47 protein-coding genes and 1 pseudogene (2 of these 48 only partly in view) are annotated in these 57,088 nt (G+C 73.0%); 28 read left to right on the forward strand and 20 right to left on the reverse strand.

The genetic code is table 11. From position 1 onward, the window contains the following. The 4 genes from Sdi02f_RS32710 to zapE form a co-directional block, all read right to left on the reverse strand. Nucleotides 1-1,144, reverse strand: partial view of a SulP family inorganic anion transporter gene (locus Sdi02f_RS32710; protein WP_031085452.1) — the 5' portion only. Its footprint begins 347 nt before the window's first position; 1,144 of the gene's 1,491 nt are visible here — the first part of the coding sequence; the start codon lies at nt 1,142-1,144; the stop codon falls past the left edge of the window. A gap of 8 nt (nt 1,145-1,152) precedes the next feature. After that, on the reverse strand, nt 1,153-1,734 hold the full coding sequence (locus tag Sdi02f_RS32715; RefSeq protein WP_030404107.1) for a carbonic anhydrase: 582 nt from the start codon (nt 1,732-1,734) through the stop codon (nt 1,153-1,155). 76 nt (nt 1,735-1,810) lie between these two features. After that, entirely contained in the window at nt 1,811-2,251 is a 441-nt protein-coding gene (locus Sdi02f_RS32720; RefSeq protein WP_234353203.1) for a hypothetical protein, read from the reverse strand. A gap of 185 nt (nt 2,252-2,436) precedes the next feature. Then, the gene (gene zapE / locus Sdi02f_RS32725) at nt 2,437-3,549 is read right to left on the reverse strand and encodes a cell division protein ZapE (RefSeq protein ID WP_167458291.1); all 1,113 of its coding nucleotides are present in this window, start codon (nt 3,547-3,549) and stop codon (nt 2,437-2,439) included. A gap of 314 nt (nt 3,550-3,863) precedes the next feature. On the opposite strand from zapE, the gene Sdi02f_RS32730 reads away from it, so the two are divergent. The 7 genes from Sdi02f_RS32730 to Sdi02f_RS32760 all read left to right on the forward strand — a co-directional run bounded on the left by Sdi02f_RS32730 (nt 3,864) and on the right by Sdi02f_RS32760 (nt 8,557). After that, entirely contained in the window at nt 3,864-4,676 is an 813-nt protein-coding gene (locus Sdi02f_RS32730) for a pyrimidine reductase family protein (RefSeq protein WP_108934531.1), read from the forward strand. Nucleotides 4,677-4,872: 196 nt separating this feature from the next. Next, nucleotides 4,873-5,346 (forward strand): indole-3-glycerol phosphate synthase, encoded by a 474-nt coding sequence (locus tag Sdi02f_RS32735; protein ID WP_174843428.1) that lies wholly within the window; start codon nt 4,873-4,875, stop codon nt 5,344-5,346. 73 nt (nt 5,347-5,419) lie between these two features. Further along, nucleotides 5,420-6,808 (forward strand): UDP-N-acetylmuramate--L-alanine ligase, encoded by a 1,389-nt coding sequence (gene murC, locus Sdi02f_RS32740; RefSeq protein WP_030404112.1) that lies wholly within the window; start codon nt 5,420-5,422, stop codon nt 6,806-6,808. Nucleotides 6,809-6,822: 14 nt separating this feature from the next. Beyond that, nucleotides 6,823-7,230, forward strand: a complete 408-nt coding sequence (gene msrB, locus Sdi02f_RS32745; RefSeq protein WP_030404113.1) for a peptide-methionine (R)-S-oxide reductase MsrB — start codon at nt 6,823-6,825, stop codon at nt 7,228-7,230. Between the two features lie 97 nt (nt 7,231-7,327). Next, nucleotides 7,328-7,714, forward strand: a complete 387-nt coding sequence (locus Sdi02f_RS32750; RefSeq protein ID WP_031085444.1) for a type II toxin-antitoxin system RelE/ParE family toxin — start codon at nt 7,328-7,330, stop codon at nt 7,712-7,714. A 23-nt stretch (nt 7,715-7,737) separates the two neighbouring features. Continuing rightward, nucleotides 7,738-8,043: a helix-turn-helix domain-containing protein gene (locus Sdi02f_RS32755; RefSeq protein ID WP_234319830.1), complete on the forward strand. Its 306-nt coding sequence runs from the start codon at nt 7,738-7,740 to the stop codon at nt 8,041-8,043. Between the two features lie 46 nt (nt 8,044-8,089). Then, nucleotides 8,090-8,557: a hypothetical protein gene (locus tag Sdi02f_RS32760; RefSeq protein ID WP_031085440.1), complete on the forward strand. Its 468-nt coding sequence runs from the start codon at nt 8,090-8,092 to the stop codon at nt 8,555-8,557. 113 nt (nt 8,558-8,670) lie between these two features. Here the strand turns inward: Sdi02f_RS32760 and Sdi02f_RS32765 are convergent, their stop codons facing one another. Further along, the gene (locus Sdi02f_RS32765) at nt 8,671-11,973 is read right to left on the reverse strand and encodes an AfsR/SARP family transcriptional regulator (protein WP_108934532.1); all 3,303 of its coding nucleotides are present in this window, start codon (nt 11,971-11,973) and stop codon (nt 8,671-8,673) included. A gap of 281 nt (nt 11,974-12,254) precedes the next feature. Between Sdi02f_RS32765 and Sdi02f_RS32770 the strand changes: the two genes are divergently transcribed. Then, entirely contained in the window at nt 12,255-13,514 is a 1,260-nt protein-coding gene (locus Sdi02f_RS32770; RefSeq protein ID WP_031085435.1) for a hypothetical protein, read from the forward strand. A 451-nt stretch (nt 13,515-13,965) separates the two neighbouring features. Here Sdi02f_RS32770 and Sdi02f_RS32775 read toward each other — a convergent pair whose 3' ends face one another. The 3 genes from Sdi02f_RS32775 to Sdi02f_RS32785 all read right to left on the reverse strand — a co-directional run bounded on the left by Sdi02f_RS32775 (nt 13,966) and on the right by Sdi02f_RS32785 (nt 18,351). Continuing rightward, nucleotides 13,966-16,104 (reverse strand): ATP-binding protein, encoded by a 2,139-nt coding sequence (locus Sdi02f_RS32775; RefSeq protein ID WP_174843429.1) that lies wholly within the window; start codon nt 16,102-16,104, stop codon nt 13,966-13,968. A 109-nt stretch (nt 16,105-16,213) separates the two neighbouring features. Beyond that, on the reverse strand, nt 16,214-17,647 hold the full coding sequence (locus tag Sdi02f_RS32780) for a sensor histidine kinase (protein ID WP_108934533.1): 1,434 nt from the start codon (nt 17,645-17,647) through the stop codon (nt 16,214-16,216). Beyond that, complete coding sequence (locus Sdi02f_RS32785) at nt 17,644-18,351, reverse strand: response regulator transcription factor (protein ID WP_245962263.1); 708 nt, start codon at nt 18,349-18,351, stop codon at nt 17,644-17,646. Before Sdi02f_RS32785 ends, Sdi02f_RS32780 begins: the two co-directional genes overlap by 4 nt. Before the next feature lie 269 nt (nt 18,352-18,620). Between Sdi02f_RS32785 and Sdi02f_RS32790 the strand changes: the two genes are divergently transcribed. The 4 genes from Sdi02f_RS32790 (at nt 18,621) to Sdi02f_RS32805 (ending at nt 22,169) form a co-directional block, all read left to right on the forward strand. Next, complete coding sequence (locus tag Sdi02f_RS32790; RefSeq protein ID WP_108934535.1) at nt 18,621-19,772, forward strand: ABC transporter ATP-binding protein; 1,152 nt, start codon at nt 18,621-18,623, stop codon at nt 19,770-19,772. Then, on the forward strand, nt 19,769-20,470 hold the full coding sequence (locus Sdi02f_RS32795; RefSeq protein ID WP_030404117.1) for an ABC transporter permease: 702 nt from the start codon (nt 19,769-19,771) through the stop codon (nt 20,468-20,470). Before Sdi02f_RS32790 ends, Sdi02f_RS32795 begins: the two co-directional genes overlap by 4 nt. After that, nucleotides 20,467-21,132: an ABC transporter permease gene (locus Sdi02f_RS32800; RefSeq protein WP_031085423.1), complete on the forward strand. Its 666-nt coding sequence runs from the start codon at nt 20,467-20,469 to the stop codon at nt 21,130-21,132. The genes Sdi02f_RS32795 and Sdi02f_RS32800 overlap by 4 nt, the downstream gene beginning before the upstream one ends. A 74-nt stretch (nt 21,133-21,206) precedes the next feature. Further along, nucleotides 21,207-22,169, forward strand: coding sequence for an ABC transporter substrate-binding protein (locus Sdi02f_RS32805; RefSeq protein WP_108934536.1), 963 nt, complete (start codon nt 21,207-21,209; stop codon nt 22,167-22,169). A 24-nt stretch (nt 22,170-22,193) separates the two neighbouring features. On the opposite strand, the gene Sdi02f_RS32810 is transcribed toward Sdi02f_RS32805, so the two are convergent. The 5 genes from Sdi02f_RS32810 to Sdi02f_RS32830 form a co-directional block, all read right to left on the reverse strand. Then, the gene (locus Sdi02f_RS32810) at nt 22,194-22,805 is read right to left on the reverse strand and encodes a GTP-binding protein (protein ID WP_030404120.1); all 612 of its coding nucleotides are present in this window, start codon (nt 22,803-22,805) and stop codon (nt 22,194-22,196) included. Then, nucleotides 22,792-23,151 carry a DUF742 domain-containing protein gene (locus tag Sdi02f_RS32815; RefSeq protein ID WP_031085420.1) on the reverse strand — a complete coding sequence of 120 codons (360 nt, stop codon included), beginning with the start codon at nt 23,149-23,151 and terminating at the stop codon, nt 22,792-22,794. Before Sdi02f_RS32815 ends, Sdi02f_RS32810 begins: the two co-directional genes overlap by 14 nt. A 1-nt stretch (nt 23,152) precedes the next feature. Next, nucleotides 23,153-23,572, reverse strand: a complete 420-nt coding sequence (locus Sdi02f_RS32820; RefSeq protein ID WP_030404122.1) for a roadblock/LC7 domain-containing protein — start codon at nt 23,570-23,572, stop codon at nt 23,153-23,155. Further along, nucleotides 23,569-26,016, reverse strand: a complete 2,448-nt coding sequence (locus Sdi02f_RS32825; RefSeq protein WP_108934537.1) for a sensor histidine kinase — start codon at nt 26,014-26,016, stop codon at nt 23,569-23,571. The genes Sdi02f_RS32820 and Sdi02f_RS32825 overlap by 4 nt, the downstream gene beginning before the upstream one ends. Before the next feature lie 68 nt (nt 26,017-26,084). After that, nucleotides 26,085-27,089 (reverse strand): substrate-binding domain-containing protein, encoded by a 1,005-nt coding sequence (locus tag Sdi02f_RS32830; RefSeq protein ID WP_108934538.1) that lies wholly within the window; start codon nt 27,087-27,089, stop codon nt 26,085-26,087. Nucleotides 27,090-27,478: 389 nt separating this feature from the next. Here Sdi02f_RS32830 and Sdi02f_RS32835 point away from each other — a divergent pair, with 389 nt between their 5' ends. The 4 genes from Sdi02f_RS32835 to Sdi02f_RS32850 all read left to right on the forward strand — a co-directional run bounded on the left by Sdi02f_RS32835 (nt 27,479) and on the right by Sdi02f_RS32850 (nt 32,356). Beyond that, the gene (locus Sdi02f_RS32835) at nt 27,479-28,138 is read left to right on the forward strand and encodes a ScbR family autoregulator-binding transcription factor (protein WP_055468888.1); all 660 of its coding nucleotides are present in this window, start codon (nt 27,479-27,481) and stop codon (nt 28,136-28,138) included. A 5-nt stretch (nt 28,139-28,143) separates the two neighbouring features. Beyond that, complete coding sequence (locus Sdi02f_RS32840; RefSeq protein WP_108934539.1) at nt 28,144-29,361, forward strand: damage-control phosphatase ARMT1 family protein; 1,218 nt, start codon at nt 28,144-28,146, stop codon at nt 29,359-29,361. A 106-nt stretch (nt 29,362-29,467) separates the two neighbouring features. Further along, nucleotides 29,468-31,669, forward strand: coding sequence for a germacradienol/geosmin synthase Cyc2 (cyc2, locus tag Sdi02f_RS32845; RefSeq protein ID WP_031185181.1), 2,202 nt, complete (start codon nt 29,468-29,470; stop codon nt 31,667-31,669). 75 nt (nt 31,670-31,744) lie between these two features. Continuing rightward, on the forward strand, nt 31,745-32,356 hold the full coding sequence (locus Sdi02f_RS32850; protein ID WP_053666020.1) for a PDZ domain-containing protein: 612 nt from the start codon (nt 31,745-31,747) through the stop codon (nt 32,354-32,356). Nucleotides 32,357-32,364: 8 nt separating this feature from the next. Here Sdi02f_RS32850 and Sdi02f_RS32855 read toward each other — a convergent pair whose 3' ends face one another. Beyond that, nucleotides 32,365-33,120: a metallophosphoesterase gene (locus Sdi02f_RS32855; RefSeq protein WP_174843431.1), complete on the reverse strand. Its 756-nt coding sequence runs from the start codon at nt 33,118-33,120 to the stop codon at nt 32,365-32,367. 169 nt (nt 33,121-33,289) lie between these two features. Here Sdi02f_RS32855 and Sdi02f_RS32860 point away from each other — a divergent pair, with 169 nt between their 5' ends. Further along, entirely contained in the window at nt 33,290-34,420 is a 1,131-nt protein-coding gene (locus Sdi02f_RS32860; protein WP_108934541.1) for an aminopeptidase P family protein, read from the forward strand. A gap of 55 nt (nt 34,421-34,475) precedes the next feature. Further along, entirely contained in the window at nt 34,476-35,411 is a 936-nt protein-coding gene (locus tag Sdi02f_RS32865; protein ID WP_031085405.1) for an aminoglycoside phosphotransferase family protein, read from the forward strand. An 18-nt stretch (nt 35,412-35,429) separates the two neighbouring features. On the opposite strand, the gene treZ is transcribed toward Sdi02f_RS32865, so the two are convergent. Continuing rightward, entirely contained in the window at nt 35,430-37,175 is a 1,746-nt protein-coding gene (gene treZ, locus Sdi02f_RS32870) for a malto-oligosyltrehalose trehalohydrolase (RefSeq protein WP_030404131.1), read from the reverse strand. 178 nt (nt 37,176-37,353) lie between these two features. Between treZ and Sdi02f_RS32875 the strand changes: the two genes are divergently transcribed. Both Sdi02f_RS32875 and Sdi02f_RS32880 read left to right on the forward strand, forming a co-directional pair. After that, nucleotides 37,354-37,905, forward strand: a complete 552-nt coding sequence (locus Sdi02f_RS32875) for an FHA domain-containing protein (protein WP_030404132.1) — start codon at nt 37,354-37,356, stop codon at nt 37,903-37,905. Between the two features lie 141 nt (nt 37,906-38,046). Next, nucleotides 38,047-39,372 (forward strand): M14 family zinc carboxypeptidase, encoded by a 1,326-nt coding sequence (locus Sdi02f_RS32880; RefSeq protein WP_108934542.1) that lies wholly within the window; start codon nt 38,047-38,049, stop codon nt 39,370-39,372. Nucleotides 39,373-39,402: 30 nt separating this feature from the next. Here the strand turns inward: Sdi02f_RS32880 and treY are convergent, their stop codons facing one another. Together treY and glgX are read right to left on the reverse strand one after the other, a co-directional pair. After that, nucleotides 39,403-41,874, reverse strand: a complete 2,472-nt coding sequence (gene treY, locus Sdi02f_RS32885; protein ID WP_108934543.1) for a malto-oligosyltrehalose synthase — start codon at nt 41,872-41,874, stop codon at nt 39,403-39,405. An 81-nt stretch (nt 41,875-41,955) separates the two neighbouring features. Beyond that, complete coding sequence (glgX, locus tag Sdi02f_RS32890) at nt 41,956-44,064, reverse strand: glycogen debranching protein GlgX (RefSeq protein WP_055468924.1); 2,109 nt, start codon at nt 44,062-44,064, stop codon at nt 41,956-41,958. 366 nt (nt 44,065-44,430) lie between these two features. Here glgX and Sdi02f_RS32895 point away from each other — a divergent pair, with 366 nt between their 5' ends. The 3 genes and pseudogenes from Sdi02f_RS32895 to Sdi02f_RS32905 all read left to right on the forward strand — a co-directional run bounded on the left by Sdi02f_RS32895 (nt 44,431) and on the right by Sdi02f_RS32905 (nt 46,894). After that, complete coding sequence (locus tag Sdi02f_RS32895; protein ID WP_030404136.1) at nt 44,431-45,678, forward strand: DUF5919 domain-containing protein; 1,248 nt, start codon at nt 44,431-44,433, stop codon at nt 45,676-45,678. Between the two features lie 116 nt (nt 45,679-45,794). Next, nucleotides 45,795-46,100, forward strand: a pseudogene (locus tag Sdi02f_RS32900) (exonuclease domain-containing protein); the annotation flags it as partial. Between the two features lie 62 nt (nt 46,101-46,162). Further along, entirely contained in the window at nt 46,163-46,894 is a 732-nt protein-coding gene (locus Sdi02f_RS32905; RefSeq protein ID WP_108934544.1) for a 3'-5' exonuclease, read from the forward strand. 118 nt (nt 46,895-47,012) lie between these two features. Here the strand turns inward: Sdi02f_RS32905 and Sdi02f_RS32910 are convergent, their stop codons facing one another. Together Sdi02f_RS32910 and Sdi02f_RS32915 are read right to left on the reverse strand one after the other, a co-directional pair. Next, nucleotides 47,013-48,182, reverse strand: coding sequence for a serine hydrolase domain-containing protein (locus Sdi02f_RS32910; RefSeq protein ID WP_108934545.1), 1,170 nt, complete (start codon nt 48,180-48,182; stop codon nt 47,013-47,015). Between the two features lie 221 nt (nt 48,183-48,403). Then, nucleotides 48,404-49,270 carry a phosphotransferase enzyme family protein gene (locus Sdi02f_RS32915; RefSeq protein WP_108934546.1) on the reverse strand — a complete coding sequence of 289 codons (867 nt, stop codon included), beginning with the start codon at nt 49,268-49,270 and terminating at the stop codon, nt 48,404-48,406. 155 nt (nt 49,271-49,425) lie between these two features. Between Sdi02f_RS32915 and Sdi02f_RS32920 the strand changes: the two genes are divergently transcribed. The 5 genes from Sdi02f_RS32920 to Sdi02f_RS32940 all read left to right on the forward strand — a co-directional run bounded on the left by Sdi02f_RS32920 (nt 49,426) and on the right by Sdi02f_RS32940 (nt 54,766). Beyond that, a complete protein-coding gene (locus Sdi02f_RS32920) occupies nt 49,426-50,373 on the forward strand; it encodes a carbohydrate ABC transporter permease (protein WP_108934547.1) in 948 nt (315 codons plus the stop codon). Beyond that, nucleotides 50,370-51,203: a carbohydrate ABC transporter permease gene (locus Sdi02f_RS32925; RefSeq protein ID WP_108934548.1), complete on the forward strand. Its 834-nt coding sequence runs from the start codon at nt 50,370-50,372 to the stop codon at nt 51,201-51,203. The genes Sdi02f_RS32920 and Sdi02f_RS32925 overlap by 4 nt, the downstream gene beginning before the upstream one ends. Next, a complete protein-coding gene (locus Sdi02f_RS32930) occupies nt 51,203-52,486 on the forward strand; it encodes an ABC transporter substrate-binding protein (RefSeq protein ID WP_108934549.1) in 1,284 nt (427 codons plus the stop codon). Before Sdi02f_RS32925 ends, Sdi02f_RS32930 begins: the two co-directional genes overlap by 1 nt. 334 nt (nt 52,487-52,820) lie before the next feature. Beyond that, on the forward strand, nt 52,821-53,513 hold the full coding sequence (locus Sdi02f_RS32935; RefSeq protein WP_108934550.1) for a ribosomal RNA small subunit methyltransferase A: 693 nt from the start codon (nt 52,821-52,823) through the stop codon (nt 53,511-53,513). Continuing rightward, entirely contained in the window at nt 53,510-54,766 is a 1,257-nt protein-coding gene (locus Sdi02f_RS32940) for a glycosyltransferase (RefSeq protein WP_108934551.1), read from the forward strand. Before Sdi02f_RS32935 ends, Sdi02f_RS32940 begins: the two co-directional genes overlap by 4 nt. A gap of 74 nt (nt 54,767-54,840) precedes the next feature. Here Sdi02f_RS32940 and Sdi02f_RS32945 read toward each other — a convergent pair whose 3' ends face one another. Continuing rightward, nucleotides 54,841-57,088, reverse strand: the 3' portion of a protein-coding gene (locus tag Sdi02f_RS32945) for an MMPL family transporter (RefSeq protein ID WP_108934552.1). The gene runs 17 nt beyond the window's last position; only the last 2,248 of its 2,265 coding nucleotides appear in the window; its start codon lies beyond the right edge, outside the window; it ends in the stop codon at nt 54,841-54,843.

The following is a 57,088-nucleotide window of genomic DNA, read 5'->3' on the forward strand; positions in this document are numbered from 1 at the left end:
CCGTGACCACCAGGATCAGCGCCTCGCCCCGGTGCCCGCGCCACAGCGACACGAGCCCGCGGAACGGGATCAGCTTCCAGCCCGCGTGGACCAGGATGCCCGCCAGCGCGGGCAGCGGGATCAGGGCCAGCGCGGCCGGCAGCAGCGCGGCGAACAGCAGCAGCCACACGCCGTGCAGCACCCGGGACGCCTTGGTCCGGGCACCGGCGCCGACGTTCGCGGAACTGCGCACGATGACCGCGGTCATCGGCAGCGCGCCGAGCACCCCGCACACCGTGTTGCCCGCGCCCTGCGCCATCAGCTCCTTGTCGTACTCGGTGCGCGGCCCGTCGTGCAGCCGGTCCACCGCCGCGGCGCTGAACAGGCTCTCGGCCGAGGCGATCAGGGTGAACGCCACGATCGTGCCGAGGAAGCCCACGTCCGCCAGCAGGCCGAACGCGTCGGCGCCGGGCGGCTGCACGGAATCCAGCAGGCCGCTGACCTCGACCGTGGCGACCGGAAGCCCGAACGCCGCCGTGACGGCCGTCGCCAGCACGACCGCGGCCAGCGCGCCCGGCAGGGTCTGTGCCGCCTTGGGCAGCCGCTTCCAGAGCACCATCACGGCGACGGTGCCCGCGCCCAGGGCGAGCGAGGTGAGCGCCTCCGTGCTGCCGAGCGCGTCCGCGGCGGCCCCGGGCAGCCCGACGAGCTTGTCGATGCCGGAGGCGGGTGCCTCGAGACCGGCGGCCGAGTAGAGCTGACCGGCGATGAGCACCAGGCCGATGCCGGCCAGCATGCCCTCGACGACCGACAGGGAGATCGCCCGGAACCAGCGCCCGAGCTTCAGAGCGCCCATCACGAGCTGGGCGAGCCCGGCGGCCAGCACGATCACGCCGAGCGCGGGCAGCCCGTACTCGTCGACCGCGCCGAGCACCAGCACGGTCAGACCGGCGGCCGGGCCGGAGACCTGGAGGCTACTGCCCGGCAGGAATCCGGTGACCAGGCCGCCCACGATGCCGGTGACCAGGCCGAGTTCGGCCGGGACACCGGAGGCAACGGCCACGCCCACGCACAGCGGGAGCGCGACCAGGAACACGACGAGGGAGGCGGTGAGGTCCCGCCGCCAGTGCGGGAACTTCCGGTTCCGTTCGGCTATCAGGGACATGCCGGCGCTCACAGGGTCTCGAACGCGTCGGTGTCCGCGCGGTGTTGCCGCACGAGACCGGTGTGGACCTCGTAGTACCAGCCGTGCATCCGCAGCCGGCCCGCCGCCAGCCGCTTCTCGACGCAGGGGTAGGAGCGCAGGCGCAGCAGTTGCGCCAGTACGTGGTGCTGCACGGCCTCGGCGACCGTCGGATCGGCGGGATCGCAGGGCTTCGGCTCGTCGGCCGCGTGCGCCAGCCAGTCGCGCACGGCGGGCACGGCGGTCAGGTCGTCGCCGCGCACCAGGGCGCCGACGGCGCCGCAGTGCGAGTGGCCGCAGACCACGATGTCGCCGACGCCGAGGACCTGGACGGCGTACTCGATGGTCGCCGCCTCGCCGGAGGGGTGCGCGGAGTCGTGGGGCGGGACGATGTTGCCCGCGGTGCGCAGCTCGAAGAGGCGGCCGGGCCGGGCGCCCGTGATCAGGGCCGGGACGACCCGGGAGTCGGAGCAGGTGATGAACAGGACTTCGGGCGACTGGCCTTCGGCGTGCCCGGCGAACTCCTCAGGGCGCTGTCCGAACATACGGGCGTTGTCGATGAGGGGTTGCATGATGCGGTTTTCCTCCTGGCGCGCGTGGGGGCGCGTCGGACGGGTGGGACAGAGGCGGTGACGTGCCGGATGTCCGTCAGCAGCGGAAGACCTGGAGGGCCGCGGGGGAGTGGTCCGTAGTGGGTCTGGACCGGTGGTGGACCGCGGCGCCGGGCGCGAGGGGCTCGCCGGCGGCCGGGGTGTGCCGGTGCGGGAGCGGGCGCCCGGGCGCGGTGTCGGGCTGGGGTGCGGCGGTGGTGCGGTGCCGGTCGCGGACGCGCGCGGGCCCGTGGGGGTGGCCGGGCCGGCCGGCGTCGTGGCACGTGGCCCGCTCTTCGTGCGCCGCCGGGCCGGAGGGGGTGATTCCGGGCCGGGCGTTGGCCACGGCATCACTGGTCGTGTGCGCGAATGCGAAGGATGCCGACGGAGCGAAGAGTGAGAGGGCGACCAGGAGCACGACCAGGGGGACGGCGAGGAGCGGAAGCCGGGTCCGCGGTGTCGCGCGCGGGAACATGTGGCCCCCCTCCAGGTGGTTCACGCCTCAACTGTGTGGCGGTGCATGGTCGGTGCACCGTCGCGACTCGATCAACGCATGGTCAAGGGAGAGTCAACGCACGGTCAAGAAACACGTTAACCCTGCAAGGGGCTTTGCAGGGTTAACGAGGCGTTACGGGCCGGAGAGAGCCTGAAAATCGCGGGTGGGTTGGCGCGAACGGGCCGTTGTCAGGCCGCGTCGACGAGGCGCGCCGCGTCCCGGGCCAGCGCGGTGAGCCGGGAGATCGCGCGGAAGTACTTCTTGCGGTACCCGCCGTTCAGCATCTCCTCGCTGAAGAGCCGGTCGAAGGGCAGTCCGGAGGCCAGGACGGGCACCTCGCGGTCGTAGAGCCGGTCGGCGAGCACCACGAGCCGCAGCGCCGTCGACTGGTCCGGTACCGGGCGCACCCCGGTGAGGCACACGGCCGTCAGACCGTCGGTCAGGGCGCCGTACCGGCTGGGGTGCACGCGGGCGAGGTGGTCGAGGAGCGCGGGGAAATCGTCCAGGGACGCGCCCTCGGCGGCCCGCGCGGCACGGGTCACCTGCTCGTCGGAGTACGGCGCCGGGGCCTCGGGCAGCCCGCGGTGGCGGTAGTCCTCGCCGTCGATGCGCAGGGTGCGGAAGTGGGCGGACAGGCCCTGGATCTCGCGCAGGAAGTCGGCCGCCGCGAAGCGGCCCTCGCCGAGCTTGCCGGGCAGCGTGTTGGAGGTGGCGGCGAGCGCCACGCCCGACTCCACGAGCCGGGCGAGCAGGCTGGAGACGAGGACGGTGTCGCCCGGGTCGTCGAGCTCGAACTCGTCGATGCACAGCAGGCGGTGCCCGGAGAGGGTCCGCACGGTCTGCTGGAAACCGAGGGCGCCGACGAGGTTGGTCAGCTCCACGAAGGTGCCGAAGGCCTTGCGGGAGGGTTCGGCGGGGGTGGCGTGCCACAGGGAGGCCAGCAGGTGCGTCTTGCCGACGCCGTAGCCGCCGTCGAGGTACACGCCGCGGGGGCCGGCCGGGGCCTTCGGCGCCTTGGCGCGGCCGAGCCCGAAGAACCCGCGCCTGCCGCCCGCCGCGGCGGGCGTCTCGGCCAGCCCGCCCGCGAAGCCCTCCAGGACCCGCACGGCCTCGCTCTGGCTCGGCTGGTTCGGGTCCGGGATGTACGTGCTAAAGCGGACCGAGTCGAAACGCGGCGGGGGCACCATCTCGGCGACCAGACGGTCCGCGGGGACACGGGGCTCACGGGCGCACAACGAGACCGGGCCGGCCGCCGTCCCGGTTATCGGGGCGGCGCTGGAGGCGGGGGAGGAGGACGACACGGTGCCCAATGGTAGAGCCTGCCCGCGCCCGCCTCGCCGCCCGTGGGGCCCGGCCTGGCCGGCGGTCCCTTACGGGCGCCCCCTTGTCGACGGACACCGACGCCCGGCCCGGCGCGGCGGGTCGGCGGTCGGGCGGCTGGCGGCAGGGCGGGTCGGCGGCGGCCGGGCAGCGCGGTGGTCGGGCAACGCGGCGGCCCCCGCCCAGCCCGGGCCCGGCCCCCGGCCGCGGCGGGTCGGCCGGGTGGTCCCGTGGCCGGTGGGCGGGGCGGCGGCCTGGGCGGTTGGGGGGTTCGGGGCGTGGAACACTGCACCTCATGCGACGCCTGTTCCCCCTGCTCCCTGTGACCGACCAGACAGCCGGACCGGGTTCCGACGGGGCCGACCGGGAGTGGAGCCCGGCCGAACTGGCCGCCGCCTACGCCTACCCGGAGCCGGACGGGCGGCGGACGTGGCTGCGGGCCAACATGGTCTCCACCCTCGACGGCGCCGCCCAGCACGACGGCCGCTCCCAGCCGATCTCCAGCGCCGCCGACATGCGGGTCTTCGGCACCCTGCGCGCGCTCGCCGACGTGGTGATCGCCGGAGCGGAGACCGTACGGCAGGAGGGGTACCGTCCGGCACGCGCGCGGGCGGACTTCGCCGAGGCGCGGCGCGCGGCCGGCCAGGCACCCGCGCCGGTGGTCGCGGTGGTCAGCGCCGGCCTGGAGCTGGACTTCTCCCTGCCGCTGTTCACCTCCCCCCTCGTCCCCACCCTGATCCTGACCGGGGCCGCCGCGGCCCCCGACCGGATCGCGGCCGCCGAGCGGGCCGGAGCGCGGGTGGTGACCGCGGGCGACGGCGTCGGCGTGGACCCGGCCCGCGCCCTCGCGGCGCTCGCGGAACTGGGGCACACCCGGCTGCTGACCGAGGGCGGTCCGCGGCTGCTGGGGCAGTTCGTCGCGGCCGGCGTGCTCGACGAGCTGTGCCTGACCGTCTCCCCGATGCTGACCGCGGGGGACGCGCAGCGGATCGCGGGCGGACCGGCGGTCGAGGTCCCGACCCGGTTCGCACTGGTGTCCCTGCTGGAGGAGGAAGGTTTCCTCTTCAGTCGTTACCGGCGTGACCAGGGTGATCCCGGGCAGGTGTGAACCGCGGCGACCGGACAGGCGTTCGGTCGTTACCGCACCTACGGTAATCGGCGGAATCTTCCGTTCCGTTTAGTCCGCGCCGGGCACACTGAATCCGGCAGTACCCGTGCGATCACGGGGCAGGATGGTTTCCGCAGGGTCCGGCACGGCCTACGGAGGGTGGGCCCACGGGCCCTCGAAGGAGAAGGGGCGCCTGGTGTTCACAAGCGTTTTGATGATCGAGAAGGCCCTGACGTCCGCCGACGTGGAGTTCGTCACCACCTTGCACGGGGACGAGCAGGTCGCCTTCCACGTGCTGCTCCAGCCGCGCGGCGATCAGGCGGACCGCCTGCTGCGGGCCATCGACGACGTCGCCCTCGGCGAGCTCGACGACGCCGTACGCGAGGGGGAGACTCCGGAGGGCCAGGAGGCGTACAGCGTCGGCGAGCGGGCCCTGGAGGTGTCCCTCACCGCCCTGCGCGCGTCCGGAGCCCAGGCCGAGGGCCGGCTGATCGAGAACCACCCGCTGGAGGAGCTCAAGGCCCTGGTCATGGAGATCGCCGCCGACGAGGTGATCGTCCTGACCGACCCCCACTACGTGGAGGAGTTCTTCCACCGCGACTGGGCCTCCCGGGCCCGGCACAAGGTCGGCGTACCGGTCCTGAAACTCTTCTCCCACAGCAAGGCATAGGCTGGTGCCGCGCCCCCGCCCAGGGGGCGCTCCCCGCAACGGACCCCGCACGATCACCCTGGGAGAACAGCACATGGCACCCGGCCTTCCCACCGCCATGGACCGCCCGCACTTCATCGGCATCGGCGGCGCCGGGATGTCGGGCATCGCCAAGATCCTCGCCCAGCGCGGCGCCGCCGTGGCGGGCAGCGACGCCAAGGAGTCCGCGACCGCCGAGGCGCTGCGCGCGCTGGGCGCCACCGTGCACATCGGGCACGCGGCGGACCACCTCGCCGACGACGCGAGCTGCGTGGTGGTGTCCTCGGCCATCCGCGAGGACAACCCGGAACTGGCCCGCGCCGCCGAGCTGGGCATCCCGGTCGTGCACCGCTCCGACGCCCTCGCCGCCCTGATGAACGGCCTGCGCCCGATCGCGGTCGCCGGCACCCACGGCAAGACCACCACCACCTCGATGCTGGCGGTCGCCCTGTCCGAGCTGGGCCTGGACCCCTCGTACGCGATCGGCGGCGACCTGGACGCCCCCGGCTCCAACGCCCTCCACGGCGAGGGCGAGATCTTCGTCGCCGAGGCCGACGAAAGCGACCGCAGCTTCCACAAGTACGCCCCCGAGGTCGCCGTCGTCCTCAACGTCGAGCTGGACCACCACGCCAACTACGCCTCGATGGACGAGATCTACGCGTCCTTCGAGACCTTCGCCGACCGGATCGTCCCCGGCGGCACCCTGGTGATCGCCGCCGACCACGAGGGCGCCCGCGAACTGACCCGGCGACTGGCCGGCAAGGTGCGCACGGTGACGTACGGGGAGTCCGAGGACGCCGACGTGCGCATCCTGTCGGTCGTCCCGCAGGGCCTGAAGAGCGAGGTCACCGCCGTGATCGACGGCGCGGAGCTGACCTTCGCCGTCTCCGTCCCCGGCCGCCACTACGCCCACAACGCCGTCGCCGCCCTCGCCGCGGGCGCGGCCCTCGGCGTCCCCGCCGCCGAGCTGGCCCCCGCGCTGGCCGCGTACACCGGCGTCAAGCGGCGGCTCCAGCTCAAGGGCGAGGCGGCCGGTGTCCAGGTCGTCGACTCCTACGCGCACCACCCCACCGAGATGACCGCCGACCTGGAGGCCATGCGCGGCGCCGTCGGCGACGCCCGCATCCTCGTCCTCTTCCAGCCGCACCTGTTCTCCCGGACCCAGGAACTGGGCAAGGAGATGGGCCAGGCACTGGCCCTCGCCGACGCCTCGGTCGTCCTGGACATCTACCCGGCCCGCGAGGACCCGATCCCGGGCATCACCAGCGAGCTGATCGTCGAGGCCGCCCGGGCCGCGGGCGCGGAGGTCACCCCGGTCCACGACAAGGACGCGGCACCCGCGCTGGTCGCGGGAATGGCGAAGGCCGGTGATCTCGTTCTCACCATGGGCGCGGGCGACGTCACCGACCTCGGACCGCGCATCCTGGACGAGCTGTCGAAGTAAGGGGCTGAGGACTCATGTCGTACGACGTCGAGAAGCCGGAAGAGCAGTGGCGGGCGGAGCTGGCCCCGGCCGAGTACGCCGTGCTGCGCGAGGCCGCCACCGAGCCGGCCTTCACCGGTGAGTACACCGACACCAAGACCGAGGGCGTCTACTCCTGCCGCGCCTGCGGTGCGGAGCTGTTCACCTCCACCACCAAGTTCGAGTCGCACTGCGGCTGGCCGTCCTTCTACGACCCGAAGGACACCGACGCGGTCGAACTGGTCGAGGACCGCTCCCACGGCATGGTCCGCACGGAGGTCCGCTGCGCCCGCTGCGGCTCCCACCTCGGGCACGTCTTCGAGGGCGAGGGCTACCCGACCCCCACCGACCAGCGGTACTGCATCAACAGCATCTCGCTGCGACTGGCGCCCACGCAGGGCTGACCCGGGGAGTCAAGATGACGCCGCTGTTCTCAGACTTTGAGCTGACGGTATAAGGATTCCCTTATCCGGCTCGGCGGCGTACGCTGTGATCCGGAGCATGAACTGGGAGATCAATCTCCATCCAGAGGTGGAGTTGTGGCTGCTGAAGCTTGCGGATGAAGACCCGGACAGTGCCGATCTGGTTGAGGCAGCGATCGACATGCTGGCCGAGTGCGGCCCGGCACTCGGCCGGCCGCTCGTGGACCGCATTCACGGCAGCCGCATCCACAAACTCAAGGAACTGCGTCCGGCGAGCGCGGGCCGTACGGAGGTGCGCATCCTGTTCGTGTTCGATCCCGAGCGTGAGGCGATACTTCTCGTAGCGGGAGACAAGGCCGGTCGTTGGAGTCAGTGGTATGCCGATGCGATCCCACTGGCCGAGGTTCGCTACGGCCAGTACCTGGCCGAGGTACGGCGCGCACGAGAGGACGGGGATGTCCGGTGAGCGGTCACAGTAGCTGGGCTGCGGTGAAGCGTCAGATGCGCGATGCCCGCCCCGGGGTCTCCGACACGGAGTGGGAAGACCGGAAGCAGGCGGCGCGGACCGCCACCGAGGCCTACGTACTCGGACATCACCTTCGTGAGATCCGTGAGGAGCAAGGCCTCACCCAGGCGCAGGTGGCTGCGTCGGTCGGTATCTCCCAGGCGCGTGTCTCGCAGATCGAACGGGGCGAGATTCACCACCTGGAGACGATGCGCACGTATGCCGCGGCGCTGGGCGCTCGCATCACGGTATCGATCGAGTACGGCGACCGGATCATTGGCGCCGCGTAGTAATGCGGCATCGGAGCACCACAGCGGCGGATTCAGGGGGGTAGTGATGGAAGCCGAGCTGGCGGCGCTTGCCGCCTCCGGGGCCACCACGCTGGTGGGACTGATGGTGTCGGAGACCTGGGACCAGGCGCGGCAGCGTCTGTCCCGGTTCTTCGCCCGCGGCGGAGACGAGGAGGACGAGGAGACCGTCGCGGCGGAGCTGCGGTCGTCACGAAGTGATCTGGTGAGGGCACACGAGGACGCGGACGCCGAGGCCCTTGCCGACATCGAGGCGACCTGGCGGGCCCGGCTTCGCCGCGCACTGCTGGCGGACCCGGCCGCGGCGGAGCATCTGAGGTCTCTGCTGGCCGAAGTCGGATCGGACCACGGTGGAGAACCCCTCGGTGCTGTGCACAACACCGTCAGCGGTGGTGTGCAGCACGGTCCCGTGCTCCAGGGCGGGCGGTTCTCCGGTCTGAGCTTTCACGTCCACGGGAACGATGATCCCGATTATCGGGAAAATCCGTCGAACTGACGGCCGTTGCCAGTAGCCTCGCTCCCGACCCGGAAAGATCATTCCCTCAGCCGGGGCGATGCATCGTGCAAGGAGCGCCGTGAAGCACAACCTGTTCGTCGCAGTGGTCCACATCATGGGTGCGGCTCTCGCGGCCCCAGTGGTTTTCCGCTGGATGTGGTGAGCCCGACGGTGCCGGTCCCCGAAGCATGGCGACGGGGACCGGCAGGCCGGTGACTCGCAAGGAACCGGAGCAGTTCCGCGGCCTCCGACTCGGCCCCCAGGGAGCGGTAGCGGGCGGCAGCCTGTTCACCGTACCCGTCGGCGGGGGCGGCGGCCTGGGACAGGGCAGCCGTCCGTGCCAGTCCCGCCAGTGCCTGAGCGGAACCCAGGGCGAAGTGAGCCCGCTCTGCTACTGCTAGAGCCCGTTCGTAGCCGTGGGAGGCGAGGTCGAGTCGTCCCGAGTCACGCTGTACGTCCGCCGCTCCGATCAATGCCCGCAGTCTTTCGTACGGGTTGTCGATACCCACGGCGATCCGTTCCGCCATCGTGAAGTGCAGCAGGGCCTCGGTGCGGCGCCCCGCGTGGGCGTGGGCCGTCCCAGTGCGGATCAGCACGTCGGCCTCGCCCAGACTGTCGCCGCTGGCACGATGCGCGACCAGTGCCCGCTCGAAGTGGGTGAGGGCCTCGTCCGTGCGGCCCACCGCTTGGTGCACGGCGCCCAGGTTCGTCGAGAGGATCGCCAGGTCCACCCGGCCGCCGCACTGTCGCATCAGCACCAGAGCCCGTTCGTAGCAGTCGCGGGCAGCCGCATGGCGTCCCTGGAGGAAGTGCAGTTCCCCCCGGTTGTTCAGGGCCTGGGCCAGCCCGTGCGGATCGGGCAGCCGCTCGTAGATCGCCTCCATGCGTTGCACCTTGCCGAGGGCCTCGTCGTACTTTCCTGCGTAGGACAGCGCTGCGCCCTGCACGTTGAGGCAGTCGGCTTCGCCGGACGGATCGCCGACGGCGCGGTAGAGCACGAGCGCCCGCTCCAGGACGGGCAGCGCGGTGTCGCCGTGGCCTGCGGCGAGGTGCGCACGACCGGACTGGAACAGGGCATCGGCACGGCCGTGCGGGTCTTGCAACTGCTCGTGGATTTCGAGCGCCTCGGTCGCACACTTCAATGCCTCACCGTGATTGCGTTGCGCCAGGAGATCGGCCCGGTCCGTCAGGGTCTGGGCAAGCAGGGGCAGATTGCCGGTCGCGCGCAGGACGGGCAGCGCCGCGTCGAAGAGTACGGAGGCGACCCCCCACGCCCCCCACAGCTTGAGGCTCCTTGCCAGGACGCAGGGAAAGAGCGCCGCATACTCCCGGTGCTCAGCGGCGGCCAGGCCCGCGACGGCGGTGAGGTTGGCGCGTTCCACGGTCAACCACACCGAGGACGCGTCGGCGTCGGAGAGGGCGGGGTCGGGCAGGGACGCGGTCTCGTGCGGGAGGGACAGCGCGAACGCGCGGCGGTGCGGACGCGCCATTCTGTCGGCACGGTGTGCCGCGACGAGGTAGTAGGCGGCGAGCCGTCCGGTTGCGGCGTGCCGTACCCGTTCGGTGTCCGTGTCCAGGCCGACCTGGGCGGCGTACGAGCGAGTGAGGTCGTGCAAGCGGTAGCGTCCTAGTACCGGTTCCTCCAACAGGCTGGAGTCGAGCAGTTCCTCGACGCACCGTTCCAGCCGCGTGGGCTCGCCGGCGAATTCCCGGCCGGCGAGCGCGGCTGCTGCAGGCAGGGCGAGGTCCGGACCGGGATGCAGGGCCAGCAGGCGGAACAACTCCTGTGCGTGTGTGCTGAGTTCCGTGTACGAGAACCGGAACACGGCGTCGATCAGCGCATCGAACTCCTGGAGCGGCCTGCTCGCATGCGCCAGGCGGTGGAGCAGGTGCTGCAGATCCCACGCTTCCCGGTGACGGAAACGGCTGGCGAGGATCTGCAGGGCCAGGGGATGGCAAGCACACGCGTCCGCGATCTGCGGCAGGTTCTCCGCCTCGGCGGCCACTCTGGAGGTCCCGACGACCCGGGCGAAGTAGGACGCCGCCTCCTGCTGCGACAACGTGTCCAGAGACAGCGACGAGGCTCCGTCCAGCCCAGTGAGCCGGTTCCGCGTCGTCACCAGGACACGGCAGGCGGGGGAGCCCGGCAGCAGCGGGGCGACCTGAGCGGCGTCGCGTGCGTTGTCCAGGACGATCAGCGCACGACGCCGGGCGGTCCACTCCCGCCATCTGGAGGCGCGTTCGTCCACCGTGGACGGCATTTCGCCGAGCCATCCGCCCGCGTGCAGCAGACCGGCCAGTGCTTCGGCCGGCTCCAGAGGCTGCCGACCGCTGTACCCTCGCAGGTCGACGTAGAGCTGGGCGTCCGGATAGACCGAGGTCAAGCGGTGCGCCGCGTGCACCGCGAGGGCCGTCTTGCCGATACCGGGCATCCCGTGGATCACGGTGACCGGCAGGGCGGTCCTCGTACCGTTGCCCACCACGTCCTCGGCCAGGAGAATGCGCAACTCACCAGCCCGCCCGACGAAGTCCGGAGTGTCGCGCGGCAGGCAGTTGCGGGGCTCCACCGGTGGAGCAGGAGCAGGAGCAGGGAGCACGACTGGTGCGGCCGAAGACTCATACGGTGTGAGACGAGCGGTGAGCGCGGTGTCGTCCCGCAGGAGTTCGTGATCTTGTTCGAGCATGCGCAGATGAAGCTGCTGGAGCTCTGCGGTCGGTTCGATGCCCTGACTGCGGTGCAGCCGCATGCGTGTGTCCCGGAAGACGGACAGAGCCTCGTCGTGTCGACCTGAACGGTACAGCGCCAGCATCAGGGAGCCGATCACCCGCTGAGCGAACGGATTCTGGGAGGCGAGTTCCTGCAACTCGCCCACCAGGTCCGCGTGCCGCCCCAACTCCATCTCCAGGCCGATCCGTTCCTCGCGCACCCGGCGGTGGTCCTCGGCCAGCCGCACACGTGCCGACTGTGCCCAGGAGTTGTCGGCGAACTCGGCCAACGGTTCGCCGCGCCACAGCGCCTCTGCGGTGCGCAGTAGGCCGACGGCCAGCTCACGCTCGTTGCGTGAGGCCGCTGCCAGTGCGTCCGAGCGCAGTCGGCCGAAACGCAGCAGGTCGATGTCCTCCGGGTCGGCCCGCAGTTGATACTGCCGGGAGGACGGTCTCACCACCCGCACCAGCTCTTCGCCGACCGCGCGGCGCAACCTGCCACGCAGCCTGGAGAGGTAGCTGTGCAGCGTGTCCAGGGCTGACGGGGGTGGCTCACCGTCCCAGACCCGGTCCACCAGGGTGTCCACCGCGACGGGTTCTCCGCGTGCGTGCAGCAGCACGGCCAGTACACAGCGTTCCTTCAGCGATCCGAGTTCGTGCTGCCGCTGGTCGTGCCAGAGCTCAAGAGGTCCCAGAACCAGAAGGTCCATCGTCTCCCCCGATGGGTGCGCATCTTCCCACGGTCATGGCAAAGGCGAGATGCGAACCACTGTTCTACGGTCGCACGGCGGAGTCAGGGGTGGAGCCGCGGGCGCACGGGAGCAGCGACGGGGCGCACGGAGACCCGGGCCGACCGGACTCCTGGGGGAGTGCAGGATTCCTGCAAGCCCGCCGTCCAGACGCCCGGGCATCCCCCTGCCATCGGCGGCGCGAGGGCGCAGTCGTGAAGACCGGCCGCGAAGACATACGGAAGGACCGGGGGATCTCAACGATGAGCTTGACAGTGCCGGAGCCGCACACGCGGCACGTGCCGGTGCGTCTGGACGTCCAACGCTGGGCCACGCACCGGAGCCGCCGCAGGGTTCTGGTGGTGGTACACACCGTCGTGACGGGCCAGCGACTGCTCGACGCGATACGCCTCCTCGAAGGCGACATCAGAGTGCAGACCTTCTTCACCCAGGCGCCCGACGTGTTCAGCAACGGGGTGGACGCCTTCCTCGAAGGACTGGGCGGCCTCGTGCTGCCCTGGAGCCAGGCCGTGCAGACGCAGTTCGACCTCGCACTGGCCGCCGGCCACGGCAACCTCCACGATGTCCAGGCGCCCGTGGTGGTACTGCCGCACGGTGCCGGGCACAACAAGGTCGTCTCCGTGGCGCCCGAGAGCCGTCCCGCAGTGCTCGGGGGCGCTCATGGGCTCAGCAGACAGCGCCTGATGCGGGACGGCGCAGTGGTGCCCGAGGCGATCGTGCTGGCCCATCACGAAGAGCTGACCCGGCTGGGCCGGGACTGTCCCGAGGCCGTGCCGGCGGCGGAGGTGGTGGGCGACCCCTGCTTCGACCGCATCGCGGCGAGCCTTCCCTTCCGGGCCCTGTACCGGGAGGCCCTGGGAGTCAAGGGACGTCGACGCCTGGTCCTGGCCTGTTCCACCTGGGGGCCGGATTCCCTGCTGGGACACGGGTGGAGCACGCTGGAACGCCTGGTCACCGACCTGCCGAAGGAGGAGTACCGGGTCGCGGCACTGCTGCATCCGCACGTCTGGAACGCCCATGGCGACTGGCAGGTCCGCGCCTGGCACGCGGAGTTGGCCCGGGCGGGGCTGGTACTGGTCAGCCCGCACGCCGACTGGACCGGTGTGGTCGTGGCCGCCGACCACATCGTGGGCGACCACGGTTCGGTATCGCTCTACGGAGCGATGACCGGGGCACCGGTGCTGATGGCCGGCCGGGCCGACGCGCCCGTGGACCCCGGTTCGCCGATGGCCGAGCTCATGTCCTTCGCGCCCCGCCTGCGCGACGACCGTCCGGTGCGCCAACAGCTCAATCGGAGTTCGGTGCTCCGCCGTGCGCACCGGTACGAGCGGGTGGCGGCCCGGATCACCTCGGAACCCGGCCGGTTCGCACGCCGGATGCGTGCGTTGCTCTACCGGAAGCTGCGCCTGCGCGCACCCGCCGTGAGGCAGTCGGCCGTGGAACCCGCGAGCCTGCCCCGGGCGGTGCGGTACGACGACCCCGGGGCGGGGGTGTCACGGTGATGCCACCGGCCGTGCTGTCACAGAAGGCGCTGCCCCTGGCAGTGGACGGCTGCGACAGCGCTGTCCACCGGATACGCACCGTGCTGCTGAACCCGGTGTCCGGGGGGTTGTCCGTCGACGAGCACCTCAGGGTGCGGTGCTCCGGACCGACCGGAGTGGCGGTGCTCGGCGATGTGCTGATCGCGCCCGGCGCCGGAGCCCACCGGGCGGCCCGCCTTGCCGAATCCTGCCCGGGGGCTTTGGTGGTGGCGGTCCACCGTGGGACCCGGTGCTGGATCCGGACGGGGCGCGGCGGCCCGCCGATCCTCCTGCAGGCGCGAGGAACTGGGCGGCCGTACGGAATGTGGGACCGAATCGCCTCGCTGGCTCACTCGTGCCTGGTGGCAGGAGTGCCGGTCACGGGTCTGGGGCCGGCGCTCGCGGTCCTGGGAACCTCGGGCGCCCGGTCGTCCTACTGGCTCGACTCGTCGCGCTCCAGGGTTTCGAGCCGCTGCCGGACGGCTTCGGCGTCCGGCGAACGGGACCGGCCCGCCGAGGCATAGAGGTCAAGGGCCTCGCGACAGCGGTCTCGGGCCTGCCGCCACCGCCCGCGCCGCTCGGAGACCGCGGCCAGGGCTCCGAGAGCGCGGGCGGCTTCGTACCCCGACAGCCCGCGCAGGGCTGCCAGGGCCGTGGACAGCAGTTCCTCCGCCGGACGGATCCGGCCGAGAGCGAGATGTGCGCGGCCCATGCACGTGGCCGCGCGGGCCGCGTTGTACCGGTCGCCCGCCCTCTCCAGCGTCTCGCGGGCGCCGCCGGCCTGCCGGACCGCCTCCTCGGCCCTCCCTTCCTCCAGTGCGAGGTCGGCACGGTTGAGCGCGGCCAGTCCGCCCGCGCGGTGGTCCCCGTGCAGCGGCAGTTCGTCGGCGGCGCGCCGGAAGAGGTCCGAGGCTTGCCGGGAACGCCCTAGCCGCTGCAGGGCGAGCCCCCGGTAGTTGAGAGTGCGGGCGTGCCCCAGCCCGTCGCCGGCCGCGAGGAACAGGCGCGCCGCCCGTTCGAACATCTCGAGCGCGCTGCCGGGGTTTCCGGATCCCAGCTCGCCGATCCCGCCCGAGGTGAGCATCCGGCACTCGGCGGCCACGTCGCCCAGTTCCCGCGCCGCCGCCAGACCCGCCCGGTGCGCCGTGCCACACTCCTCGTAGAACTTGCGCCGGAGGAAGAGCGGCCACAGGGCGTCCACGAGCTGCCAGCACGTGGCGGGGAACCCGGCGCCGACCGCCTGGTGGATCACGGCCATCAGGTTCGGCAGCTCCTGCTCCAGCCAGTCCAAGGCGGTTTCCGGGTCCGGACCCACCTCCGCGACGACCAGGGGGCCGGGGCCGTAGTCCCGGGCCATGGTCCGGTGCTGGGGGTCGATGATCTCCTCGGCCCGGGTGGCGCTCGCGAGATAGTGGTCGGCGATACGCCTCACCGCGCTCGCCCTTGCGTCCGGCGGCTCGTCCGCATCGGCCTTCGCGGCGGCGTGCAGTCGTACGAGATCGTGGAAGCGGTGACGTTCTCCGGCAGCCTCCGCCAGCAGGCTCGCGTCGTGGAGCATTTCCAGGCACTCGGCCGCCTCTCGGTCCGTGCCACACAGGGCAGCGGCCACCGATCCGGAGAACTCCCGACCCGGGTGAAGCCCCAGCAGCCGGTAGAGCCGGGCAGCCGGCCCGGGCAGCGCCCGGTAGGACACGTCGAGCGTGGCCAGGACGTCGTGGTCGCCCTCGATGGCCAGCACCTCCAGTCTTCGGTGTTCGTCGCTGAGGGCGCGGACCATGGTGCCGATGCGGCGCCCGGGACGCGTGGCCAGCCGGGCACCGGCGACTCGGACCGCCAGCGGCAGCCCGGCACACAACTCGACCAGGGCGTGGGCGTCCTCGGGCTGTTCGCTCACCCGCCCGTCCGACAAGGTGTCCGCGAGTAGTTCGACCGCGGCCTCGGGGTCCAGCGGCTCCAGGTGAACGGGGCAGCAGCCGTCGACCGTCAGCCCGGGGAGCCGTCTGCGACTGGTCACCACGGTGACGCTGCCCCCCGCGGGCAGCAACGGCCGCACCTGGGCCGCTGTCGCCGCATCGTCGAGCAGGACGACCAGACGCCGGACCGCGGTGAGCGACCGGTACAGCGCCGTCCGTTCGGACAGCCGTGCCGGAACCTGCGGAGCCGGAATCCCCAGGGCCCGCAGGAACCGGGCCAGCACCTCCGCCGGATCCGCGGGCCCTTCGGGTGACTGTGCCCCGAGGTCGGCGTGGAGCTGGCCGTTCGGAAACCGAGGGCGCAGCGTGTACAGCCAGCTCAGGGCAACCGTGGTCTTGCCGACACCGCCGAGCCCGCTCAGTGCGGCCAGGACGGGCCGGTTCTCCCGCGCAGCGCGGACACGGTGCTGTTCCAGCGTCGCGACCTCGTGCGTCCGGTCGATCACCCGTATCAGCGGGGGAAGCTGCCAGGGAGTCTGCCCGGCCGAGCCCGGCCGAGCGCCGAAATGGATGCCCCCGTACACGGAACCCGCCTGGACGACGGGTCCGTGCACCGTGCCGCTCAGCTCGTTCTGTGACTCCTGCCCACCGCTGCGCACCCGCGCCCCCGCCCCCGTGCGTATGAGTACCGGATCCCTGACAAATCCTTTCCGCACGGGCGGTCGATATCCCCGGACGTACAACCCGGTGTCCCTGCCCGGCGTATGGTCACCGGCCGGCCGCCGGGAGCGTCACCGTGAACACCGTTGCTCCCGGTGCGTCGCCCAGTTCGATGGTGCCGCCGTGGGCCCGGACCAGGGAGGCGGCGACCGACAGGCCGAGGCCGCTGCCTCCGCGGTCGCGGCTGCGGGCCTTGTCGACGCGGTAGAAGCGGTCGAAGACGCGGTCCCGGTCGGCCGCCGGGACGCCGGGGCCCGTGTCGGCGACCGACACCCGGGCCGTGCCGGGGGCGGCGGAGACCGTGACGCAGACCCTGGTGCCGGGCGGGGTGTGCACGGCCGCGTTGGTGAGCAGGTTGTCCAGCACCTGCCGGATCCGTTGCGGGTCCAGGCGCAGCCGCACGCTCGCCGGCCCGGACGCGACCGTCAGCGGGTGGCCGGGACGGGCGGCGCGGAAGGACTCGGCCGCCTGCCGCACCAGTTCCGTCAGGTCCGTCTCCTCCCACCGCAGCGGCGCCTCCACCTCGTCCGCGTCCAGCCGGGCGAGCAGCAGCAGGTCGTCCAGGAGCACGCCCATCCGGGCCGCCTCGGCGCGCAGCCGGGACAGGTGGCGTTCGCGCTCCTCGGGCGCGTGGGCCGCCGCGTACTGGAAGAGGTCGGCGTAGCCCCGTACGGACATCAGCGGGGTGCGCAGTTCGTGGGAGGCGTCCGCGACGAACCGGCGCAGCCGCCGTTCGGCCTCGGCGCGCACCGCCAGCGACGCGTCGATGTGCTCCAGCATCGTGTTGAACGCGGTCCGCAGCTCCGCCACCTCCTTGCCGCCGTCGCGCCCGCCGTCCCGCAGCGGCAGCCGTGCCGCCGACTCGGTCAGGTCGTGCGAGGCGATGCCGTGCGCCGTGCTCGCCATGTCGCTCAGCGGCTTCAGGCCGCGTCGCAGCATCCGTCGCCCGAAGACCACCAACGCCGCCAGCGCCAGCCCGAAGACGACGACCTGCACCGTGACCAACTGCCGCACGGTGTCCTCGACGTCGCCCAGGGGCGCCGCGCTCACCAGCACCACCCCGGGCTCGACCTCGCAGGCCCGCAGCAGATAGGGGCCGTGCCCGCCGATGCGCACGGTGCGGGTGAGGTCCTGGTCCGAGCGGGCCATGGTCAGCGCCAGGGCGGTCAGCGCGCGGCTGTCCGCCGGTACCTCGGCGGGCGTGCGCAGGTCCGCCGAGCCGGCGGAGACGTCGTACACGGCGGTGTACCAGCCGTAGTACGGCTTGCGTTCGACCGTGCCGTGCGCCGCGGCGTCCTTGGACTGCACCACCTGCACCAGCTTCATCTGGTCGGCGAGCTGCCGTTCCAGATAGTCCCGCATGTACGCCGTCAGCACCGTGCCGACCACGGCGAAGACCACCAGCGACAGCACCCCGAGCCCCAGCGCCAGCCGGGTGCCCAGGCGCAGGCCGCGGTAGGCGCGCCACCACCGGCGTATCACCCGGCCGTCCGCCGGATCGCGTAGCCGAACCCCCGCACCGTGCGGATCAGCGGCTCGTCCGCGCCGTCGGCGCCGTGCGGGCCGTCCAGCTTGCGGCGCAGCCGGCTGACGACCAGTTCCACCACGTTGGACCGGCCGCCGAAGCCGTACTCCCACACGTGGTCGAGGATCTGGGCCTTGGTCAGCACGGCCGGCGACTTGCGCATCAGGTAGCGCAGCACCTCGTACTCGGTCGGCGTCAGCGACAGCCGCCGTTCGCCGCGGCGCACCTCGCGGGCGTCCTCGTCCATCACCAGGTCCGCCACCCTCAGCACCGACCGCCGGAACCCCGGCCCGCCGCTGCGCCGCAGCACGGTGCGCAGGCGGGCCATCAACTCCTCCACCGCGAACGGCTTGACCAGGTAGTCGTCGCCGCCCCGGGTCAGCCCCGCCACCCGGTCGGCCACCCCGTCGCGGGCCGTGAGGAACACCACCGGCACCGTCGTGCCCGCGCCGCGCAGCCGGTCCAGGACCCCGAAGCCGTCGATGTCGGGCAGCATCAGGTCGAGCACCACGATGTCCGGCCGGAACCCGGCGGCCAGGCGCAGCGCCTGTTCACCGGAGTGGGCCGTGACCGCCTCCCAGCCCTCGTAGCGGGCGACGGTGGCCACGAGGTCGGCGATGGGCGGATCGTCGTCCACCACGAGCAGGCGTACTTTCTCCACCCGCTCATACTGCGCCACCGGCCGCCCGCGCCCCAGGGCACGAAGACCGCCGTCGCCCGATCGACAGCAGACCGACAGGTGAACGACGGCGGGACGGAGGCCGGAAGGGGCGGGCGGTGTGAACGCGCGGGCAGCGGGAAGGAGTCGCCCCGGAGCAACGGGGGCCCCGCGGACCAGCGGTCTACACTCGACCGGCGACGGCCCCACCGACCGTGGCCGGAGCGGGCAGCTTCTGCCAGACCCGAAGGGTATTCGGCGTTTTGATACGGATGGACTCAGTCACCAAGCGGTACCCGGACGGCACCGTGGCGGTGGACCGGCTGTCGCTGGAGATACCCGACCGCTCGATCACGGTCCTCGTCGGCCCCTCCGGCTGCGGCAAGACCACGACGCTGCGGATGATCAACAGAATGGTCGAGCCCACCGAGGGAACGATCCTGCTCGACGGCGCGGACCTCCAGCAGCAGCCCGTCACCACGCTGCGCCGGTCGATGGGGTACGTCATCCAGAACGCCGGGCTCTTCCAGCACCGCACGATCCTCGACAACATCGCCACCGTGCCCCGCATGACCGGCTGGGGCAAGCACAAGTCCCGTGCGCGGGCCGCGGAGCTGATGGAACGCGTCGGGCTCGACGCCTCGCTCGGCAAGCGGTACCCGTACCAGCTCTCCGGCGGCCAGCAGCAGCGCGTCGGCGTGGCACGGGCGCTCGCCGCCGATCCGCCGGTGCTGCTCATGGACGAGCCGTTCTCCGCCGTCGACCCCGTGGTCCGCAAGGGGCTGCAGGACGAACTCCTGCGCATCCAGGACGAACTGGGCAAGACCATCGTCTTCGTCACCCACGACATCGACGAGGCGATCAAACTGGGCACCATGGTCGCGGTGATGCGCACCGGCGGCCGGCTCGCCCAGTTCGCACCCCCCGCCGAGCTGCTGTCCGACCCCGCGGACGCCTTCGTCGAGGACTTCCTCGGCGCCGACCGCGGCATCCGGCGGCTCTCCTTCTTCCCGTCCGCCGCCCTGGAGCTGACCCGGGGCCCGGTCGTGCGCGCCGACGCCACCGCCGAGCAGCTCGCCGCCGCCGACGGCGCCGCGCACCTGCTGGTGACGGACGCGGACGACCGGCCGCTGGGCTGGGCCGAACCGGGCGACCTGGGCGCCGGGCGCCCGGCGGACCGCCGACTGCTGCCCTACGGGCGGCCGTTCGTGCCGGGCACCGACTCGCTGCGGGCCGCCCTGGACTGCGCGGTGCTCTCGCCCACCGGCTGGGCCGTCGCCGTGGACAGCGACGGGCGGGTCACCGGTGTGGTCTCCCAGCAGACCATCGGCGAGGCCATCCGCACCGCCCACGGCACGGCGGCCGGGACCGGCGGCAGTGCGCCGGCCGAGGACGCCGCCGACGTCACGAAGGTCGCCCCGTGAACGGCTTCTTCGACATCCCGAGCGACCTCGACAACACGTACGCCGGCCTGATCGGCCTGCACCTGCGCGAGGCGCTGCTGCCGGTCCTGGCCGGCCTGCTCGCCGCGCTGCCCCTGGCCCAGCTCTGCGTGCGCTTCCGCTGGCTGTACCCGCCGGTGCTCGGCGTGACGACCGTCTTCTACGCCATCCCGTCCCTGGCCGTCTTCGTGGTCCTCATCGACTACACCGGCCAGACCGAGCTGACCGTGATGATCCCGCTGGCCGTGTACAGCCTGGTGGTGCTCGTCCCGGCCATCGTCGACGGCGTCCGGTCGGTGCCCGAGGAGACGCTGGCCGCGTCCACCGCCATGGGCTTCGGACCGGTACGGCGGTATCTCCAGGTGCAGTTGCCCATCGCGGTGCCCGCCATCCTGGCCGGCCTGCGGGTGGCCGTCGCGTCCAGCATCTCGCTGGTCAGCGTCGGCGCCCTCATCGGCAACCAGGGCGCCCTCGGCAACCTGCTCGCGGACGCCCAGAAGTACGGCCGGCCCGAACTGGCGGTCAACTCCGTCCTCACCACCGCCGTACTGGCCGTCCTGTGCGACGCGGTGCTCGTGCTGGTCCGGAACCTGCTGACCCCGTGGATGCCGCGGGGCAGGCGGCCACGCGCAGAGGAGGCCGCCGCGCGGCCCGAGCCCCAGGAGGCGGGCGTCCGGTGAACGTCCTGAACTTCGTCAACGCCTTCTTCGGCGACAGCGCCCACTGGCACGGCTACGACGGCATCCCCACGCGCCTGGTGGAGCACGTCCGGTACACGCTGATGGCCCTCGGCCTCGCCGCCGCGATCGGGCTGCCCGCCGGCCTGCTGACCGGGCACACCGGACGCGGCGGCAACGCCGTCGCCTTCGTCGCCACCGCCGCCCGCGCCCTGCCCAGCTTCGGCCTGCTGGTGCTGATCGCCGTCGTCGTCGGCATCGGCCTGCTGCCCGTGATGATCCCGCTGGTCGTGCTCGCGATCCCGCCGATCCTGGTGACCACCTACGAGGCGGTCCGCTCCGTCGACCCCGCCCCGGTGGACGCGGCGCGGGGCCTGGGCATGACCGAGACCGGCATCCTCTTCCGGGTCGAACTGCCCGTCGCCCTCCCGCTGGTCCTCAGTGGGCTGCGCTCGGCCGCCATCCAGGTCGTGTCGACGGCGACCATCGCCGCGTACGTCAGCCTCGGCGGGCTCGGCCGGTACATCATCGACGGGCTCTACCAGCGCGACTACGAGAAGGTGGTCGGCGGCGCCACGCTGGTCGCCCTCATGGCGCTGGTCACCCTCGCGGTGTTCTGGGCGGCCGGGCGGCTGGCGGTGTCGCCGGGCGTGCGCAGGCGTTGAGGGCGCGCGGCGGCGGACAAACCGTGACCCGGCCGGTCTTGACTCACCGGCAAGCCGCTCGTTTGGATCGACGGATGACTTCCACCGCCAAGAGCAGCAGGTCCAGGACGAGGCACACCGGCGCGGCGGCCGTCGCGCTCACCGCCGCGGCGGCGCTGCTCGCGGGCTGTTCCTCCGGCTCCGACGACACGTCCGACAACCCGCTGGCGGGCGACAAGGCGGAGGCCGGCACCGTCGTCGTCGGCTCGAACAACTTCGCCGAGAGCACCCTGCTCGCCGACATCTACGGAGAGGCACTCAAGGCCAAGGGCCTCAAGGTCACCTACAAGCACAACATAGGCAGCCGCGAGACGACGTACGGCCTGTTGAAGAACGGGTCCGTCACCGTGCTCCCGGAGTACAACGGCTCGCTGCTGGCCTACCTCGACCCGAAGGCCGGGCAGGAGTCCGCCGACGCGGTGAACGAGGCGGCGAAGGCCAAGCTCGACAAGAAGCTGACGCTGCTCCAGTCGTCGCCCGCCGAGAACAAGGACTCGGTCAGCGTCAATGCCGAGACGGCCAAGAAGTACGGCCTCACCGCCGAGTCGACCCTCGCCGACCTCAAGGACGTCGCACCGGACCTGGTGATCGGCGGCTCACCCGAGTTCCAGACCCGGCAGCAGGGGCTCAAGGGCCTGGAGACGGTGTACGGGCTGAAGTTCAAGTCGTTCAAGGCACTCGACGCCGGCGGGCCGCTGACCCAGTCGGCGCTGACCAAGAACACCGTGCAGGCGGCCGACGTCTTCACCACCGACCCGACGATCATCGAGGAGAAGTTCGTCGTCCTGAAGGACTCGGAGAACCTCTTCGGCTACGCCAACGTCACCCCGCTGGTCAGCAAGGACGGGCTGTCGCAGGAGGGCGTGGCCGCACTGAACGCGGTCTCCGCCAAGCTGGACACCAAGACGCTCCTCGACCTCGACGCCCAGGTCCAGCTCGACAAGAAGGACCCGCTGGACGTGGCCAAGGAGTGGCTGACGTCCGCGGGTCTCGGCTGACCGCAGCCGTCGCCGGGGCCGCCGTCACGACGCCGCGGCCCCGGACGCCGCCTCGATCAGCTGGTCGATCAGCGCGAGGAGGACGTCCCGGCTGGAGGCGCGCTCCCGCGCGTCGCACAGCAGCACCTGCACGTGCTCCGGCAGCGCGAGGGCCTCGCGGATCTCCGCGGCCGGGTACGGGTGCCGGCCGTGGAAGCCGTTGACGGCGACGACGAACGGGATGCCCCGCCGCTCGAAGAAGTCGATCGCGGCGAAACTCGACTCGGGCCTGCGCACGTCGACCAGGACCACCGCGCCGAGCGCCCCGATCGCCAGGTCGTTCCACATGAACCAGAACCGCTGCTGGCCGGGGGTGCCGAAGAGGTACAGCACCAGGTCCTGGCCGATGGAGATCCGGCCGAAGTCCAGCGCCACGGTCGTGGCCCGCTTCTCCTCGATGCCGGCGAGGTCGTCGACGTCGAGGCCCGCCGCGGTCAGCGGTTCCTCGGTGCGCAGCGGGGCGATCTCGCTGACCGACCCCACCAGGGTGGTCTTGCCGACGCCGAAACCGCCCGCGACGAGAATCTTCACCGCGTCGGGCGCGGTGGGGCGCACGGTTGCCGTGGGCGATGTGGCGACGCGCTCAGAGCCTGCCAAGGCCGTCCCTCACTTTCTGCAGCAGTTCCAGGTCGTCGACGGCACGGGAGACGAGGTGCGGCGGCCGGGCGGTGATCCGGCCGGCCTCCAGCAGGTCCGAGAGCAGGATGACGACCACGCTCACCGGCAGGTCGAGGCGGGCCGCGATCTCCGCCACGGCGACCGGCTGGGCGCACATCCGCAGGATCCGCAGGTGTTCGGGCTGCGGCCGGGCGGCGCGGGCCGGCTGCGGTTCGACGGCCGTCACCGTCGTGATGAGGGTGAAGTCGGCGCGGCTGGGCCGGGTCCGGCCGCCGGTCAGGGTGAACGGCCGCACGAGCCGGCCGGCCGCGTCGCCTCCGGTCACGTCACTCGCCGGGGCCGGCGGTGGCCCGCGGTGCCGCGCTCAGGTGTTCGCCGATCTTCTTCACCAGCATGTTCATCTGGTACGCCACCACGCCGACGTCGGCGTTCGGCCCGGTGAGCACGACCAGGTGCGCGCCGGGGCCCGCCGAGGTGAGGACGAGGAAGCCGTTGGCCATCTCGATGAGCGCCTGGCGCACCGGGCCGCCCCGGAAGTCCATGCTGACGCCCTTGCTGAGGCTCATCAGGCCCGACGCGGTCGCCGCCAACCGCTCGGCGTCGTCGCGCAGGAACCCGGTGGACTTGCTGACGACCAGCCCGTCCTCGGAGAGCACCACGGCCTGGTTCACGTCGGCGACCCGCTCCACGAGTCCGGTGAGCAGCTGGTCCAGCTCGGTGTGCGTGGCGGGGGAGGGTCGGGTCATCGGGAGTCCTTCGTCGGCAGTCGGCGGTCGGCGGGGGGAGTCGAGGGGGCGGCGGCGTCGGTGGCCTCCGCGTCGTCGTCGGTCTGGGCCCGCAGCGTGCCGCGCTGGAAACCGGCGAGGGACGAGGCGGCGCGCTCGGCCGTGAAGTCGGCGTAGGCGTCCTGGCCCCGGGGGCCGGAGTCCTCGTCGCGCAGCTCGGCGGCGAGGCTGGTCTGCGGCACCCGGCGGGGCAACGGCGCCAGGCCGCCGCTCCCGCCCGCGGAGCCGTCCGGCGCGGCGGTGCGGGCCGGGGCGCCCGCCGCGACCGCGGACCGGCTCGGGGGCGCGGGCCGGGACGACCGTACCGGCCGCTCGCCGTCGGCCGGGTCCGCCCCCGGCCCGGAGGAAGCGGTGGGCCCGGCGGGGGCAGGGGCTTCCGCGGCGGTCCGGGGAGCCCCGGCACTCCGGGCGGCCTCCGCGCCGTCCGCGCGGCCACCGGCGCCGCGCGCTGCGCCGTCCGTCCCGCGCACCACGATGTCGTGCGGGATCAGCACGATCGCCGTGGTCCCGCCGTACGGGGAGGGGCGCAGCGTGACGGTGATGCCGTGCCGGTGCGCGAGGCGGGCGACGACGAACATGCCGAGCCGCAGGTCGTCGGCGAGCGCCACCACGTCGAACTGCGGCGCCACCGCCAACTGGGCGTTGAACGAGGCGTAGTCCTCCTCCGACAGGCCGAGCCCGCGGTCCTCGATCTCGACGGCCAGGCCCTTGGCGACCAGCGCCGCGCGCACTCCGACCGGGTTGGGGGCGGGGGAGTACGCGGTGGCGTTGTCGATCAGCTCGGCCAGCAGGTGGATCACGTCGGCCACCGCGGGCGGGGCGAGGGCCACCTCCTCGTCGGCGTGCAGCTCCACCCGCTGGTACTCGGCGACCTCGCCGACGGCGCTGCGCAGGATGTCCACCAGGGACACCGGCTCGCGCCAGGTGCGCCGGGGCTGCTCACCGGCGATGATGACGAGGTTCTCCTCGTAGCGCCGCAACTGGGCCGCCGTGGAGTCCAGTTCGTACAGTCCCTTGAGGATCTCCGGGTCCGTGTGCTCGCGCTCCAGGGCGTCCAGCTTGCCGAGCTGCATGTTGACGAGGTTCTGGCTCTGCCGGGCGATGCCCAGGATCACCTTCTGGAAGCCGCGCCGGGTGTCGGCCAGTTCGACGGCGGTGTACACGGCGGTGCGCTGCGCGGTGTTGAACGCCTGCGCGACCTGGCCGAGTTCGTCCCGCCCGTAGTCCAGCGGCGGGGTTGCCGACTCCACGTCGACCTTCTCGCCGCGCTCCAGCCGCGCCACCACGTCGGGCAGCCGCTCCTGGGCCAGGCTCAGGGTGGCCAGCCGCAGCCCGCGCAGCCGCCGGGACAGCGAGCGCGTGATGCGCCAGGAGATGACGATGCACAGCACCAGCGCGATCAGCCCGCCCGCGCTGAGGAGGCCGGCCTTGAGCAGCAGGCCCCGGGCCTCCGCGGCGCTGCGGTCGAGGAGGCCGTCCGTCTGCTGCCGGACGAGCTGGGCGTACTGGGTGGAGATCGCCTCGAAGGCGGTGTTCCAGCGCTGCCGCGCGTCCGGCAGGTCGATCCGTGCGTCCCCGCCCGCCGAACGGGCCTCGATCACCTGGTCCTCGACGTCCTGCAGGGACTTCCACTCGGGGCCGGCCAGGATGCGCTCGGTCTGCGTCTTCGCGGAGCCCGTCAAGGAGGGCACGATCTGGTCCTGCACCAGCCAGCGGCGGGTGTGCACCAACTGCGCGAACCGGGTCCACTCCTCCTCGTCCATCCGGCCGGACGGCCAGGCCAGGGTGAGCCGGGCGTCCTCCTGGGAGATCAGCTCGGCGGCGTGCTCCAGGGCGACCAGCGGACCGGCCCGGGAGGTGAGGTCCCCGTCGTCGACCTGGGAGAGTTCCTGGAAGGCGTGGATCTGCTCGTCGACGATCGAGGTGTACTGGTCCAGCGCCTGCTCGGCGGTGATGTCGCTGGGGTCGTCCACCTGGTTGCGGTAGTACTCCAGGCTGCCCACCGAACCCAGCACCGAGTACAGCCGGTCCGAGATCCGGTCGGGAGCGCTCTCGATCGCCTCCGACTGGCCCACGAGCTGGGCGACCGCGGCGTCCGTCTTCTTGCGCTGCGCGTCCAGTTCCGCCCTCTGGCCGTCCGGTGCGGCCAGCCAGGCGGCCGACAGACTGCGCTCCTTCTGCAGGGCGAGGGCCGCCTCGGTGCCCATCGCCCCGGTGTCGCGGCTCAACTCCGTCTGCGCGCGCAGCCGCAGCCCCTCCGAGAACATCTGGATCGTCGTGACGCCCCACACGGCGGCGAGGGCGACGCCGGGCACCACGGCCAGGAGGATCAGCGAGAGCCGTATGGAGCCGAAGTGGCGCCGGGCACGCTTCTGCCGGGCCTTCCGTGTCTTCCGTGCAGACATCGTCGTCCTAGGCGATCAGTGGGGGAGGGGAACGGAGGCAGGCGTACGGCGAAGGCCGCGCACCCCGGTCACCGGGTGCCGTCCGCGGCGAACCCCGCGACGGAGTCGGCGTTCGTCCGGGTCACGAACGCGGGGCCGGTCAGCACCGGGGCCTCCCCGCCGCCGCTGACGTTGCCGTTGGTGCGGTACAGCCAGAGCGCGTCCACGGCGAGATAGCCCTGCAGATACGGCTGCTGGTCCACCGCGAACTGGACGTCCCCGCGCTTGACGGCGGCGACCAGGTCGTTGTCGAGGTCGAAGGTGGCGACCTTCGCCCTGCTGCCCGCCTCGGCGACCGAATCGACGGCGGTGAGGGCGAACGCGGCGCCGTTCATGACGACTTCGTCGATGCTCGTGTCCTGCCGCAGCCGCGCCGTGACGGCCGCGCCGACCGCCTTCATGTCGGTGCCCTCGACGTAGAGCATCTCGGTCTCGCCCCCGAAGGTCTTCTTCACCCCGGCGCAGCGGGCCTCCAGGGCGACGTTGCCGCGCTCGTGGATGACGCACAGGGCGTGCTTGGCGTCGAGGTCGTTCAGCTTGTCGCCGACGGCCCGGCCCGCGACGCTCTCGTCCTGCCCGAAGTACCCGAGGAGCCCGGCGGACCGCCACGCGTCGATGCCGGAGTTGAGGCCGACCACGGGGATCCGGGCCGCCCCGGCCTCGGCGACCGGCGCCTTCATGGCCTGCGGTTTGGCCAGGGTCACGGCGATGCCGTCGGCCTTGTCGCGGACGGCGTCCCGCACCAGGTCGGCCTGGTCGGAGGCGTCGGCGTCCCCGGCGTAGGTCAGGTCGACGCCGTCCTTGGCGGCCGCCGCCTCGGCACCCTTGCGCACCCGGTCCCAGAAGGCGTCGCCCTCACCGCCGTGGGTGACCATGACGATCTTCATCCGGTCGCCGCCCGCGGCCTCGGCCTCCGGGCCGTCCTCGTCCCCGCCGAGGGCGGAGCAGCCGGCCACCAGCAGGCAGACGGCGGCCGCGAGGACCGCGGTGCGCGGCGGTCCGAAGGAGTGGAAGGGCGGGTGAGCTGTACTCATGGGGGCGGGGGCACCTCGCTGTGCGGCCGAGCAGGAGGAACGGAGCGAGGGTGCCCGGAGCCGCGGGTCGCTACGCCAACCGGGTGAACTCGCCTGGCCGGAGCAAATCGTGTGTGACCGGTGGTAGTCAAGTGACCAGCGAACCGCTGTCAGTTGTCGGTGCCGCATCGTGATGATCGGGACGGCGAAAGCGGGCCGAAGCGGAATGCCGGACGGTATGTCCGGGGGTGTGCGCCGGGGTGTGCGCGGGGGCGCCCGGGGGCGCCCGTCCGGGCCGAGCGGCCTCATCGGGGTTGATCTGATGGGCAGTTAGTAAGTGAGATATCGTGGACCGGGGGTAAAGACAGGCGGCACGGTCTGCCGAGTTCCAGCCCAGGAGAGTACAGCCGATGGCGAGGCAGCTACGCGCCGAGCAGACCCGCGCGACCATCATCGGTGCCGCGGCCGACCTGTTCGACCGCCACGGCTACGAGTCGACCAGCCTGAGCGAGATCGTCGCCCACGCCGGGGTCACCAAGGGCGCCCTGTACTTCCACTTCGCGGCGAAGGAGGACCTCGCCCAGGCCATCATGGAGATACAGTGCCGCACCTTCCGCCGGCTCGTGAGGGACCTGGACGGACGGGGCTACTCCTCCCTGGAGGCGCTGCTGCGTCTCACCTTCGGCATGACCCGGCTCTGCGAGGAGGAGCCGGTGCTGCGGGCCGGGCTGCGGCTCGCCACCACGGGGGTGCCGGTGCGGCCGCCGCTGCGGCACCCCTTCACCGAGTGGCGGGAGATCGCCACCAGCCGGCTCCTGAACGCCGTACGGCAGTCCGACGTGCACCCCGACATCGACGTCGACTCCGTCGCGCACACCCTCGTCTGCTCCGTCGTCGGCACCCGCGTCGTCAGCGGCACCCTCGAACCGGCCGGGCGCCAGCCCCGCCGTCTCGCCGAGATGTGGTACATCCTGATCCGCGGCGTGGTCCCGGTGACCCGACGCGCCCGCTACCTCACCCTGACGTCCCGCCTGGAACGGGAGACGGGCGCCGCCCGGCCGGTACGGTGACGTGCATGTCCGACACCCCGTCCGCGCCCGCCCCCGTCATCCTCGGCAACGAACCCGGGTCCTTCCCGCACGGCGTGCTCGCCGAGCGGCACCCCGCCATCGTGCGGCAGGTGCGCGACGCCTTCCCCCTCGGTCCCGAACGGCGCCGCGCGCTCGACGCCCTGCTCGCGAGCTGCGCCGACGGCGTGGTCGAGCCGCTGCCCGCCGACGCCGACCCCACCGGACGCGACCGGGACCGCTGGGCCCGCTGGGGCATGGACGCGTACGCCGGCCGCTCCTGGTACGAGGTGCCCTGGCTGTGGGCCGAGAGCCACTTCTACCGCCGGCTCCTCGACGCCTTCGGCCACTTCGGCCCCGGCCCCTGGCAGGGCGTCGACCCGTTCCGGCCCGCCAAGCTCGCCGAACTCGACGCGCCGGAGACCGACGAGGAACTCGCCGCGCTCGACGGCCTCGACGCGCTGCCCGCCGAGGAACGGACCAGGGCCCTGCTGCACGGCTCGCTCTGGGGCAACCGCGCCGACCTCGGCTTCCGTCTCTCCGGCCCGGGCGCCGCCGCCGGGGGCGGGACGGAACCCCTCGTCGCCGACGACAGCGCCACCCTGTGGTCCCTGCTCCCGGCCCCCGCGGCCGGGGCCGCGCGCCGGGAGCCGGTCACCCTGTGCCTCGTCGCCGACAACGCCGGGCGCGAACTCGTCCCCGACCTGCTCCTCGTCGCGCACCTCCTCGCCGAGGGCCGCGTCGACCGGGCCGTCCTGCACGTCAAGCCGTACCCGTACTACGTCTCCGACGCCACGCCCGCCGACGTGCTCGACGCCCTGCGCCGGCTCGTCGCCGCCGGCGGTACGGCGGCCGGGTACGGCGAGCGGCTGTGGACCGCGCTCACCGACGGCCGCGTCACCGTCCGCGCCCACCCCTTCTCCTGCGCCCCGCTGCCCTACGCGGACATGCCCGGCGACCTGCGCGAGGACTTCGCCGCGGCCACCGTGACCGTCCTCAAGGGCGACCTGAACTACCGGCGTCTGGTGGGGGACCGGTGGTGGCCGCCGACCACCTCCTTCGCGGACGTCACCGCCTACTTCCCCGGCCCGGTCGCGGCGCTGCGCACCCTCAAGTCGGACGTGGTCACCGGGCTCGACGCCGGGACCGTCTCCGCGCTGGAGGCGAGCGGCGAGCGGCGCTGGCGGACGAGCGGCACGCACGCGCTGATCCAGGTCAGGCGCTGAGCGGGCAGCCGGGGAGAAGTTCCCGCATTTCGGGCTGATTCACGCGATGGTGTGATCATGTGCGGCCCGACGGATGCCTCCGGAGGGCCGTGGGTAGGGCCCGGCCATGACGCAACAGCCCTTCCAACTCCCGCACTTCTACCTGCCGCATCCCGCGCGGCTCAACCCGCATCTCGACGAGGCCCGCGCCCACTCGACGACGTGGGCGCGCGAGATGGGCATGCTGGAGGGCTCCGGGGTCTGGGAGCAGTCCGACCTCGACGCCCACGACTACGGCCTGCTCTGCGCCTACACCCACCCCGACTGCGACGGGCCGGCGCTCTCCCTCATCACCGACTGGTACGTGTGGGTCTTCTTCTTCGACGACCACTTCCTGGAGAAGTTCAAACGCAGCCAGGACCGCCTCGCCGGCAAGGCCCACCTGGACCGGCTCCCCCTGTTCATGCCGCTCGACGACGCCACCGGGATGCCCGAGCCGGAGAACCCGGTCGAGGCGGGCCTCGCCGACCTGTGGACCCGCACCGTCCCCGCGATGTCGGCCGACTGGCGCCGCCGCTTCGCCGTCGCCACCGAGCACCTGCTGAACGAGTCGATGTGGGAGCTGTCCAACATCAACGAGGGGCGCATCGCCAACCCCGTCGAGTACATCGAGATGCGCCGCAAGGTCGGCGGCGCCCCCTGGTCGGCCGGGCTCGTGGAGTACGCGACCGCCGAGGTGCCCGCCGCCGTCGCCGGGTCCAGGCCGCTCCGGGTGCTCATGGAGACGTTCTCCGACGCCGTGCACCTGCGCAACGACCTCTTCTCCTACCAGCGGGAGGTCGAGGACGAGGGCGAGCTGAGCAACGGGGTACTGGTCCTGGAGACCTTCTTCGGCTGCACCACCCAAGAGGCCGCCGAGCTGGTCAACGACGTCCTCACCTCCCGGCTGCACCAGTTCGAGCACACCGCGTTCACCGAAGTGCCCGCCGTGGCCCTGGAGAACGGCCTGACCCCGCCGGAGGTCGCCGCCGTCGCCGCGTACACCAAGGGCCTTCAGGACTGGCAGTCCGGCGGCCACGAATGGCACATGCGCTCCAGCCGCTACATGAACAAGGGCGAGCGTCCGACGGCCGGCTGGCAGACGCTGACCGGGCCCGGCACCTCCGCCGCGGACGTCGGCGCGCTCCTGGCCACGGCGGTCGCCCAGCGGGCCCGCCCCTACACCAACGTGCCCTTCCAGAAGGTCGGCCCGTCCGTCATCCCCGACATCCGCATGCCCTATCCGCTGGAGCTGAGCCCCGCCCTGGAGGGCGCCCGGCGGCACCTGTCCGAGTGGTGCCTGAGGATGGGCATCCTCAGCGAGGGCGTCTGGGACCAGGACAAGCTGGAGAGCTGCGACCTCCCCCTGTGCGCCGCCGGCCTCGACCCGGACGCCACCCAGGACCAGCTCGACCTCGCCTCGGGCTGGCTGGCCTTCGGCACCTACGGCGACGACTACTACCCGCTCGTCTACGGCCACCGGCGGGACCTCGCCGCCGCCCGGCTGACCACCGCCCGCCTGTCGGCCTGCATGCCGCTCGACGGCGAGCCCGTCCCGCCGCCCGCCAACGCGATGGAACGCTCGCTGATCGACCTGTGGGCGCGCACGACGGCCGGCATGACGCCCGAGGAGCGGCGTCCCCTGAAGACGGCCGTCGACACGATGACCGAGGCCTGGGTGTGGGAGCTGTCCAACCAGATCCAGAACCGCGTCCCCGACCCGGTGGACTACCTGGAGATGCGGCGCGCCACCTTCGGCTCCGACCTCACCCTCGGCCTGTGCCGCGCCGGACACGGCCCCGCGGTCCCCGCCGAGGTCTACCGCACCGGGCCCGTCCGCTCCCTGGAGAACGCGGCGATCGACTACGCCTGCCTGCTCAACGACGTCTTCTCCTACCAGAAGGAGATCGAGTACGAGGGCGAGGTCCACAACGCGGTCCTCGTCGTGCAGAACTTCTTCGGCGTCGACTACCCGGCCGCCCTGGGCGTCGTGCAGGACCTGATGAACCAGCGCATGCGCCAGTTCGAGCACGTCGTCGCGCACGAACTCCCCGTGGTCTACGACGACTTCCAGTTGTCGGAGGAGGCGCGGGCCGTCATGCACGGGTACGTCACCGACCTGCAGAACTGGATGGCGGGCATCCTCAACTGGCACCGCAGCGTCCCGCGTTACAAGGCCGAGTACCTGGCGGGCCGTACCCATGGCTTCCTCCCGGACCGGATCCCGGCCGCGCCCGTGCCGGCCATGCCGGTGCCCGTGCCGAGGAGCAGCCCGGTCCCGACGCCCTGACCGGCGTTCAGTCTCACTCTTTCGTGGCTCGTCACGCGCCGATGCGCCGGGTAGAGCACTGGCCGGAGGCGATCCATGGAACAGACAGCGTTGCGTCCCAAGCCGATGCCCGGCCGGGACCCGGGGCCCGGCACCGATCCCGACACCGGCCCGCGTCCCTGCGGGCGCAGGCGCCGCCGGCGGTTCGTCACCGTGCTGCTCGGCGTGCTCGCCGCCGCAGTCCTCGTCCTCGCGGGCGTGGGGCTGGGCACGGTGGGGGCCACGGTCATCGGCATGAGCAAGCTGGCCGACCTGCAGCAGCCGGCCGGGGCACCCGGTCCCGGCGGGGCGGGCGCAGGCGCGGCAGCGGCCGGGGCGGGCACGGGCACGAAGGCCGCCCCGGCGGCCCCGCCGGCCGGGGCGTCCCCCGCCCCGGCACCGGCCGGCGCGACCCTCGGCGTCGAGGCCGTGGACGACGACGGGCCCGGGGCCCGGGTCGTGGGCGTCCACGTGCCGGGCCCCGGGTACGCGGCGGGCCTGGTGCGGGGCGACGTACTGCTGGCGGTCGGCACGACCCGCGTCGACTCGGCCGCCGACCTCGCCCGCGCCGTGGCCCGCGCCCGGCCCGGCAAGGAGGTCAGGCTCACCGTGCGCCACCGCAGCGGCGGCTACCAGCAGCTGACGGCCGTACCGGGCGTCGTCACCTGAGGGTGCCCTCAGGCGACCGTGCGGAAGTGGCTCGTGAGCCGCCCGGCGTCGTCCAGCACGTGGTAGGCCAGTCCGACGGGCGCGTCCCGGTCCGCGACCTGCGCGCCCTCCCAGGGCAGCCGCAGCGTCCACGTCACCCCGGGACCCACCACCAGCGGCCGCCCGGCGAACACGGTGGCGGCGGGCGTGTGGGCGTGCCCGGTGAGCAGCCCGGCGATCCCGGGCCGCCGCTCCAGCAGCGCGGCCAGGCGCTCGGGCCGGTGCAGCCGGTAGGAGTCGGGCAGGGGGTGGTGCACCGGCGTGGGCGGGTGGTGGAAGGCGAGCAGGGCGGGCAGACCGTCGTCGAGTCCGTCCAGCGACGCCTCGATCCACACGTAGGTCTCCTCATCCAGCTCCCCCTCGTCGCTGCCCGGGATGCTGGAGTCGCACATCAGGACCGCGCCGCCGTCGAAGACGTGCGCGGCGTTGACCGGGCCGTCGGCGGCGGGGCTGCCGAGCAGAGCCTTGCGGTAGGGGGCGCGGCTGTCGTGGTTGCCCGGGCAGGTGAGCACGGGGAACGGCGCGGAGCCGTCGTGCAGTCCCAGGATGCGGGCGGCCTCCTCGTACTCCTCCTCCGTGCCGTGGTCCGCGATGTCCCCGGTGACCAGCAGCGCGTCCACCCGACCCGGCAGGTGCCACAGCCGGTCGCGCACCCGCTCGGCGCGCTCGGTGGCCCGCGGGCTTCCGTCCAGGTGCAGATCGCTGACGTGCGCGAGTACGAGCACGGTGTCCCCCCTCTTCCCGCGCCGGATCACGGCGCCCCGGTACCGGTGTCCGGCGTCATCGCACCACGAGTCGTGAGGGGTGATCAATGCCAATCGGCTCGCGTCGCCCGCGTCCCGGGGGCAGGATGCTGCCCGTGGTCCCTTCACCCTTGTGCCCCGGGAGGTCCGGATGACCGGCAGCAGGCCCGCCGCTTCTTTCACCGCCGACGACTACCGGGCCCGCATGGAACGCGCCGCGCGTGCGGCCGCCGACGCCGGGCTGGCCGGGCTGCTGGTGGCACCCGGCCCCGACCTGGTCTGGCTCACCGGCTACGCACCGACGGCGGACACCGAGCGGCTGACCCTGCTCGTCCTCGCCCCGGACCGCGACCCGGTGCTCGTCGTCCCGACGCTGGAGGCCCCGGACGCCGAGAAGGCGGCCGGCGCGCCCGCCCTGACCCTGCGCGACTGGACCGACGGCAAGGACCCCTACGCCGCCACCGCGTCCCTCCTCGACGACGCCGGCCGCTTCGGCGTCAGCGACAACGCCTGGGCCCTGCACCTGCTGGCCCTCCAGCGGGAGCTGCCCGGCACGTCGTACGCCTCCCTCACCGAGGCGCTGCCCATGCTGCGCGCGGTCAAGGACCCGGCGGAGCTGGAGCTGCTGGCGGCCGCGGGGGCGGCCGCGGACGCCGCCTTCGAGGAGATCCGCAAGGTCCGCTTCGGCGGGCGCCGGGAGTCGGAGGTGGCCGCCGACCTCGCCGGCCTGCTGCGCCGGTTCGGTCACTCCCAGGTCGACTTCACCATCGTCGCCTCCGGCCCGAACGGCGCCAACCCCCACCACGAGGTGGGCGACCGGGTCGTCGAGGACGGCGACATGGTCGTCCTCGACTTCGGCGGGCTCAAGGACGGCTACGGCTCCGACACCTCCCGCACCGTCCACGTGGGCGAGCCCACCGACGAGGAACGCCGGGTGCACGACCTGGTCCGCGAGGCCCAGGAGGCCGGGTTCCGGGCGGTGCGGCCCGGGGCCGCCTGCCAGGAGATCGACCGGGCCGCCCGCGCGGTCATCGCCGACGCCGGGTTCGGCGAGTACTTCATCCACCGCACCGGGCACGGCATCGGCGTCACCACCCACGAGCCGCCGTACATGATCGAGGGCGAGGAGCAGCCGCTCGTGCCGGGCATGTGCTTCTCCGTGGAGCCGGGCATCTACCTCCCCGGCCGGTTCGGGGTGCGCATCGAGGACATCGTCACCGTCACCGAGGACGGCGGCAGGCGGCTCAACGACACCGCGCGGGAGCTGGTCCTGGTCGAGTGACCGGTGCCGGACGGACCCCGAAGACCCCGGCAGACCCGGAAGACGACGGCGCGAGATGACCCAGGCACCGACACCCACGGCGGACACCGTCCGCGCACTGGTCCGCTCCCTGCTGGGCGGGAGGACCGAACCCGACGTCCGGCCGGTCGCCGAGGGCGCCCCGGACACCTGGTGGGTCGGCACCCGGCACGTCCTGCGGCTGGCCCCCGACCGGGAGACCGCGGTGCGCAGACGCCGCGAACTGCGCCTGCGCGAACTGGTCCGGCCGCACGTCCCGGTCGCGCTGCCGGCCGGCGTGGCGCACGGCGAGTGGGCACCGGGCCTGGTGTACACGCTGGACGCGAGGCTGACCGGCGGGTCGGGCGAGGACCACGACGTGTCCGCCCTGGGCGAGGCGGACCTCGCGGCGCTGCTCACCGGCCTGCGGGAGGTGCCGCTCCGGCAGGCAGAGACGCTCGGCGTGCCGCGTGCCGCGCCACGCTCCCTGGAGGAGCTGCGGCAGTCCGCCGAGCGCGCCGTGCGCCGCCTCGCCGCGGCCGACGAGTTCGACACCGCGCGGCCGGAGCGGCTCACCCGGGAGGCCGCGGCCCAGCTCGGCGTCCAGCAGGGCGTGGTGGCCCTCGTCCACCACGCGCTGACCGGCGAACACCTTGTCGTCAGCGCCGACGGCCGGGTGCGCGGCGTCCTCGGCTGGAGCGAGGCGGTCCTCGGCGACCCGGCCGAGGACATCGCCGGCCTCGCCCTCTCCGTCGGCTCACCCGCCGCCGTCCGCGCCGCCACCCTCGCCGGGTACGGCGCCCGGCCCTGCCTGCGCGGCCTGTGGCTGGCCCGCTGCGACGCGGTCGTCCGGTGCGCCGCGGCGCTGGACGAGGGCACCGGCGCGCCGCACTCCCTTCCCCTGCTCAGGACCCGGCTGCGCCACGCCTGGGAACCGATCCTCCTGGAACGCGTGACGGAACTGCGCGACGAGGGCCCGGACGGCAGCGCCTGACGGCCCCGGGCCGCCCGCTCACTCCTGCACCAGCACCACGCTCGACTCGCCCGGCACCCGCAGTATTCCGTTCGTGCCCGGGCCCTCCACCGGCTCCCACGCCGCCAGCACGCGCGCGGGGCGGGTGCCCAGGGGGATCGCCGCCGGTTCGGTGCCCAGGTTGACGGCCACCCGGATGTCGCCGCGCCGGAAGGCCAGCCAGCGCGCCGTGGCGTCGTAGGCCACCCTGGTGTCGGCCAGGTCCGGGTCGGTCAGGTCCGGCTGCTCGGCGCGCAGGGCGATCAGCCGCCGGTACCAGTCCAGTACGCGCGCGTGCGGCTCGCGTGCGGGCTCCGACCAGTCGAGGCAGGACCGCTCGCGCGTCGCCGGGTCCTGCGGGTCGGGCACGTCCTCCTCCCGCCAGCCGTGCGCGGCGAACTCCCGCCGCCTGCCGGTGCGCACCGCCTCGGCGAGCTCCGGATCGGTGTGGTCGGTGAAGAACTGCCACGGCGTGCCGGCCGCCCACTCCTCTCCCATGAAGAGCATCGGCGTGAACGGCGCGGTCAGCGTCAGCGTGGCCGCGCAGGCGGCCAGACCGGGGGAGACGAGGGAGGCCAGGCGGTCTCCCTGGGCCCGGTTGCCGACCTGGTCGTGGGTCTGGCCGTAGCCCATCAGCCGGTGCGCGGCCACACGGCCGCGGTCCAGCGCACGGCCGTGCGAGCGGCCCCGGAAGGAGGAGTAGGTGCCGTCGTGGAAGTAGCCCCGGGTCAGCGTCTTGGCGAGCGCCGCCAGCGGGTCGCGGGCGAAGTCGGCGTAGTACCCCTGCGACTCCCCGGTCAGCGCGGTGTGCAGCGCGTGGTGGAAGTCGTCGTTCCACTGCGCGTGCACGCCCAGACCGCCCTCCGCGCGCGGGGTGATGATCCGCGGGTCGTTCAGGTCGGACTCGGCGATCAGGAACAGCGGCCGCTCCAGGTCGGCCGCCAGGCCGTCCACGGCGGCCGACAGCTGCTCCAGGAAGTGGCACGCGCGCGTGTCGACCAGGGCGTGCACCGCGTCCAGGCGCAGACCGTCGATCCGGTAGTCCCGCAGCCACGCCAGCGCGCTGTCCACCAGATACGCCCGCACCTCGTCGGAGCCGGGCGCGTCCAGGTTCACGGCGACACCCCAGGGAGTGTGGTGGGTGTCGGTGAAGTACGGGCCGAAGGCGGGCAGATGGTTGCCGGAGGGCCCCAGGTGGTTGTGCACCACGTCCAGGACCACGCCGAGGCCCAGCTCGTGCGCCCGGTCCACGAAGCGTTTCAGCGCCTCGGGCCCGCCGTACGGTTCGTGCACCGCCCAGGGCGAGACCCCCTCGTACCCCCAGCCGTGCCGCCCGGGAAAGGGACACAGCGGCATCAGCTCGACGTGCGTGACACCCAGCCGCACCAGGTGGTCCAGGCGCTGCGCGGCGGCGTCGAGCGTGCCCTCGGGCGTGTACGTCCCCACGTGCAGCTCGTACAGGACACCGCCGGGCAGCGGACGCCCGGACCAGTGGACCCGCCACGGGTACCGGCCGTGGTCGACGACCGCGCTCAGCCCGTCGGGACCGTCCGGCTGGCGGCGCGAGCGCGGGTCCGGCAGCACGGGGCCGCCGTCCACCGCGAAGCCGTACCGCGAGCCGTCCCTCGCCTCCGCCTCACCGCACCACCACCCCGGCCGCTCCGGATCGCGCTCCAGCGCGCGCGTGGCGCCCTCGCACTGCAACGTCACTCGGCCGGCCTGCGGTGCCCACACCTCGAACTGCACGGACGGTTCCCCTTCGTCTGCTCACCGTGATGTAGCCCGTACATGGTCCTGCAAAAGTGATCGTTCCGCTGGGGATTGCCCCGGCCCGCGGCGAGTGTCGTGCCCCGCGCGCGCGGAGGCGGGCCGCCGTTCTTCCGTTTTCTGGACACCCCGGCGCCGCTGACCGACAATCAGCTTCGTGACGTCGTCCTTCGAGTTCCACACGTATCCCGCGCGGCTGTCGGACGCGGAGCGCGACAAGGCGCTGAGCGTCCTGAGGGACGGCGTTGCCATGGGGCGCCTGTCGCACGACACGTTCGTCCGCCGGATGGAGCTGGCCCTCGCCGCCCGCCGCCTGGAGGAGCTGACCGCGCTCACCGCCGACCTGCGCAGGGAGGGCCGGCTGTCGCGGATGGTGTTCGGCACCGTCGAGGCGGTGTCCGGGTTCGGTGTACGGCTCGGCCGGGCGTGGCGGGCCGAGCGGCTGCCCAAGCTGCTGCTGCCCCACCCCGGCGCCGGCCACCCGCTGCGCATAGGGCGCGACCCGGCGAGCGGGCTCAGGCTGAGTCACGAGACGGTCTCCCGGGTGCACGCGGAACTCAGCCGCCAGGGCGGCATGTGGGTGCTGCGCGACCTCGGCTCCACCAACGGCACCACGGTCAACGGGCGACGGGTCATCGGCGCCGCCGTCGTCCGCGAGGGCGACCAGATCGGTTTCGGCCGGATGTCCTTCCGCCTCGCGGCCGACTGACGCGCCGGATCCTCTTTGCTTCTCGCAGTGTTGACGTGCCCCCCAACTCGTGACTGACTGTGCGTACACCGCGCACACCAGGTGCATCGACGGCCCACTTCGTGGAGGTGTGCCCTGCCGCCCCTCCTGCGCTACCCGACCGTGGACGAGCTGGGGGCCCGGGCCGCCGCATTCGTCGCCCGGCATCCCCGCCACGCCGGGCTGCGCCGCGTCGGCACCTCCCGCGGGGGTCACCCGCTGCTGCTGCTCTCCGTCGGCCGCGGCAGCCGCCAGGTCCTCGTCGTCGCCGGACCGCACGCGAACGAACCCGTGGGCGGCGCCACCGCCCTCCGGCTGGCCGAGCGGGCGGTGGCCGACCCCCGGCTCACCGAGGGTGCCGACGCCACCTGGAACCTGCTGCTGTGCGTCGACCCCGACGGGCTGCGCCGCAACGAGGGCTGGCTGACCGGCCCCTACACCCTCGGCCGCTACGCCCGTAACTTCTTCCGGCCCGGCTTCCTCGAACAGCCCGAGTGGCTGCCCGACGGCCCGGACCGCGCCACGCTGCCCGAGACCCGCACCCTGCTGGCCCTCCAGGAGGAGCTGCGGCCCTTCCTCCAGTGCTCCCTGCACGGGGTGGACGTCGGCGGAGGCTTCGTCGAACTGACCCACGACCTGCCGGGCCTGGCCCAGCGCATCTCCCACACCGCCGCCCGCCTCGGCATACCCCGCGAACTCGGCGCCTACGACACCCTGTACTGGCCCGACCTCGGCCCCGCCGTCTACCGCATCCCGCCGCCCCGCCGCGGCGACTTCACCGCCGCCATCACCGAGGCCGCCGTCGACTCGACGTGGTGCCACCCGCGCCGCTACGGCACGGTCACCGCGGTCGTCGAGGCACCCATGTGGGCCGTGGCCGACGTCGCGGACGACTCGCCCCCGGCCGACCGCGACGCGGTGCTGCGCACCGTGAGCCGCACCCTGCGCCACGACACCCGGCGCCTGCACCGCGTCCTGGCCCGCCTGAGACCCCACCTCGCCGCCGTGCCGGAGGCGGCGCACCTGCTCGCGCCGGTCGACGACTACCTGCTGGTCTGTCCCCGGCTCGCCGACGCGTGGGACCCCGACACCGACGACGGGACCGGCCGCTCGCTGCCGCCGATGAACACCTCCCACCTCGTGGCGCTGCGGCTGGCCGGACGGCGCCTGTCCCTGCGGACCGCGGGACTGCTGCACCAACTGGTCACCCGTACCGGCGGCGACCCGGCGGGCGTCCTGCCCGAACTGGACCGGCTCGTCGACGAGGGCTGCGCCGACTACCGCGACGGCTGCGCCGCGCACTGGATACCGGTGGGGCGTCAGGTGGAGTACCAGACCCGGGTCGTACTCGCCGCGTTCGAACTGGCCGGACGGCGACCCGTCGCGGGAGCCCGCTCGGGCGGGCCCGGCCGGGGGACCGGGGCCACGGTGCCGGTGCACCGGGACTGACCCGGCCCGCCCCGCCTCCGGGCCCCGCCGCTACTCCTGCACCGTGTCCACCCGTTCCAACAGCGCCACCGGTGTGTCGGCGAAGAGCTCCGCCAGGCGCGCGTGCCCCTCGAACTCCCGCCCCGGCGCCAGCGCGTCGGTCCACCGGCCCGGCGGCAGCGCCAGCGTCGTGCCGCGCCATCCCCCCGCCTCCGCCAGGCGCAGCGACAGCCGTGTCACGGCCGTCACGGCCGCACCGGAGCGGGCGAACGCCACGCAGTGCGCCGCCGCCGGGCCCTCGGCGTGCAGCGGCTCGTACGTCGCCCCCTCGCCGAAGGCACCGGGGCGCCGTGCCCGCAGCGCCAGCGCGGCCCGGGTCACCGCCGCCTTCTCCCCGCGCTCCCCGGCGCCCACGCCCGGGCCGTCGGCCCCGGCGGCGGGGAAGTCCACCGGGCGGCGGTTGTCCGGGTCCACCAGCGCCAGGTACTCGTGCTCGGTGCCCTGGTAGAGGTCCGGCACGCCCGGCATCGTCAGGTGGACCAGGGCCGTGCCGAGGACGTTGGCCCGGACGTGCGGCTCCAGCGCCTTGCGCAGCGCGGCGACGCGTTCGCCCGGCGCGCCGCACGGCCCCGACGCCACGAACCGGGCCACGGCCTCCTCGTACGCGGGGTCCTGCTCCGTCCAGCTGGTGTGCGTCCCGGCCTCGCGCACGTGCTTCAGCAGCGCCTCCCGCACCCGTTCCTCGTCCGCCGGGCCCAGACCGAACACCGTCTGCCAGGCCGCCCACGCGAGCTGTCCGTCCGGCAGCCCCTCGCCCGTTCCGGTGAGCTCCGCGGTCCCGGTGACCTCCGTCAGGGTGTCCGCCCACCGCGCGGGGCACTGCGTGAGCACCGCCAGCGCGGCCCGCACGTCGGCGCTGCGCTTGGTGTCGTGGGTCGTCACCACCGTGCCCGTCGCCGGCCAGTCGCGCTGCACGCGCGCGCAGTAGCCGTGGAACTCCTGCGCCGACACCGCCGGACGGCCGGGGTCGCCGCCCACCTCGGTCGCCGACAGCAACGGCACGTAGCGGTAGAAGGCGGTGTCCTCGACGGACTTGGCACGCAGCGCCGACGCGGTCTGCGCGAACCGCGTCCGGAACTCCCGACGGTCGGGCCCGTCCCCGTACCGCCCGAGCAGCAGGCCGCGTACGACGTCCACCGCGCCCGCCTCCTCGGGCACCGTGAAGGCGCGCCGCGCCCCGGCCGCCGCATCCTCGGTGACGACCGTCGCCGCGTCCACCGACGTGTACGGCCGGTACACCTCCATGCGGACCAGCAGTTCCCGCAGCGCCGTGCGCAGTGCCCAGGGGGCCCGGTCGCGCAGCGCCAGGTCGGGCGAGGTGGCGCACAGGCGGTGCGCCACCCGGGTCAGCCGGTCCAGCTCGGTGGCCAGCTCGTGCCCGAGCACCTCGTACGCCGCGCGCCGCACCGTCGCCGCCCAGTCCCCGCCCCCGTCCGCCGACGGGGCGGCGAACTCGTGGTAGCCGTCCAGCAGTCCCCGGTGCCCGGCCGGGTCCGTGAACAGCCCGTCGACGTGCCGCAGGGCGTCGTACCCGGTGGTGCCGGCGACGGGCCAGGCGGCGGGCAGCCGCTCCCCGTCCGCGAGGATCTTCTCCACCACCGTCCACCGGCCGCCGCTTGCCTCGTGCAGCCGCGCCAGGTAGGCGTCGGGGTCGGCGAGGCCGTCGGGGTGGTCGACGCGCAGCCCGTCGACCACGCCCTCGCGCAGCAGCCGCAGGATCGTGCCGTGCGTGGCGTCGAAGACCCCGGGGTCCTCCACGCGGACCCCGATCAGCTCCGAGATGCTGAAGAAGCGCCGGTAGTTCAGCTCGGTGCGGGCCAGCCGCCACCACACCGGGCGGTACCACTGAGCGTCCAGCAGCCGCGGCAGCGGCAGGTCCGCGGTGCCCTCCCGCAGCGGGAAGGCGTGCTCGTGGTAGCGCAGCACGTCGCCCTCGACCCGGAGGTCGCCCGCCACCTCGCCGACCGGGCCGCCCAGCACCGGCAGCAGCAGCCGCCCGCCCTGTGCCTGCCAGTCGATGTCGAACCACCGCGCGTACGGCGACTCGGGCCCCTCGCGCAGCACCTCCCACAGCGCGCGGTTGTGGCGCGGCGACATCGCCATGTGGTTGGGCACGATGTCCACCACCAACCCCAGACCGTGCTCCCGCGCGGTGCGCGACAGGGCGCGCAGGCCCTCCTCGCCGCCCAGTTCCGCGCGCACGCGCGTGGGGTCGACGACGTCGTAGCCGTGCCGGGAGCCCGGGACCGCCTCCAGCACGGGGGACAGGTGAAGGTGCGACACGCCGAGCGAGGCCAGGTACGGCACGGCCGCCGCCGCGGCCTCGAAGGGGAAGGCCGGCTGCAACTGGAGCCGGTAGGTGGCCGAGGGGGCGAGGAAGGAGGCGGGGACGGCGGGGACGGCGGGGACGGCGGGGGCGGGGGAGGCCGGGGACGGCACCGGGTCGGGTCGCTCAGGTGTCATGCCAAGCTACGTACCCGCCCCGCCGCCTTTCCTGTCACCGGCCCCCTGCACGGGTGCAGGGGGCCGCGTCCGGGCCGGGGCCTACACCGGCCGCTGCAGCACCGTCAGGCTCCGGTCCAGCAGGGTCAGCCGGTCGCCGGCCTGCACCTTCGGGCCCGTGCCCGCGGGCACCCCCTCCGTCAGGGCGGTGTCGACGACCACCTCCCACTGCCGGCCGTGGTCCACCGGCACCACGAAGTCCAGCGGCCTCGGCGAGGCGTTGAACATGAGCAGGAACGAATCGTCCGCGATGCGTTCCCCCCGGGCACCGGGCTCGGAGATCGCGTTGCCGTTCAGGAACACCGTGAGCGCCGAGGCCCGCGCGGAGTTCCAGTCCCGCCGGGTCATCTCGGTGCCCTCCGGGGTGAACCAGGCGATGTCCGACAGCTCGTCGTAGGTGCCCTGCACGGGGCGGCCGTGGAAGAAGCGGCGCCTGCGGAAGACCGGGTGGTCCTTGCGCAGCCACACCATCGCGCGGGTGAAGCGCAGCAGGTCGGGCTCGTCCTCGGGCCATGCCACCCACGCCAGCTCGTTGTCCTGGCAGTAGGCGTTGTTGTTCCCCCGCTGGGTGCGGGCGAACTCGTCGCCGTGGCTGATCATCGGGACGCCCTGGGAGAGCAGCAGGGTGGCGACGAAGTTCCGCATCTGCCGCGCCCGCAGCTCCAGCACCGCCGGGTCGTCCGTGTCGCCCTCGACGCCGCAGTTCCAGGAGCGGTTGTGGCTCTCGCCGTCGCGGTTGTCCTCGCCGTTGGCCTGGTTGTGCTTGTCGTTGTAGGCCACCAGGTCGTGCAGGGTGAAGCCGTCGTGGCAGGTCACGAAGTTGATCGAGGCCAGCGGGCGGCGGCCGTCGTCCTGGTAGAGGTCGGAGGACCCGGTCAGCCGGGAGGCGAACTCCGCCAGCGTGCGCGGCTCGCCGCGCCACAGGTCCCGCACCGTGTCCCGGTACTTGCCGTTCCACTCGGTCCACAGCGGCGGGAAGTTGCCCACCTGGTAGCCGCCCTCGCCCACGTCCCACGGCTCGGCGATCAGCTTCACCTGCGAGACCACCGGGTCCTGCTGCACCAGGTCGAAGAAGGACGACAGCCGGTCCACCTCGTGGAACTGCCGGGCCAGCGTGGCCGCGAGGTCGAAGCGGAACCCGTCCACGTGCATCTCGGTGACCCAGTACCGCAGCGAGTCCATGATCATCTGGAGCACGTGCGGGGACCGCATGAGCAGCGAGTTCCCCGTCCCCGTGGTGTCCATGTAGTAACGGGGGTCGTCGGCCAGCCGGTAGTACGAGGGGTTGTCCAGCCCCTTGAAGGACAGCGTCGGTCCCAGGTGGTTGCCCTCGGCGGTGTGGTTGTAGACCACGTCCAGGATCACCTCGATCCCGGCCTCGTGCAGCGCCTTGACGGCCGACTTGAACTCCAGCACCTGCTGGCCGCGGTCGCCCCAGGAGGCGTAGGCGTTGTGCGGGGCGAAGAAGCCGACCGTGTTGTAGCCCCAGTAGTTGTTGAGCCCCATGTCCACCAGGCGGTGGTCGTTGACGAACTGATGGACCGGCATCAGCTCCAGGGCGGTCACCCCCAGCCCCGTGAGGTGCTCGATGAGCGCCGGGTGCGCGAGGGCCGCGTAGGTGCCGCGCAGCTCCTCCGGGAGGCCCGGGTGCCGCATGCTCAGGCCCTTCACGTGGGCCTCGTAGATCACCGTGTGGTGGTACTCCGTCCGGGGGCGGCGGTCGTCGCCCCAGTCGAAGTACGGGTTGACCACGACCGACGTCATCGTGTGCGGGGCCGAGTCGAGGTCGTTGCGCCGTTCGGGTTGGCCGAAGTGGTAGCCGTACACCTCCTCGCCCCACTGGACCGCCCCGCTGATCGCACGCGCGTACGGATCGAGGAGCAGCTTCGCGCTGTTGCAGCGCAGCCCGCGCTCGGGGGCGTACGGGCCGTGCACGCGGTACCCGTACCGCTGCCCCGGCATCACGCCCGGTACGTACGCGTGCCGCACGAACGCGTCGCTCTCCCGCAGCTCGATCGCCGTCTCCGAGCCGTCGTCGTGCAGCAGACACAGCTCTACTCGGTCGGCGGCCTCCGTGAAGACCGCGAAGTTGGTGCCGGCGCCGTCGTACGTGGCACCCAGTGGATACGCCTCTCCAGGCCAGACCTGCATGAACACGACTCTTTCAGGTGTGGGGCGCCGGTGCGGACGCCTTGGCTCCGAGTCCCCCGGAAGTCTCCCCGAAAGTGAGGCGACCACCTAGCACGTACGTCCTCCTACCCACCCGAGGGCGTTCTCCTTCGTCCGGGCCCCGGGCGGGCCTCCGGCCCCGTTCGCCGCACCCCGCCCACGTCACCGCTATGACTCCGCTCACTCCCCGGTGTGAGCACGCAAGGAACACGCCTGTGGACCAAGGAGGTTGGTGAAAACCGGGCCGTCCATCGGGCTGCACCGCGGACCGTCGGCGGAGTACCCTTCCTTGATCGTTGGGACGGGGAGTCCCCGGCGGAGGCCGGAGGAGCGGAAGGCGGTACTCGGGTGGGCTCGGGAGGGCTGGAGCTGCCTCCTGGTGACGAGAGTCATCAGGAGGACTCCACGGACGTCCCGCCCGGTGCGGTGTCCCTGGCGCGGCCGATGAACGCGGGCGCGATCGGTCCGGAGCTGGACTGGGACTCCGACGCCTGGCACGAGGTGCGCACGCGCGCGCAGCGGGCGGGCCGGGCCTACATCTGGCTGAACCTCGTCGAACAGCGGCTGCGCGCGGTGGTGGCCGCCGTCCTGCGGCCGGTCTACGAACCGGTCCACGGCGACGACTGGGTGGTCGCCGCCGCCGGACCCGCCGGACAGGAGTGGGTGCAGCGCGCGGTCGCGGTCCGCGAGGTCAGCCGCCGCAAGGGCTACCTGCTCGACCCGGCCGACGACAACGTCCTCAGCTTCCTGACCCTGCCCCAGTTGCGCGAGCTGATGGTGCAGCACTGGCCCTGCTTCGAGCCCTACGTGGACGAGCGCCGCGACGTCGAACTGGCCCTGGACGAGCTGGAGGTCACCCGCAACGTCGTCTCCCGCAACCGGGCCCTGTCCGAGGCGGTGCTGAACCAGGCCGAACGGGCCTCCGCGCGGCTGCTCGAAGTCCTCGGCGCGGGCAGCGACGTGCCGTCGGCGCGGCGGCTCCCGGTGGACGCCGTGGAGGACCTGGTCGGGGACCGCTACGCCGACGTGGTCGCCGTGCACTCGGACCGGGTGCGGCTGCTGCGCCAGTTCCCGGCCGAGGACCTGTTCGGCAACGCCCGCCGTGTGGACGCCCTCGGCATCGGCCTCAACCTGCTCGTGCAGAACTTCTCCGGCCGCCGCCTGCTGCGGATGGCCGAGGCCGGCGGCCGGGTGCGCCTGCTCTTCCTGAACCCGGCCTCCAGCGCGATCAAGCGCCGCGAGCGCGAACTGGGCATCAAGCGGGGCGAGCTGAGCCGCGCCGTGGAGATGAACATCCTGCACATGCGCCGGGTGCGCGCCCGGCTGCGGGACCCCGGTGCCTTCGAGATCCAGGTCTTCGACGAGACCCCCCGCTTCACGGCCTACCTCGTCGACGGGGACGGCGCCGACGGCATCGCGGTCGTGCAGTCCTACCTGCGCCGCACGCGGGGCATGGAGGCACCGGTCCTCGTCCTGCGCAACGGGCGCAACGGCGGAAAAGTGGTGAAGTCGGACCGGGTCGACGAAGGCGGGCTCTTCCCCACCTATCGGGAGGAGTTCGAGCTGATGTGGGCGGATTCGCGCCCGGTGTCCTGAACGTCGCTTTCCGCGGCCGGAGAGGGCACAAGCGGAACGCGGTCCTCTGATTGTCAGTGGCCCGTGGGAGGGTGGAGACCACTGGGGGAAAGCACCACCAAGAAGGGGGACCGCCCATGGGCCGGCACCGGGAGCTGCTGATCGGCTTCGACCTGGAGACGACGGGCACCGATCCGCACGAGGCGCGCATCGTCACGGGAGCCGTCGTCGAGTTCAGAGGCGCGGAGCCGCTCGGCCGGCGGGAGTGGCCGGCCGACCCCGGTGCGGAGATCCCGGCGGACGCGGTGGCGGTGCACGGCATCAGCGACGAACGCGCGTCCGCCGAGGGCCGCCCCGCCGACCGGGTCGCGGACGCCGTCGCCGCCGTCCTCACCGACCACTGGAAGGCAGGCGTCCCGGTCGTCGCGTCCAACGCGGCCTTTTGTGCACGCACTCCGAGTACGTCTCAGGTGCTTCAGGGTGCTCTGGTGGGTGGGGCCCTGTGATGAGCTGGATCAGCGGGCCGTTGGTGGCCTTCGACCTGGAGACCACGGGGACCGACATCGAGACCGACCGGATCGTCACCGCGGCCGTCGTGACTGTGGACGCGGATGAACGACCGCCGGAGGCCCGGACGTGGCTGCTCGACCCGGGGGTGACCATCCCGCGACAGGCTTCGGCCATCCACGGCATCTCCACGGAACACGCCCGCAGGAATGGGGCCGCGGCGGCTCCCGCGATCGAGGAGATCACCTCGGCTGTCGCCGAAGTGCTGAACTCGGGGACTCCGCTGGTGGTGATGAACGCCCGGTACGACCTCTCGCTGCTTGACCGCGAGTGCCGGCGGCATGGGATAGAGCCGTTGGCCAAGCGGTTGTCCGGAGGGGCCTCGCTGTCGCCCGTCATTGACCCGTTGGTCCTGGACAAGCACGTGGACCGATACAGGAGGGGGTCACGGAATCTCCAGGCGCTCTGCGAGCACTACGGCGTGCCGCTCAATGACGCGCACAACGCCGTTGCGGACGCGGTGGCCGCAGCGCGTGCGGCGCGATCCATGGGCATCAAACATTCGGTCATAGGAACGCTGGGGCCCGCGGAGCTGCACGATCTCCAGGTCCGTGCGGCGGCCGAGCAGGCGGCTTCCTTGCAGAGGTACCTCCGCCGGACCTCGAACCCCGAGGCGACGATCGAGTCGGCCTGGCCCGTCGTGCCGTATGCGGGGGTATCACTGAGGTGAGCCCGAAAGGGGCCACAAGAGGGCGAGGCGGGGGTGCGGGACACTGATCTGCGGTACCAGCGAGTGCCGCGCCGAGCCAACGGCCCATCGCGACGACGTCTCCGCCTCGCGGGGTGTTTCAGCCCCCGGCGCACAGTGCGTGGTCGATCAGGGCGCTGGCCGCGTTCTCCTGCTCCCTTATGTGCTGCAGGGTGTCGCCGCGTGCCTCGGACATGGAGACCACGGCGCTTCGCCTGCCGTCATCGGTGACGCCGTTGAGGGTGATGTAGCCGCCGTCCCCTCCCTCGTGGCTCCAGTACGTTCCTCCGCAGCTCAGAGGGCGTTCGACCAGTCCGAGGCCGTATCGGCCGCCGGGCCACAGCTGTTGGACCTCCGCGCTCACGGGGACGGTCTGCTTCATCTTGGCCAGCTGCCGTGCCGGCAGCAGGCGGCCGTCGAGCAGCGCGCGGAAGAAGCGGTTCTCGTCCCGCGTGGTCGTGACCCACGACAGGTTGTCGTAGTCCACCGGTATCTGGTCGGTGACGTCCACCCGGGAGCCGGGGCTGAAGAGTTGGTAGGCCTGGGCGTGGGGCCGGGGCAGGGTGGGCGAGGTGCCCGTCCACCGGGTCTGGTCGAGGCCGAGCGGGCGCAGGATGCGGTCTTCGATCTCCTGGTGGGCGGGGTGCCCGGTGGCCTTCTGGACGATCATGCCGAGCAGCACGTAGCCGGTGTTGGAGTACGCCCAGCCCTCGCCGGGCGGGAAGTCCGGCGCGTGGGCCATGGCGCGGGCAACCAGCTGCTCGGGGCTGTAGACGTCGTGGCGCTGCTGGTAGTACTCCTCCGGCGTCGTGTATCCGGGCAGGTCGTCGTGGATGCCGCTGGTGTGCTGGAGCAGTTGGCGGATGGCGATCCGGCTGCCGTCGTTGCCGTTGCCCCGCACCACTTCGGGCAGCCAGTGGTCGACCGTGTCGTCGAGAGACAGCGTGCCCTCGGCCTCCAGTTGGAGGACCACGGTGGCGACCAGCGTCTTGGACGTGCTGGCCATGCGGAAGTAGCCGTCGGAAGGGACCGGGCGGCCGGTGTTCACGTCGGCGGTGCCGCTGGTGGCGACCGACTGGCGACCGTCGGGCGCGATCACGCGGGCCTGCACACCGCTGACGCCGAGGGCGTGGATCGCCTCCGTGTCCCGACGCAACTGCGCCACGGGGGAGGGGTAGGCGGGCTGGGCCACGGCGGTGGTCACCTCGATGGCGAGGAGCGTAGTGACGCCGAGCGACACGGCGAGGTGCTTTCGCAGAGTCCAAGTCATGGCTGAACGCTAAGTTCGCCCCCAACGGGACGCGATCCGGCACACCCCATGATCGGAAGGGGGACACCCCCAGTGCGGGTCGTCACCGGTCCGGTGTCGAACTGCCGGGCATCATCGAAGGCCAGGCTTCCCCCCCCGCGAGCGCGGGCGACCCGGTGGGCGGCCGAAGGCCGTCGACGACGACGGGCGGACCGAGGCGCTCCCACGGGGGGCGTGCCGGGTCAGAAGGGGTACCACCGCACCGTCGGGTCCTCGTCCCGCAGCGACGCCACCCTGCGTTCGAACTCGGCCAGCGCCTTCGGGTTGCTCGGCGCGTGCTGGGCCACCCATGCGCAACTGGCGGTCTCCCGGGCGCCGCGCAGCACCGCGCAGCCGTCCCAGTCGCGCACGTCCCAGCCGTAGGTCGCCGTGAAGGCGTCGTACGCCTCGGCGGGCAGCCCGTAGCGGTCCCGGCTCAGCGCCATCACCACCAGGTCGTGCTCGCGCAGGTCGGCGGAGAAGGTCTCCAGGTCGATCAGGACCGGCCCGTCGGGACCGACGTGCACGTTGCGGGGCAGCGCGTCCCCGTGGATGGGGCCCGGTGCCAGGTGCGGGGTGAGCGCGGCGGCGGCCGACGCGAAGCCGTCCCGGCGCTCGCGGAGATATGCGGCGTCCGCGGGGTCGATCACGTCGCCCGCGAGGCGCAGCCAGCGTTCCACACCGCCCAGCAGTTCGCGGGGCGGCAGCCCGAAGGAGGAGGGGAGGGGCAGTTCGTGGACGAGCCGGAGCAGCGCGGCCACGTCCCGGGGCTCGGTGGGCCGCACCGGGTCGGGCAGCCGCCGCCACACCGTCACCGGGTGCCCGTCGACGATCAGCGCCGTCGGCTCGGCCGCCCGCACCGCCGGGACGCCCTCCTCCTCCAGCCAGAGCGCGACGGCCAGTTCCCGGCGCGCCCGCGCGAGCAGCTCGGCGTCGCGGCCCACCTTCACCGCCAGGCCGCCGGCGGCGAACACCGCGTTCTCGCCGAGGGCCAGCAGCCGCGCCTCCCGCGCCGGGCCGGGCAGCACCCCCGCCGCGGCCAGCACCTCCCGCGCCCGTGCCTCGTCCATCGCCTCGCGCCTCCGTGTCCGTGCCGGTTCCGGCCATGCCGGGGGCCAGTGTCGCATTCGCACTGGTGGGAGCGCGTACGCGGGCCTCTTGACGGGACGCGGTCACTTCACGACCATGACGAGGCCCGTCCGAGCCGTGCGAAGGGGTTGGCCGTGTGACACCGGTGACCGAGTCGAGGAGACCGGCGCGCCGTGCGCCCGGCCCGGACGCCCCGCGGGGCGGACCGGACCACGGCGCCTGGTTCCTGGTGCTGCCCGCGCTCGTCCCGATCCTGGTCCTCAGCGTGGGACCGCTGCTCTACGGCGTCCTGCTGGCGTTCACCGACGCGCAGTCGGGCCGTACGGAGCCCACCCGGTGGATCGGCGCCCTGAACTTCCAGGACCTGCTGCACGACACGCTGTTCTGGGAGTCGTTCCGGATCGGCCTGGTGTGGGCCGTCGGGGTCACGGTGCCGCAGTTCCTGCTCGCGCTCGGTCTCGCCCTGCTGCTCAACCAGAACCTCCGGCTGCGCTGGCTGGCCCGGGCCCTGGCGATCATCCCCTGGGCGATGCCCGAGGTCGTCGTCGGCATCATGTGGCGCCTGGTCTACAACGCGGACGCCGGCATCCTCAACGAGACCCTGCGCGACCTCGGCCTCGGCGACGGCCACGACTGGCTCAGCGGCTTGGGCACCGCCCTGCCCGCCGTCGTCGTGGTCGGCGTCTGGGCCGGCCTGCCGCAGACCACGGTCGCCCTGCTCGCCGGCCTCCAGAACACCCCGCGCGAGCTGCACGAGGCGGCCGCCGTGGACGGCGCGGGAGCCTGGCGCCGCTTTTGCACGGTCACCTGGCCCGCCCTCAGGCCCGTCGCCCTCGCCATCACCGCCCTCAACGTCATCTGGAACTTCAACTCCTTCGCCCTGGTCTACGTGCTGACCAACGGCGGACCCGGCGGACGCACCCGGCTGCCCATGCTCTTCGCCTACGAGGAGGCCTTCCGCTACGGGCAGTTCGGCTACGCGGCGGCGATGGGCTGCGTCATGGTCGCCGTGATCTCGATCCTGCTGGCCGTCTTCCTCGCCGGCCGGCTCCGCGGCGGGGACAAGGGAGGTGACGGGGCGTGAGGACCTCGAAGGGCGCCCGCGCGGGCCAGTACGCCGCGCTGCTCGCGTATCTGGTCTTCCTGGCCTTCCCGTTCCTGTGGCTGATCTCCGTCGCGTTCAAACCGCCGCGCGAGCTGGCCGGACTGCATCCCACCTGGATCCCGGAGAACCCCACCCTCGACAACTTCCGGCAGGCCTTCGACGAGCAGCCGCTGCTGCACGCCGGTCTCAACTCCCTGGTCGCCGCCCTCGGCGCCGCCGTGATCGCGGTGCTGGTGGCGACCCCGGCGGCGTACGTCATGGCCCGTCGGCGCGGCCGGTTCGCCAAGGCGGCCACCGGATGGGTCGTGGTCAGCCAGGCCTTCCCCTTCGTCCTGCTGATCATCCCGCTGTTCCTGGTCCTCAAGAACCTCGGCCTGATCAACTCGGTCGCCGGTCTGGTCATGGTGTACGTCGTGTGGTCGCTGCCGTTCGCGCTGTGGATGCTCGCCGGATACGTCCGCGCCGTGCCCCGGGAGCTGGAGGAGGCCGCCGCGGTCGACGGCGCCGGACCCCTGCGCACCCTGGTGTCGGTGACCGCGCCGCTGCTCGCGCCGGGGATCGTGGCGACGGCCCTGTTCGCGTTCGTCACCGCGTGGAACGAGTTCTTCTTCGCGCTGGTGCTGCTGAAGACCCCGGAGAAGCAGACCCTGCCCGTGGTGCTCACCCACTTCATCGGCGCCGAGGGCGTCGCCGACCTCGGGCCGCTCGCCGCGGCGGCCTTCCTCGCCACCCTGCCCTCGCTGGTGGTCTTCGCCCTCGTCCAGCGGCGGATCACGGGCGGCATGCTCGCCGGGGCGGTGAAGAGCTGATGCGCACCAGGACCACCGCCCTGCTCCTCGCCCTCGTCCTGCTCCTGGCCGGGTGCGCGGAAGGCGCCGACGACGGCGCCGACGGCCGGATCACCCTCCGCTTCCAGTCCCTGGCCTGGCAGGACGAGTCGGTGCGGGCCACGAAGGAACTGGTGCGGGAGTGGAACGCCGCCCACCCGGACGTGCGCGTCGAGTACGTCCAGGGAAGCTGGGACGGCGTCCACGACCAGCTCCTGACCTCCTTCGAGGGCGGCGAGGCGCCCGACATCATCCACGACGCCTCCGACGACCTCGCCGACTTCGCCCACGGCGGCCGCCTCGCCGACCTCACCGGACTGCTGCCCGCGCGGCTGACGTCGGACATACCGCGGCAGAGCTGGGAGACGGTCACCTTCGGCGACGGCGTCTACGGCGTGCCGTTCCTCCAGGAGCCGCGGGTGCTGATCGCCAACGCGACCCTGCTGAAGGAGTCGGGCGTGCGGATCCCGACGCCCGCGGACCCCTGGACCTGGGCGGAGTTCCGGCAGGTGGCCAAGGAGCTGAGCGGCGACGGGAGGTACGGGGTCGCCTGGCCGCTCAAGGAGCCCGTCTCCGCCACGCTCAACCTCTCCCTGTCCACCGGCGGCCGGCTCTTCCACCGCGGCCCCGACGGCAGGGTGACCGTCCGCTTCGAGGCGGGCGACCAGGTGGTGCCGCGCACCGTCCACGACCAGGTGGAGACCGACCGCAGCGCCTCTCCCACCACCCTGGGCAGCGGCGGCTCCGACACACTGCCCGGCTTCTTCGCCGGCACGTACGCGATGGTGCCGCTCGGCTTCTCCTACCGCCAGCAGATCGAGCAGCAGGCGCCCGAGGGCTTCGACTGGCAGGTGCTGCCCGCCCCGGCCGGCGCCGACGGGCTCACCCAGGGCGTCAGCCCGCAGACCCTGTCGGTCGCCGAGGACAGCCCGCACAAGAAGGAGGCCGTCGCGTTCCTCGACTTCCTCCTGCGGCCGGACCACATGGTGCGCCTCGCGCTCGGCGACTGGATGCTGCCCACCGGCCGCCAGGCCCTGGCCGACCCCGCCCTGCACACCGCCGAACGCGGCTGGGCCACCGGCACCGCCCTCGCCGCGCACCTGCGCCCGGCCCCCGCCCAGTCCGTGCGGGGCTACGCCGAGTGGAAGGACAAGGTGGCGACCCCGGCGCTGCAGGAGTACTACAGCGGGGCGATCGGCATGGACGACCTGCGCCGCCGACTGGAGGAGGACGGGAACCTGGTACTCGCCCGCTACCAGCGCTGACGGCCCCCCGCCGCGGTCCGTCGGCGTCCGCCCCGGCGAAAAGCGGTTGCCCGCCGGGCGAACGCCCATCTAACGTCCCGTCCGTGGCAGCTTTCAACGCGATCTTCAACTCCGGTCTCGGCCGGGGCTGCACGCACGCCATCAGGCTGCGTCGTGGCCCCGGAGCCCTGACCGGCCCGGGGTCCTCCCGCCGCTGACGCACCGGACGCGTTCGACGCGTCCCGGGCGCGCACGGCGGGGCCGAGCCCCCGCATTCCCTTTCTGCCTTCGTCTTCCGGTCAGGGCCTTCGGCTGCCCTTTTCCCCCCTGTCACGGAAGACAAGGACCGCAGGCCATGGCCCGCCCCACCCCGCGTGCCCGCACGCTCTCGCAGAACTTCCTCGCCGACCGCGCCACCGCCGAACGCGTCGCGCGGCTCGCCGCCCCCGACCACTCCCGCCCTCCCCTCGTGCTCGAAGTGGGCGCGGGCCGAGGCGCTCTCACCGAGCCGCTGGCCCGCCGCAGCCTCGAACTGCGCGCCTACGAGATCGACCCCCGGCTCGTCCCCGGCCTCCGCGCCCGGTTCGCGCGCAGCCCGCACGTGAGCGTCGTCGCCGGGGACTTCCTAGCCGTCCGGCCCCCGCGCACGCCGTTCTCGGTCGCCGGGAACGTGCCGTTCTCGCGCACGGCCGACATCGTCCACTGGTGCCGCCTCACCGTCCTGACCTGGCCGTGTCACGCATGGCGGCTGGTGGGCCGGGTGGGCCGCCTCCGCTTCCGCCCGGCGCCGCGCGTCGACGCCGGCGTCCTGCGCATCGAACGCCGTCCCGCCCCGCTGCTCACCGCCGCCGGCCTGCGCGGCTGGGCGGACCTGGTCGAGCTGGGCTTCTCCGGGGTCGGCGGCTCGCTGCACGCCTCCCTTCGGCGCGCCCATCCCCGGCGCCGGGTGGACGCGGCCTTCCGCGCCGCCCGGCTCGACCCCGCCCTGCTCGTCGGCGAGGTCGCCCCCGACCGCTGGCTGCGCCTGCACGAGGAGCTGACCTCATGAAGGAAAACGACTTGCACGAGACGTCTCGTCTCGCTTACGGTCCTCGCATGACCACGCCCCCCGCTCACATCGCCATGTTCTCCATCGCCGCCCACGGCCACGTGAACCCCAGCCTGGAGGTGATCCGGGAGCTCGTCGCGCGAGGTCACCGGGTGACGTACGCGATCCCGCCGCTCCTCGCGGACAAGGTCGCCGAGGCGGGTGCCGAACCCAAGCTCTGGAACAGCACCCTGCCCGGCCCCGACGCCGACCCGGAGGCGTGGGGGAGCACGCTGCTGGACAACGTCGAGCCCTTCCTCGACGACGCCGTCCAGTCGCTCCCGCAGATCGCCCGGGCGTACGAGGGCGACGAGCCGGACCTGATCCTGCACGACATCGCCTCCTACACCGCCCGCGTCCTCGGCCGCCGCTGGGACGTGCCCGTCGTCTCCCTGTCGCCCTGCATGGTCGCCTGGGAGGGGTACGAGCAGGAGGTGGCCGGGCCGATGTGGGAGGAGCCGCTGAAGACCGAGCGCGGCCAGGCGTACTACGCCCGCTTCCACGCCTGGCTGGAGGAGAACGGGATCACCGACCACCCCGACGCCTTCACCGGCCGCCCCGACCGCTCCCTGGTGCTGATCCCCAAGGCGTTGCAGCCCCACGCCGACAGGGTCGACGAGTCGACGTACACCTTCGTCGGCGCCTGCCAGGGGGACCGCACCGCCGAGGGCGACTGGACGCGTCCCGAGGGCGCCGAGAAGGTCGTCCTCGTCTCCCTCGGGTCCGCCTTCACCAAACAGCCCGCGTTCTACCGGGAGTGCGTCAAGGCCTTCGGCGAGCTGCCCGGCTGGCACACCGTGCTCCAGGTCGGCCGGCACATCGACCCCGCCGAGCTGGGCGACGTACCGGACAGCGTGGAAGTGCGCACCTGGGTCCCGCAGTTGGCGATCCTCCAGCAGACGGACCTCTTCGTCACCCACGCGGGCGCCGGGGGCAGCCAGGAGGGCCTGGCGACCGCCACGCCGATGATCGCCGTCCCGCAGGCCGCGGACCAGTTCGGCAACGCCGACATGCTCCGGGCCCTCGGCGTCGCCCGCACGTTCACCACCGAGGCGGCCACCGCCGAGGCGCTGCGCGGCGCCGCCCTCGACCTGGTCGACGACCCGGAGGTGGCGGGGCGCCTGAAGGAGATCCGGGCCCGGATGGCCGAGGAGGGCGGCACCCGGCGGGCCGCCGACCTCGTCGAGGCCGAACTGGCCGCCGCGCGCGGCTGACCCCGCAGGACGCGGCGAGGGGCCCGTCGGTTCCCCCGGAACCGACGGGCCCCTCGGCCCGGTGGGCGCGCCGGTCAGACCCCGACGGGCTCGCCCCGCTCCCCGCGCTCGCCGTCCCGCACCGCCGGGACGGCCGCCTCGGGCGACTCGTCGTGGGTGAGGTCCGGCATCCGGTGCAGCCACTTCGGCAGGTACCAGTTGCGCTCGCCGAGCAGGGACATCACGGCCGGCAGCAGGACACCCCGGATGACCGTCGCGTCGATGAGCACCGCCGCCGCCAGACCCACGCCCATCTGCTTCATCGACTGCATGGACAGCGTGCCGAAGATCGCGAACACGGCGACCATGATGACGGCGGCACTGGTGACGACCCCCGCCGTGGTGACCACGCCGTGCTGGATCGCGTCCCGGGTGCTCCGCCCGCGCAGCCGCGCCTCGCGGATCCGGGAGACCACGAACACGTGGTAGTCCATCGACAGGCCGAACAGGATCACGAAGAGGAACAGCGGCAGCCACGTGACGATGGCGCCCACGCCCTCCGCGCCCACCAGGGAGGCGCCCCAGCCGTGCTGGAAGACGGCGACCAGGATGCCGTAGGCCGCGCCCACCGACAGCAGGTTGAGCACGATCGAGGTGAGGGCGACGGTCAGCGAGCGGAAGGACAGCAGCATCAGCAGGAGGGCGAAGACCACGACGAACGCGAAGACCGGCAGGACCGAGCCGACGAGCTGGTCGTTGAAGTCCTTGTTGCCGGCCACCTGACCGGTGATCGGGGCCTGGACGCCCTCGACCGTGCCCAGCGTCGCCGGCCGCACCTCGTCGCGCAGCTTGTCCAGGCTCTCGCCCGCCCTGTCCTGGTCCGAGCCGCCGACCAGCGGGACGTACACCAGGGCGACGTTCTGCTCGTCGTGCGTCGTGATGTCCACCGGGCCGCGGGAGGCGCCCGAACTGATCGCCCGCTCCCGGAAGTCGGCGAGCGCGGCCCGCACCTCGGGCGCGTTGATGTCGTCGGCCTTCACGACCACCTCGGCCGGGTCGGAGCCCCCGGGGAAGGCCTCGTTGACCCGGTTGTACGTCTGCACGACGGGCAGCGAGTCGCCGAACTCCTGGTCCAGCGTGAGGTTCTGCGTCTTCATGCCCAGCGCGGGCGCCGCGACGGCCAGCAGCGCCCCGACGGCGACCACCGCGGCGAGCAGCGGCCTGGCCAGGACCCGCTTGAGCACGGCCGTCCAGAACCGGCTGCCCTCACCCGCGAAGCGGCTCGGCCGGCGCCGGCGCAGGAACGGCACGCGGCCCCTCTCCACCCGCTCGCCCAGCAGGGACAGCAGCGCCGGCAGCACCGTCACGGAGCCCACCATGGCGACCGCGACCACCATCAGCGAGGCCAGCCCCATCGCCTCGAACTCGGCGATGCCGGTGAACAGCATGCCCGCCATCGCCACGCACACCGTGACGCCGGAGACGACGATCGCCCGGCCACTGGTGGCGGCGGCGATCCGCAGGGCGGTGTGCGCGTCGCGTCCGGCGGCCCGCTCCTCGCGCTCACGGCGCAGGTAGAACAGGCAGTAGTCGACACCGACGGCCAGACCCACCAGCAGCATCACGGAGTTGGCGGTCTCGCTCATCGGCTGGACGTGGCTGACCAGGCCCATCAGGCCCATCGTCGCGATGATCGCGGTGATCGCCAGCGCCACCGGGACCAGCGCGGCCACCAGCGCGCCGAACGCGACGAGCAGGATGCCGAGGGCCACCGGCACCGCCGAGTACTCGGCCTTCTTGAAGTCGTCGCCGAACGCGTCGTCGAACGTCTTCGCCATGCTGGCGCCGCCGATCTCCTCGATCCGCAGCGACGCGTAATCCTTCTGGACGCCCTCGACCGCCTTCAGGACCGGCTCGACCCGCTCGCCCGCGGTGTCCGCCTCGCCGCGCATGTCGAACCGGACCAGCGCGCTGCGGCCGTCCTCCGAGATCGTCCTGCTGTCGTACGGCGAGATGACGCCCGTGACCCTCCCGGTCTTCTCCACCGCCGTGACGACCGCGCCGACGGCGGCCCGGAACTCGGCGTCCGTGGCCTTCAGATCCCCCGACTTCGCCTGGACCAGGACGGTCTCACCGGCCGGCTCGTCGATCCCGGCGTCCTCGACGATCCGTGCCGCGGTGTGCGTCTCGCCGCCCATCTGGTCGCTGTCCTTGACGTCGACCCGGCCGGCCGCCGAGCCGAGCACCGTCGCCAGGACGACGAACAGCACCCAGATCCCGACGGCGGCCCATCGGTGCCGGGCGCTCCAGCCGCCCGCCCGGGCGGCGATGCCCCGCACCCGT

This window comes from Streptomyces ardesiacus (genome assembly GCF_003112575.1).
Taxonomy (GTDB): Bacteria; Actinomycetota; Actinomycetes; order Streptomycetales; family Streptomycetaceae; genus Streptomyces; species Streptomyces ardesiacus.

Excerpts from the sequence above, each read along its gene's own strand:
- Sdi02f_RS32715 (WP_030404107.1), bottom strand. The coding sequence starts at position 1,734 with ATGCAACCCCTCATCGACAACGCCCGTATGTTCGGACAGCGCCCTGAG.
- Sdi02f_RS32730 (WP_108934531.1), top strand. The coding sequence starts at position 3,864 with ATGCGACGCCTGTTCCCCCTGCTCCCTGTGACCGACCAGACAGCCGGA.
- murC (WP_030404112.1), top strand. The coding sequence starts at position 5,420 with ATGGCACCCGGCCTTCCCACCGCCATGGACCGCCCGCACTTCATCGGC.
- msrB (WP_030404113.1), top strand. The coding sequence starts at position 6,823 with ATGTCGTACGACGTCGAGAAGCCGGAAGAGCAGTGGCGGGCGGAGCTG.
- Sdi02f_RS32750 (WP_031085444.1), top strand. The coding sequence starts at position 7,328 with ATGAACTGGGAGATCAATCTCCATCCAGAGGTGGAGTTGTGGCTGCTG.
- Sdi02f_RS32760 (WP_031085440.1), top strand. The coding sequence starts at position 8,090 with ATGGAAGCCGAGCTGGCGGCGCTTGCCGCCTCCGGGGCCACCACGCTG.
- Sdi02f_RS32765 (WP_108934532.1), bottom strand. The coding sequence starts at position 11,973 with ATGGACCTTCTGGTTCTGGGACCTCTTGAGCTCTGGCACGACCAGCGG.
- Sdi02f_RS32770 (WP_031085435.1), top strand. The coding sequence starts at position 12,255 with ATGAGCTTGACAGTGCCGGAGCCGCACACGCGGCACGTGCCGGTGCGT.
- Sdi02f_RS32790 (WP_108934535.1), top strand. The coding sequence starts at position 18,621 with ATGGACTCAGTCACCAAGCGGTACCCGGACGGCACCGTGGCGGTGGAC.
- Sdi02f_RS32805 (WP_108934536.1), top strand. The coding sequence starts at position 21,207 with ATGACTTCCACCGCCAAGAGCAGCAGGTCCAGGACGAGGCACACCGGC.
- Sdi02f_RS32820 (WP_030404122.1), bottom strand. The coding sequence starts at position 23,572 with ATGACCCGACCCTCCCCCGCCACGCACACCGAGCTGGACCAGCTGCTC.
- Sdi02f_RS32825 (WP_108934537.1), bottom strand. The coding sequence starts at position 26,016 with ATGTCTGCACGGAAGACACGGAAGGCCCGGCAGAAGCGTGCCCGGCGC.
- Sdi02f_RS32830 (WP_108934538.1), bottom strand. The coding sequence starts at position 27,089 with ATGAGTACAGCTCACCCGCCCTTCCACTCCTTCGGACCGCCGCGCACC.
- Sdi02f_RS32835 (WP_055468888.1), top strand. The coding sequence starts at position 27,479 with ATGGCGAGGCAGCTACGCGCCGAGCAGACCCGCGCGACCATCATCGGT.
- Sdi02f_RS32840 (WP_108934539.1), top strand. The coding sequence starts at position 28,144 with ATGTCCGACACCCCGTCCGCGCCCGCCCCCGTCATCCTCGGCAACGAA.
- cyc2 (WP_031185181.1), top strand. The coding sequence starts at position 29,468 with ATGACGCAACAGCCCTTCCAACTCCCGCACTTCTACCTGCCGCATCCC.
- Sdi02f_RS32850 (WP_053666020.1), top strand. The coding sequence starts at position 31,745 with ATGGAACAGACAGCGTTGCGTCCCAAGCCGATGCCCGGCCGGGACCCG.
- Sdi02f_RS32860 (WP_108934541.1), top strand. The coding sequence starts at position 33,290 with ATGACCGGCAGCAGGCCCGCCGCTTCTTTCACCGCCGACGACTACCGG.
- Sdi02f_RS32865 (WP_031085405.1), top strand. The coding sequence starts at position 34,476 with ATGACCCAGGCACCGACACCCACGGCGGACACCGTCCGCGCACTGGTC.
- treY (WP_108934543.1), bottom strand. The coding sequence starts at position 41,874 with ATGACACCTGAGCGACCCGACCCGGTGCCGTCCCCGGCCTCCCCCGCC.
- glgX (WP_055468924.1), bottom strand. The coding sequence starts at position 44,064 with ATGCAGGTCTGGCCTGGAGAGGCGTATCCACTGGGTGCCACGTACGAC.
- Sdi02f_RS32905 (WP_108934544.1), top strand. The coding sequence starts at position 46,163 with ATGAGCTGGATCAGCGGGCCGTTGGTGGCCTTCGACCTGGAGACCACG.
- Sdi02f_RS32910 (WP_108934545.1), bottom strand. The coding sequence starts at position 48,182 with ATGACTTGGACTCTGCGAAAGCACCTCGCCGTGTCGCTCGGCGTCACT.
- Sdi02f_RS32915 (WP_108934546.1), bottom strand. The coding sequence starts at position 49,270 with ATGGACGAGGCACGGGCGCGGGAGGTGCTGGCCGCGGCGGGGGTGCTG.
- Sdi02f_RS32930 (WP_108934549.1), top strand. The coding sequence starts at position 51,203 with ATGCGCACCAGGACCACCGCCCTGCTCCTCGCCCTCGTCCTGCTCCTG.
- Sdi02f_RS32935 (WP_108934550.1), top strand. The coding sequence starts at position 52,821 with ATGGCCCGCCCCACCCCGCGTGCCCGCACGCTCTCGCAGAACTTCCTC.
- Sdi02f_RS32940 (WP_108934551.1), top strand. The coding sequence starts at position 53,510 with ATGAAGGAAAACGACTTGCACGAGACGTCTCGTCTCGCTTACGGTCCT.